Genomic DNA, 54,557 nt, shown 5'->3' with positions numbered 1-54,557 from the left:
GCTGAATGCCCGGCTCGGCACCGGCCCGACTGATTGGGCACGCGGGCTGATTGCTATGGCAACGCCGGCCGAGGGGCGCGGCCAGCTCGAACTCGGCACCGCCGCGACGCAGAACAACGACTTCTTCGTCACCGCCGAGGGCTACACTGCCGCATCGGTGCTCGAGCGTATCAACCAGCTCGGCAATGAGGAATTCCTGCGCATCGTTGATTCCGTTGAGGCGCCCGAGGGTCGCTACCGGCTGTGGTCGGACGGGGTGAAGGAATGCTGGGGCGTTGCCGAGATCCCGGCCGGCGCAACGGTCGGCATCGAACTGCCGCTCGGGTCGGACGAATACCTCGTGCCGGTCGGGCAGCCGATCTTCGCTGGCGCGGCGCCTGCCAAGGTCTTCATCCGCGAGCTGATCGGCCCGCCCTTCATCGGCTTCTCCGTCACGAACACCGAGGCAGCGCCGGTCACCTTCTACTGGCACTCGAAAGGCCGCTGACATGCCCAAGATCTCCGCGCTTCCCGAGGTTGCCCAGCCGACCGGCACCGAAACCGTGGTGGTGATGAGCGGCGAGCGCGCCGCGCGCGTGTCGATGCGCCCACTCGTTGCAGCAGCACTCGGCGACGAGCTGACCCGCGCCGCGGCATCGGCCGATGTGTCGCAGGTCGCGGCCGACCTCGCGATCACCGCCGGGCGCGTCTACGCGACGAAGGCGGACGCCGTTGCCGCGCAGCCAGACGACGGCGCCGTCATGATCCTCGCCGATGAGAGCCGCGACGGTGCGCGCACGCTCTACCGCGCGGCGGGTGGTGCGCTCAGCTTCGCCGGCGTCATGATCGGCGCGGCCGACCTCGCCGATCCGGCGAAGGGTGCCGACCTCATCGGCCTGTCGCCGGGCAGGACCGTGCGCGATGCGCTGGTGCTGCCGGATGGTCGCGTGCTGTCCGACCCTATCCTGTCACAGGCGCTCGAGCGGCTGCGCCGCGAAGCCGACCGCGTGCTCACCGTCAACGTGCGCCCGGCCGACCGCTTCACGCCCTACGATCGCATCGGACCGGGCGACGGCTATACCGAGACCGGGCAATGGGCGTGGGACACGCCGTTCGAGGCGGTTGCCGCGGTGGCGCTCGGCCGCGCCGAAGAGGCGCAGCGCTGGCTGCTCAACTTGCCGGCCGCGCAGCTCGACAATGGCATGACGCCGTGCACGATCGGGCCCGGGCTCAACACCAACTACAGCCAGGTGCCGGTGCGCGCCTGGGCGACGTGGGAGTGCTTCAACGCCACCGGCGACCTCGTCTTCGCCCGAACCATGTACGATTACCTCGTCCGCGAGTTCGCCTGGTGGAAGGCCGCGCGCATGGATGCCTCCGGGCTGTTCCTCTACGGCTCGAGCCGCCCCGGCTCGCCCAGCCCCGGCCTGGTCGCGCAGGATCTGCGCTACGAGACCGGCGAGGATGCCAACATCGGCTTCTTCGATGCGCAGTTTGCCGGCGTCGACGGCATGCTTGCCGACCACGTCTGCCCCGAGCTGAATGCAGCACTCGCCAGCGAGGCCGGCTATATGGCGAAGCTCGCCGACGCGCTCGGCCTCGCCGACCAGCGCGACGCCTGGGCGGGCACCCGCGACGGCATCAACGGTCGCATCGCCCGCTACCTGTGGGATGATCAATACGGCAGGCTGGCGATGATCGTGCGATCCGACCTCGCGCGCAGCGTCGGCACGCTCGCGGCGCCGGTCGCGCTCGGTGCTACCTCGCTGACGCTCGCCGAGCCGATCGGCTTCGCCGCCATCGCCGGCGACAAGCTCGTGCTCGGCGACACCACGGTGCAGCTCGCGGCCGACCTGGTCGGTACCGAGACGGTGCTCCGCTTCATGCGCGGCATCGACACCGCCTTCGCGGCCGGCACCAGCGTCTTCCACCGCGGGCTGCAATGGTGCCACAAGCTCACCCACTTCGCCTTTCCGCTGTTCGCCGGCTCGGTCACCCAGGCGCAGGCACGCCGCATGGTAGACGAAAACCTGCTCTACCGCTTCGACGGCGACGTGCCCGACAAATTCACCGCCTATCTCGGCACCGACTACGGCCGGCTCGGCAGCGGTCGCACCTCGCGGCTGAAGGCGCGTCACCTCTTCTGGCATGCACCCGACGCGTCGGGTGCGACCACGATCACCGCGCGCGGCTGGCGTCACGATTACACCAGCGGCGACCGCACCGTGCTGACGATCTACGCGCGCGGCATGGCGTCCGATCCCGTACGCCCGCTCGCCGCCATCGTGCCCGAGTGGGAAACCGCACAGCGCTACCGCCCGCTCAGCATCGACGTTCGCCATCCCCGCGCCGCGGCGTCGCAGGGCTATCAGCTCCTGCTCGGCGACTATCCCGCCAACGCCTTCGTCGTGAACACCGAGCTGCCGATGCCGGCGGGCGTGGACGGCGCGTTCGTCACCACCACGCTCGACCCGCTGACCACATCGGCGCGGCCCTTCTACGCGCGCCTGCTACAGCGCAGCAACGCCACCGCCGACCTCGCCACCTCATCGGTGACGCTCACCTTCCACGTGCGCGGCTTCGTCTACGCGACCGGCCTCGGCCTCATCGCGCAGCCCCGCCTGACCGACGATGCACGCGCAACCGAGGTCGACAGCGACGTGCACGACGGCGGAAACTCGCCTGCCACCAGCGACTATTGGAAGGGCGACCACTGGGTGAACCTCGAGTTCCTGACCATCCTCGGGCTGCTGCGCTACGGCATGCGCGCCGAGGCCGAGCTGATCGGGCGGCAGGTGATCGACCGCGTCTACCGCGAGTTCGTCGCGACCGGGCGCCTGTGGGAGCGCTTCAGCATGCGCGGCCAGGGCAAGGGCGCACCCGATTACGGCTGGACCGCCAATGTCATCAACATCGCCCAGGTGCTGGGCTGGCTGTGAGGAAGTCATGACCGACCGCCTGGTCTTCACCGCGCACGAGGATTGCTGCCTCGCCATCGCCGACGCACTCACCGGCTTCGTCGCCGAGGGCTGCGCCATCCTCGTCCTGCCGTGGCGCAAGGGGCTGTATCGCTGCGGCATCTCGCTGCCGGCCGGCGCGCGCGCGGATCTCGCGAGCGACATCGCCGTGCAGGCACAGCGCGCGAGCGACGCGTGGCAGGACGCACAGGCGCCGCTCGCCTCGTCCTGACCCTGTAGAAAGCCCTTTCCACAGGCCGCGCCCCTCGCGCTCGCGGAACGTCCGCGCATGGTCGCCGGTGATGAACATCGGTGCCGACACCCTGCGCCTCCTGGGCGATCTCGCGCGCGAGGGCGTGGTGGAATCGGTGGATCTCCGCGCCGGCACCGCGCGGGTGCGCTTCGGCGACCTCGTCACCGGCGACATTCCCTGGCTGGCGGCGCGCGCCGGCAAGATGCGAATCTACGCCGCACCCTCGGTCGGCGAGCAAGTGGTCGTGATCTCGCCCGAGGGTCGCACCAGCGCCGCGATCATCATCGGCAGCCTTTCGTCGGACCAGCACCCGCACCCGGCCGATGATAGCAGCGCGGTGATCGCGTTCGATGACGGCGCCGAGATCACCTACGATCCCGACGGGCACTTCCTGATCGCGCGCCTGCCCGCCGGTTCCTTCGTCCAGGTAGAAGCCGACGACATCTACCTGCGGGGCAATCTCCACGTCACCGGCACCGTCGAGGCGACCGGCGACGTGGTTGGCGCGGGAAAGAGCCTGCGCGATCACGTCCACCTCGCCGTCCAGCCGGGGCAAGGCGTGTCGGGGAAGCCGCAGTGAACGGGATGGACCGCCACACTGGCAAGCCGCTCGCCGGCGCCGACCACCTCGCGCAATCGATCGGCGACATCCTCTCGACCCCGCTCGGGCACCGCATCGCGCGCCGCGAGTATGGCTCCGACCTGCCCGAGCTACTCGACCAGCCGATGAACCCGCGCACCGTGCTGCTGGTCTACGCCGCGACCGCGCAGGCGATCATGCGGCAGGAAGGTCGCGTGTCGCTGCGCCGTGTCGCGCTCGAGCGCGGTGCCGCACCAGGCGCCTTCGTCCTGCGCCTGACCGGCTTCCGCACCGATGCCCCCGCCGGCGCCGCCCCGCTCGACCTCTCCGTCCCCATCCGCGCGCTCAGCGCGCTTTCCTGAAGGATCTGCCCATGTCTTTCCGTCACGGCATTGCGGTTATCGAAACCGGCGACACCAGCCGCGCGCTGCGTACCATCGCCACCGCCGTCATCGGCCTGGTCGCGACCGCGCCCGATGCAAAGGCCGACGCCTTCCCGATCGACACGCCTGTCCTGGTCACCGACATCGGCACCGCCATCATCGACGCGGGTGCAGGCGGCACGCTGCAGAGCGCGCTCGAGGCGATCGGTGAGCAGGTCCGCGCGCCCGTCATCGTCGTGCGCGTCGCGCCCGGCGCCGATGTGACCGCCACCAACCTCGCGGTGATCGGCGAGGACACGCTTGAGGGGCGCACCGGCCTGCAGGCGCTGCTCGCGGCCGACGCGGTGGTCGGCGTCAAGCCGCGCATCATCGGCGCACCCGGCCTCGACACCCAGCCCGTCGCCGCGCAGCTCGCGCTCGTGGCGAAGAAGCTGCGCGGCATGGCCTACGCCCGCGCGATCGGCGCCGACACCGCCGCGCTCGCCGCCTACCGCGCCAACTTCAATCAGCGCGAGCTGATGCTGATCTATCCCGACGTAACCGTCGCCGACGGCGTGCTTGGCGCGTCGAAGCCGAGCCCCGCGGTCGCGCACGCGCTCGGCCTGCGTGCGCTGATCGACCAGGTGCAGGGCTTTCACAAGACGCTCTCGAACGTCGCGCTGCAGGGCGTCACCGGGCTGACCGTGCCGGTCCAGTTCGACATCCAGGACGAGGACACCGACGCCAACATCCTGAACGCGGCCGACATCACCACGCTGGTGCGGATCAACGGCGAGCTACGCTTCTGGGGCAACCACACCTGCGGGGCCGACGAGAACTTCCTGTTCGAGAGCGCGACGCGCACCGCGCAGGTGCTCGCCGACACGATCGCGGAAGGGATGACCTGGGCAATCGACAAGCCGCTGACGCCCAGCCTCGCGCGCGACATCGTGGAGCGCATCAACGAGAAGCTGCGCTTGATGAAGCGCGCCGGTCAGCTGCTCGGGGGCGAGTGCTGGTTCGATCCGGCCGGCAACCCGGCTGATCAGCTCAAGATCGGCCGGCTGAAGATCAGCTACCGCTACACGCCGGTGCCCCCGCTCGAGCAGCTCGGCCTCGAGCAGCAGATCACCGACGAGTACCTCGCCGACTTCGCGACGCAGGTCGCGAACGCCTGATCGCCACCCCGCCCCTTCCCGCCACCGGAGACCTGACATGGCGTTCACGCGCAAACTGAAGCAGATGATGATGTTCAACGACGGCGACGCCTACGTCGGCGATACCGTCTCGATCACCCCGCCCAAGCTGACCCGCAAGTTCGAGGAGCACCGCGCGGGCGGGATGAATCGCCCGGTGAAGATCGACATGGGCGGCGAGGCGTTGGAGCTTGAGGCAACCTACGCCGGCTTCATGCGCGGCGTGCTGCTGCAGCATGGCATGATGAGCATCGGCGGGGTGCAGCAGCGCTTCGTCGGTTCGTTCCAGGACGACGAGAGCGGCCTCGTCTCGCAGGTCGAGATCGTGACCCGCGGCCGGCACGACGAAATCGACATGGGCGAGTGGAAGCCCGGCGATTCGAGCGAGTTCAAGGTCAAGAGCCAGCTCAGCTACTACAAGCTGTCGCTCGACAGCGACGTGCTGATCGAGATCGACGTGATCGGCATGGTCGAGATCGTTGGCGGGGTCGACCTCATGGCGGCGCACCGCGCGGTCCTCGGCCTCTGACCTGGTCGGCGCAGGTCCGCGCCGACCCCCCTCTCTCTTGCTAGGATACCGACATGAGCGAAGACGCTCCCGCACCTGCCCCCAACACTGCGACGATCACGCTCGACTTCGACGTTACCCAGAACGGTGTGGTCGTGATCCCGGCCGGCACCAGCATCGTCGTGAAGAAGCCGATGGGCGGCGCGCTGCGCGGCACCAATCTCGGTGGCATCATCCGTATGGACTACGACCAGATCGCGCTGGTCATGCCACGCATCACCACGCCAGTGCTTCTGCCCGCGACGATGGAGATCGATCCGGCCGACGTGTCGCAGATCGGCGGGGAGCTGGTCGATTTTTTGCTGCCGAAGCGGGCGAAGGAGCAGCTCTTCCCCGCCACGTAGAGGATGCGATGGGCGACATCGCCTTCGTGTTCCACTGGAGCCCCGCGGTGATGGACGAAATGTCGGTCGCCGACCTGATGATGTGGCGCGACCAGGCTGCCCGTCGCCACAACCCGCCGAAGGACTGACCACGTGGACCGCAACCTCCGCATCCGCATGCTGCTCGAGGCAGGCGATAAGGCGACCCGACCGCTGCGCGACATCGCCGGCGCGTCGGGCAAGGCCGCGCAGGGATTGAAGGCGACGCGTGACCGGCTGAAGGAGATCGAGCGCGCGCAGGCCGACGTTGCCGGCTTTCGCCAGCTCAAGACCGGGCTGCGCTCCACCGAGCAGGATCTGACCCGCGCGCAGTCGAAGGTGGCGACCCTCGCCCGCGCGATGAGCGAGACGAGCGCACCGACAAAGGCGATGGCGCGCGATTTCGCTCGGGCCCGCACCGAGGCGCAGAAGCTCGAGCAACAGCACACCCGCGAGACGCAGGAGCTGCAGCAGCTCCGCGACCGGCTGCGTGCGGCCGGGATCGCCACCACCGATTTGGCTCGGCACGAGCGCGAGCTGCGCCGTGATGTAGACGCCACCAACCGCGAGATCGCCGAGCAGGAACGTCGGCTGCACCAGGCAACCGAACGTGCACGTCGTTTCGGCGCCGCGCGCGAGGGGTTCACGCGAACGCAGGGTATTGCGACCGGCATGGCGGCGAGCGGCGCTGCAGCGATTGGCACCGGAGCTGCAATGGGGGCGCCGATCGTCGCGGCCGTTTCCGCTGCCGAGCAGTTCGAATCGACCATGACCGAAATCGGGCAGAAGGCCGACCTGTCGAGGCAGGCTAGCGCCGCGCTGGGCGTTAATCTGCTGAAAGCCGCACAGGCTGCCAACCAGATGCCGGCCGACCTGCAGGCGGGCGTCGACACGCTGGCGGGGCTCGGTGCGAAGGTGCCCGACGCGGTCGCCATGATGACGCCGATCGGCCGCGCCGCCACCGCCTACAAGGCCGAGATTGCCGACCTCTCGGCGGCGTCGTTCGCCGCCACCGACAACCTCAAGGTGCCGGTGAAGGAAACCGGCCGTATCATCGACATCATGGCGACTGCCGGCAAAGCCGGCGCGTTCGAGATCAAGGACATGGCGCAGTATTTTCCGGCGCTGACTGCCGCCTATCAGGGTCTCGGTCAGACCGGCGCCGCATCGGTTGCCGACCTCGCCGCGGGATTGCAGATCGTTCGGAAGGGCGCGGGCGATTCCGCGACCGCAGGAACCAACCTGTCCAACATCCTGCAGAAGATCGCATCGCCGGCGACGAACAAGGCGTTCGAGAAGATGGGCGTGGATCTGCCCGCCGCGCTGAAGAAGGCCTACGCCGAGGGCAAGACCCCGCTCGAGGCGATTGCCGAGCTGACCAACAAGACGCTGAAGGGCGATCTTTCGAAGCTGGGTTACCTGTTCGAGGACGCACAGGTGCAGCAGGGATTGCGCCCGATGATCCAGAACATGCAGGAGTTCCGCCGGATCCGCGCCGAGGCGATGGGCGGCGCTGGCGCGACGGATCGCGACTTTGCCGAGCGCATGCGCGATTCCGCCGAGCGGACCAAAGCGCTCCAGATCCGCGCTATGGCGTTGAAAGTGTCGCTGGGCAGCCAGCTCATGCCGACAATCGACGCTGGCAAGGCAAAGGTGATGGCGTTCGCCGAGTGGATCAGCGGCGCGGCGCAGCGTCACCCGTTGTTGACGAAGGCGGTGATGGTCGGTGCCGCGACGCTCGCCGCACTGTTCGTGGTACTCGGTGGCGGCGCGATCGTGATCGCCGGCCTGGTCGCGCCGTTTGCTGCACTATCCTTCGCGGCCGGCGCTCTCGGCATCGCGGTTCTGCCCCTCGTCGGCATCACCGCCGGTGTGATCCTAGGGCTGATCGCGCTCACCGCCGCCAGCTACGCGCTGTATGCCAATTGGGGCACGATCTGGCCCGCGATGAAGGCGGCGTGGTTCAGTTTCTGGGGCGGGCTCCAGCAGGGCTTCGCCGCGGCCGGCAGCTTCATCACGCGCTGGGCGCCGTGGGTGGGCAGCCAGCTCATGAACGGTCTCTTATCCATGCTCAATCCGATGACGCTCGTGCGCCGGGTCAAGTCGCTGGCGTTCAGCGCGATCGGCGCGTTCAAGAGCGCGCTGGGCATTCATTCCCCGTCCCGCGTCTTCGCGGGTCTGGGCGGCTTCATGATGACTGGTCTCGCCAACGGCATACAGGTCGGTGCGGCCGAACCGATGCGGCACCTCGACACCCTGACCCGCGACATGGAACAGCAGATGGTGGTCGGCAGCGCTTTGCCCGGCTTCACAGAAACCGGACCTCGCGCAGCCGGCGCAGGCTCGCGTGGACGCGCCACGGCGCCCGCGCCGCCAGGTATGACGATCGGCACCGTCACCATCACCGTCGTGCAGCAACCGGGCGAGAGCGGCACCGATCTCGCGGACCGCGTCCACGATCGGCTTGTCAATGCCGGTCGATCGAACGGCTACGGCGACCGCGCCGATTACGGAGATACCTGATGCTGATGGCGCTCGGACTCTTCGTATTCTCCATCCCGACGCTCGCGTTCGATGACCTGTCGCGCAAGGCGTCCTATCGCCACGCATCGAGCCAGCGCGTCGGCGCGCGCGACGCGACGCAGTTCGCCGGCATCGGTGATGAGACGGTGTCGATCGGCGGCAGCGCCTTTACCGAGCTGGGCGAAGGCGAGGCGTCGATCGCGCAGCTTCGCGCGATGGGCGAAACCGGCGCGGCCTGGTCGCTGGTCGACGGCACCGGCGCGGTCTGGGGCTCCTATGTCATCCAGACGGTTGACGAGAAACGGCGCGCGTTCTGGCCAGATGGCACGCCGCGCCAAATCGACTTCGCGCTCGAGCTGCTCCGCGTCGATGACGGCACCGGCATCGGTCGCGCGGCATGATCGCCAACATCCCCGACTTCTCGGTCACGCTCGACGGCGTCGACCTCACGCCCAAGCTGAAGGGCATGACCGAGCAGGCCGACCCGGCGAAGCGCCGCCCGCGCCTGAGCTCGCTCGCGATCACGCAGCGCCGCGGCGAGGAACCCGACAAGCTCACCATCGTGATCGATGACAGCGACGGGCGCATGGACATTCCCGCGGCCGGCAAGCTGCTCGCCGTGCGCATCGGCTGGCGGCAGGGCAGCGAGGTCACGCCCGGCCTGGTCGACAAGGGCACGTTCAAGGTCGACAGCGTGACGCACGAAGGTCCGCCCGACGTGATCTCGATCGAGGCGAGCTCGGCCGACATGACCGGCGCCATGCGCATCCGGCGCGAGGAAGGGCACCACGACACCACGCTTGGCGCGATCGTGCAGCGGATCGCCGCGCGGCACGGCCTTAAGGCGGTGTGCGCGCCCACCCTGGCATCGATCGCGGTCACCGCGCAGGCGCAGAGCCGCGAGAGCGACACCGCTTTCCTGCGCCGCCTCGGGCGCGAGCACGATGCGGTCGCCACCTTCAAGAAGGACCGGCTGATCTTCTCACCAATCGGCGCGGGCGTGACGCCGGCGGGCAAGCCCCTCCCCAGCATAACCGTGCGTCGGCGCGACGGTGATCGGCACAGCTACCGCATCGACAAGCAGGAAGAGACCACCGGCGTCACCGCCACCTGGCACGATCGGGCGAGCGCAACGCGCAGAGAAGTAACCAGCGGCAAGCACGAGGGCGCGCGCAAGCTGCGCCGTGTCCACGCCAGCGAGGCCGAGGCAACCGCCGCGGCGAAGGCCGAACACACCCGCACCGCGCGCGCGCCTGTGTCGCTCGACATGACGCTATCGCTGGGCCGCGCCGACCTTTACCCCGAGCAGCGCCTCACCGCGGTCGGCTTCAAGCCGCAGATCGACGCGACCACATGGCTGATCAGCGAGGTCACGGACGCGATCAGTGAGCGGGGGTATGTGACGCAGCTGAAGTTGGAGAGCGTCACCTGAACCAAACCACTTAAGACAATCCAGTGGCTTTGCCGGCCGTACTCAATGTTCGTCGTTCGATCCTCATCGCTAGACGATCCATTTTCCTTGCAAGACGCACAAACGCTAGGACAATCGCCGATCTATCGATGTTGGGGTATCTAAACATCAACGTGGACGCAGATTGCACGAGGCTATGAGCACAGAGCCTGAGAGGTGTCACCATACCAGAGTTGCTAGGTCCAACAAGTAAGCCCTCCGCAACCGCCTCTGACATACCCAACAGCTCATCTGGCATACGGTGATTGCTATGAATGTGTTGTGAGGCTGCTTTGTAGAGCGGACGCCCGTGCTCATGCTCTACTAACGCTTCGATGGAGGCGAAATTCGGTCTTTTGCTTTGTGTGATCTCGCGAGCCCACCCGTAAAAATGGGTCATATCTTCGCCAAAAACGGCGAGTGCCGCTTCAGCGTCATTCTTGATTTTCAGATCTCGAAGGTTGAGGTCATTAGTGTCACCGGCAAGCTTCATCCTTTCCCAGGCCTGAACTCGTGAGTGCGCGAGATACCGTCTTGCAAGCATCTCACCTTCTTGAGCTAAGAGCGCCGCGATCACGTTTAACTCGTAGATCGTCCGCCAGCGCGCTAGCGCACCGTCAGCGAAGCCACCTTTCATCAGGCAAATCATCTCAGCAGAAACGAGAAGAACTTTAGAATTTAGATACGTCAATGCTTCAAATACATGATCGCGATCATCGACGGCCTGCGGACGCATGTACTCATTGAATTTCCGACCGGTTTCCTCGCAAGCGACCCATAGGGTATCGATCAGTTCGAATGCTTTGCGCCAGCGCTGAAAATTTCGTTGTTTATATTCTATATCTTGCTTCTGCCGCAGCTTAAGCATGTCAGGGGCGGTTTTAAGAAGTGAAGAAGCAGTCGACCTTCCAAGCTTTCGAGCAACCCTTTGTGCATGCCTAGCTACGGAGCGTGGTCTTACTTCTCTGCCCGAGGAGTTCAGATCGACTATACGCCGATCAAATTCTTCTTGCGCTTCACTAAGCCGCCAAATGTCGCTGACAGGCTGTGTCATCGTGCTCCCCCGGAATCACTCCTGTACCAGATCAATGACTCTTAGTCCCTTAGTCTTCGATCATCGGCGCGTCAGGTGCGTCGCCGAGATCAGGATAGCGAAACGGCGGCGGTGGCGGCGCGTCCGTCAGGATCTCGTAGTGCCGTACCGCCTCAACCATCATGTCGCCAATCCGCAGCCGCGCACGCAGCCTCCGCGCCGGTTCGTGATGCTGTAGATCCTTGTACTGAGTGGCGCTGATCTTCCGCAGCGCCGACGCCAATCGATCACGCAGCTCATCTCGATTTACCTGCCGCATATTACCTCCCGATTCTCATCGGGATCATAGCTTTGTTCTTTATTCGTTCTCAACCCGGCTTCGTGCCCGGCACACCTGCGCACCACCGTACCGCGCCCATCGCGACGCGACTCCGGCTCGCACCTGCGCGCAGCTGAGATCAACGCCCGCCGGCGTGCGACACCACGCGACCGTACGGCGGTAATTGTCTGCCCCCTCCGATCGGCATCGCAGTGCTGGTCCCGCGACCAGCACGTGCCCGTCGCGTGTTCGCCCGCGCGCGCCGCCCAGCACACGCACCAGGTGATCTCGCGCCGCTACACCGCTCGCCCGCGGGCACGGCTGCCCGCGCCGACACGTCCCGTTGATCTCCCGCGCAGCAATGGCGGCGAGTCTGATCCTCGGCCCCTCGGCGCACCAAATCGGACCGTCGCCATCCCACACTCGCGTCGGCGTGCAGGCGAAGATCGCAGACGCAAGGATTGCGAACAGCACGGCTTACGGAAGGCGTCGCGGATCAAGCGGTGATCCTGGTGGCGGGCGATAACCTCTCAACTGACGGTAGCTGAGATCGTTGAACCGTTCGATGCGATCTAGGCGATAAGTCATGCGTCGTCCAAGCTGGATATTTTCGCCGTGGACATAAACGCCATCTTCGACCCAACTCAGCAGACGAACACTGCTTTTCTCGCCGTTTGCATCTCGGTAGCTGAAAGAGAGCGGTTTGCTTTCCTTCGTTTCCACCGTAGACTTTGAGCTACCCGAAGAGAAACGCCTCAACCATTTGAGCATCAGAAACCCAGCGCCTCATCCCACGGCATCACGCGGTGCACGGCCGACACCTGGGCGTTCGGCACCGCGAAGATCGTATCAGGATTATACTGGCGCAGCAGCCACCCGCCCGGCCGGCGCCGCACCAGCTGCTTGATAAGCACGTGCGTCACTTCCTCGCCGTCGAACGTCGGCCCGCGTAGCTGGACCACCACGTCGTCGCCCACGCCCGGGGATCGGCGCGGATCTACCAGCAGCCGTCGCCCAGAGTCGTGCCGCGGCTCCATCGAGTGACCCGCCACCTCGATGACGTACAGATCCGGGCGCCCGGTCACCCCAATCGGCCGCGCCATGCGATCAATTGGCTCCACCATGTGGACCTCGGTCTGCTCCACCCGGACGATCACCCCCGTTTCGTCGCCGAACTCGAGATCGGCAGCAAGCGCGCTACCGTAGATCGGTAAATCTTTCGGCAGACGACGGAAGGTTTCCGGCTTCACCGCTTCCTCGGCTTCCGGCTTGATCGTACGTTCGATCGCATTCTCTCGGCCGAGCAGCCAGTCGGCGGTGGTGCCTAGCTCGGTCGCGATAGCGTCTAGGCGCAGCGCGCCAGGCATCACACCACGCTTGATGATGTGCCTTACCGCGTCGGGCTGCCCGGCAGCCGCCATCGAGATTTCGCGAGCCGTGACGTTCAGCTCAAGGAGCTTGGCTGCCAACCGCTCTTTCAGGATCTCGGGAGCACCAGTCATTGTGCGGCACATATGCAGCACGGCAGAACGGCAAGCGAGCGTAATAAAAGCCGTTGACAGGTGCGTAATATATGCCGCACTAACGCGGCATGGACGCAGCATTCGAGAACGCATTGCGAACGATCGCAGCCTCGTACGAGGTAGAAGTGTCTCGCCACGGCGGGAAGTCGCTGGCCCGAGTCGCGACGATCGTTGTCAACAATGGTGCGTTTTTCACCAGGTTGCGAGAGGGCAAGACCTTCACGGTAGCAAACCTCGAACGCTTCGCGGCTTGGTTCCGCCAGTCGGCAAATTGGCCGCTCGAGACGATTCCTCATGATGCGGCGTACGCGCTTGCGAGCATGGGGCGTGCTCCCGACAACCAATCCATACCGCATACGTGCGGCACAGCGCGGCACGCCGTCGCGTCCAATCGGCAGCTTGATTCATACTCGAGTGACGCATGACCATCGAGCGTGAACCCGACACCTTCGGCAAAGCGATCCTGCGCGTCATTGAGCAGGTCGGCGGAAAGGCCGCGCTCGCCGGCAAGCTGGGCGTGTCGGAAAGCTACGTCACCCGCTGGTCGAACCCCACTGACCCTCGCCTTCCAAACGTCGAGCAGTCAGTACAGATCGACGCCTTTTACCGCGAGCGCGGTGGTGTTGGCGCGCCGATGCACGAGATGCACGAGCTATTGCTCGATGACATGGCGAGCGAGGCCGCGGGCTGCCGTCGGCTGCTGTTCGCGCTGCTCGGCGAGTTGGTGACCGAGCATGCCGATGCGGTCGCCGCGATCCTGCCGCTCACCCAGCCGGGCGCCACACTTCAACAGATTCGACGTGCATATCGTGAGATCGGACAGGCGCGGGGCGTCATCGGTCAGGTCATGCGCGTCGTGGACCAACTCCTGCCCACCGGGGGGCAGGTGCCGGGGGGAGCCCAATGACGACGCCGAAGCGGCCTTACAGCCGCGCCTTCACGATTACCTGCCCTGATTGCCGGGGCAAGCTACTGATCCGCTCAAGCGAGCTGGTGACCGACACCGTTCGCGAGCTGCTGCTGTGGTGCGACAACAACGACTGCGGTGCGCGCTTCAAGGGGCAGGTCGCCCTCTTGAGCCGCATCGAGTTCACCGCACCCGCCGCGACCGCCGCGATCATGCCGGTCGGCACCTGGGCACCGAAGCGGTCCGACAACGACAATCGCACGCCGGCCAACGACGGCCCGGCGACTGACCTGCCACCCGCCGCGGTCGCCGCGGCCGAACCGCCCATGACCGGCTGACCTCGCCGCGGCCTCGGCCGCGCGCTTCCACACTGCCCTCCCCGCCCGAAAGCACCCGCTTTCGGGAACGCCACCCGCTTGCCTGATAGGACCACCCGATGATGCATGCTTTTCCACGCACGTTCTCGCTTCCGCAGAGCAGACAGGATTGCATCCTTTCCGCCGCCCACGTGCCTCTGACCGCCGCTGCCTACCTCCGCCTCCGACGCGAGGCCGCGGGTCTCACAATCGCTGGCGTCGCCTGCGCCCTCGCGCGCAAGCCTGAGGATCTCGCGACTGCTACTGAACTCGTTCAGCTGCTCGAACAGCCGGGCAACAGTGCCCGCAAGTCTGAGACGCTCTACGCGCTCCAAGCTGTCTTCCCGTTCGATCAAGAAGTGTACGGGCAGCTCGCGAACGAACCAGCCGAACGCCATCCGCAGGTGTGTCGTGGGTGCGGTTGCAGCGAGTGGGATACAGACGACACGCACGCCGTCAGGTTCGCCTGGGCCAGCGTTGCCGCATGTGTGCGGTGCGTTGGCGCTGAGCAGGAGCAGAACCAGTGAGCGCGCTTAATGAAAGGGCGCAAATGCGTGGCAATCGTCGGCTGCGACTGCTGCTCATCGTCGTCGCTGCCATCGTTTTCGCGCCACTGGTGGCCGCCTACATCTTGGCGAACGGTTTGGCGGGTGAACGCTGATGCCGGCTCGGCTCACCTTCACTCAGGTCGTCACGCGCTGCGCAGCCGGTCTTCTGATCGGCCAAGCGATCGTTGTCATTCTCGATCGCGCGATCGGCGGTCCCGGACCTTTCGTGATGTTCGGCCTGTGATGCCCCCTTCCACAAGGCAGCCAGCTCCCGCCGTGTCGAAATGCCATTTGACAGGCACCGTTGCTGGCGCGGCCGAACTCTCCCGCTCCAGCAACGAGGCTTCCATGACCCGCTCGCTCGCCCCGCCTGTTCGTCCCCGCACAGGCCAAGCCGACGCGGTCGTGTGCACCGGTAAACCGGCTCACTCGCGCGGCGTGATCAAGATCGGGCGCATGCAAGGGCTCGACACCGCTGCCAAGCTGCTTGGCGGTCAACAAGCGCTCGGCAACGCGATCGGCATCGAAACGCGCAGCCTGCGTGCGAAGCTGAACGCCGAACGCGGCATCACCGACGGCGACGTGCGCCTCACAATCACTGCGCTCGAATGCAAGGCCAAACGGATGCTCGCCCACGTCGAAAAGCTCCGCCGCGAGATCATACCCGAAAGCACGAACTTGCACACGTTTACGCCCGAGCAACTCGACATCGAGAACGCGATCGAGGCCAAACAATGAAGACCGCCGCACAAGCGAAGGAAGCCGGCTACCCCGCGAGCGTCGGTCGTTTCATGAGCGTCAACGACGTGATCGCCAGCATCGGCGTTAGTCGCGCAACGATCTATCGCATGATCGCGCAACGGCAGTTTCCGCCACAGCACCGCCTGACCGCCGGCCGCGTCGGCTGGTGGGAGAATGACGTCGAGACCTGGCTCAAAAGCCGCCCGGTTGGAGGCATAAACAGCAGCTAAAGCACCCCAAAACGGGGGTATTCTAGGGGGTACTGCCGAAACCAGAACGAGAAACTTCAAACCGAAAGCAGTACCTTATGTACGTTCATCCCGTAGCAGTCCCTTCCACCACCTTTTCCTTCAAGGCTGTTGAGCCGGCGAACGGCTGCAGGACAGCGATCACACTTACCGACGCGCGCTCTTGCCGCAGCACCGGGACGCGCCTAGCGCCCGGGTAACGGACGAGAGGAAGATATCAGTGCGCAAGAGGATGATGCTGTCGGCGGCGGCAATGCTGCTTTCCAGCGCGGCGTTCGGGCAAGGGCCGGCACCCGCGTTCACGCCCGACGCGGCGGCGCCGAAGGGTCGGCTGCCCGATGCGGCGACGCCCAAGGCATATCGGCTCGACTTCACCATCCTGCCCGAGAAGGACGTCTTTTCGGGTCACGACGAGATCGATGTTGTCCTGAAACAACCGACGCAGCACCTGTACCTGCACGGACGCGACCTGAACGTGTCGAAGGTGGTGGCGCGCGTCGGCAAGACGATCGTGCCCGCGACCTTCACGCAGGTCGACGCGACCGGCACCGCGCGGCTCGACTTCAAGCAACCCGTGCCCGCGGGTGCGGCGACATTGGTGTTCGATTACACCGGCAAGTTCGGCAACGACGCGTCCGGGCTCTACCACGTCAAGGTCGCCGACCGTTGGTACAGCTGGACCCAGTTCGAGAGCATTGACGCGCGCGCCGCTTTCCCCTCGTTCGACGAACCCGGCTACAAGCAGCCGTTCACGGTCAGCGTGACCACTGCGCCCGGCATGACCGTGGTCAGCAACAGCCCGGCTACCGGCATGGATAAGGCCGCGGGCGGGATGGAAATCCACCGCTTCGCGCCGACCAAGCCGCTGCCGACCTACCTCGTCGCGATCGATACCGGGCCGTTCGTGCGTCAGCCCGGCACGATCGCGCCGACACCCGAGCGCGCGCAGGGCATGCCGTACGGCATCGTCGCGACGCAGGCGCAGAAGGACAAGATGGCCTATGCGTTCGCGGAAACGCCGCCGATCGTCGCGCTCCTGGAGCGTTATTTCGGCGAGGCCTTCCCCTTCCCCAAGCTCGATCAGATCGGATCGCCGATCATGCCGGGCGCGATGGAGAATGCGGGCGCCGACACCTACGGCGACGGCATCCTGTTCCTCGATCCGGGTGCGACCACGAGCGACAAGAAGGAGTTCGGCATGGTCGTCAGCCACGAGCTGGCGCACCAATGGTTCGGTGACCTCGTCTCGCCCGAATGGTGGAGCGACATCTGGCTGAACGAGAGTTTCGCCAACTGGATGGGCTACCGGATCGCCAACGAGTGGAAGCCCGAGCTCGGCATCGGCGTCGGCGCGCTGGCAGAAGGCTTCGCGGCGATGAACACCGACGCGCTCGAGGTCGGTCGCCCGATCCACCAGCCGATCACCGACAACAGCCAGATTGACAGCGCGTTCGACAGCATCACCTATGGCAAGGGCGGGCAGGTCGTCGCGATGATCGCGGCCTATCTGGGCGATGACAAGTTCAAGGAGGGCGTGCGCCTCCACCTCAAGCGCCACGCCTACGGCAACGCCTCGTCCGAGCAGTTCTTCCAGTCGATTGCGGATGCCGCGCACGATCCCAAGGTGCTCGCTGCGCTGACCAGCTTCGTCGATCAGCAGGGCGTGCCAGTTGTCGACATCCGGCGTCAGGGAACCAAGCTGACTGCCACGCAGGCGCGCTATGCGTTCATCGGCTCGACGCCCAAGCCGCTCAGCTGGACGATCCCGCTGTGCCTGCGCGTCGATGCGGCCAAGCAGTGCAGCCTGCTCGACGCGAAAACGACGACGATGACCGTCCCCGCCGGGCGTGTGGTGATGCCCAATGTCGGCGGCACGGGTTACTACCGCTTCGATCTCGCCCCCGGCGATTGGCAGGCGCTGATCGCGTCGTCGCCGACGCTCGGCGGCGGAGAGGCGGTCGCCACCACCGATAGTCTGTGGGCGTCGTTCCGCGCCGGCAAGGCACCCGCCGCATGGCTGATCGCGGAAGCGCGGGCGATGGCGGCGAACCCCGATCCGGCGGCGAGCGTCGACCCGGGTGCACGCATCGCCGGGCTGCGTTCGCGCGGGCTGATCGGCACCAGCGCGCTGCCGGCGTACAAGTCGCTGATGAACGCGGTCTACACGCCGCGATTGAAGCAGCTCGGCTTCAATCCGGCGGCGGGCGCGTACAAGGCCGAGGACCCGCGCCAGCAGGAGCTGCGTCATCGCCTGGTCAGCCTGGTCGCCGACGAGGCGCAGGATGCGGGCACGCGTGCGACGTTGAAGGCGGCGGCGACGCGCTATCTGGCGGGTGACACCGCCGCGCTTGACCCCGGCTTCCTGTCGGACGGCCTAAGCGTGCTGGCGCAGGACGGTGGCATGCCGGTCGCGCGAAACCTGGTCGAGCGTGCGTTGTCGAGCGAGGATGCGACGCTCAGGTCGAGTGCGCTCGGTGCGGCGGCGTCGAGCGGGCGGACCGATGTCGCGAACTATCTGCTGGCGCTCAACGACCCGCGGCTGCGCAGCTTCGACCGGTTGCGCGTGATCTTCGGCGTGGTCGGCACGCTCGAGACGCGCGAACTCGGCACCGACTGGGTGCTCGCCAATTACGAGCGGCTGGTCGCCGATGCGAACGGCGTGTTCATCTCGACCCGCCTGCCGTCCGCGTTCGCGGCGCAGTGCGGCACAGACCGTGCTGCGGCGATCGATGCCAAGGTCGGGCCGGCGGTCCGCCGCGCGAACGTGGGCGTGCTCGCTTATGAGCGGACGCTGGAGTCGATCCGGCTGTGCGGGGCGCTGCGCGATGCAAAGGCGGCGGAGATCACCGCAGCGGTGACGGCCGCGGGCAAGGCCGCGAACTGACGAGATACGGAGTGCGGCACAATATGTCGCACTCCACCGCGCCGTGGCGGATTGATCGTGGGCGGGCACAAACGCGTCTCTTCGGATCAGGGGATCGACACAGGGCCTGTGGTGCGCGCAGGAAATTGCGTCATCACGGCGGTCGCGAGCGTTCGTGCGACGAGTGGAACATTGCCGGATGGCGTGTTCGACACGCGTGCGGTAACGGCGCTGCCCGACCAGATGACCCGCGCCTCACCCCGCGGCCTGATCGCGATCGTCAAGCGGGTCACGACCAGATCGTCCAACCGTTCACCGCCCGCGCCCAGACTGACACTGACGCCGCCGTTCAGGCTCATCTGCGGCGCGCCGCCGCCTTTGCGCCCGCCGCTTACCACGCCGCGCGCTGCCCGGTCGATCGTGACATCCGCGACGTAGCGGCCGTGCCCGGCGTCGGGCAGCAGGGTGAATCCTCTGCCCGCGAGTGCCTGCTCCACGGCATCGACGTAGATCGCGCGTGCCGGCTTGGTCAGCTGCTCCCCGCCGACCGTCCCGATCACGATCGTGCCGACGACGGACACGTCGGACGATCGCGCTGGCGCGGGTGCCTGCCTCGCGGCCACGGGCTCAGGCGGCGACTGCGTGAGTGCAACGAGTGCGGCCGCGGTAAACAATAAGGTCATGCACCTGATCCTGGCTCGCACACGGACAAAGCGCCGGCGGGTGGATGAAGAACCGTCAATCCTGCGAGGCGATCCCGGCAGCGAGCAGGAACGTGGGCGCGCATGCCCACTTAGCAACGAACGGAAACATTATTTTCACCGCATGGGAGCGCTGCCGGCTTGATCTCCGTTAGCACGGTAGCGTCGGCATCCGGCCGCTCGTTGATGCAACAGAGGTTGTTTATGGACGGTACGGTTTTCCTGATCGGTTTCACCATCATGTCGCTGGGATCGCTCGCGATCTACGCGACGGGAAGCAAGGAGCCGCCCACCAGGCATCATACGCTGCTACACGCGAGCGTGCCGTTCATTGCCGCAACCGCCTATCTGGCGATGGCGTTCGGCATCGGCACGCTCGTCAAGCTCGACGGCAGCGCCACCTATCTGGCGCGTTACCTCGACTGGTCGGTGACGACGCCGATCCTGCTGGCCGGGCTGGTGCTGGTCGCATTCCACGAGCGCGGTTCGACCGGCGAGGTCGGTGGCTATCTGACCGCAATCATTGTGCTAGACGTGATGATGATTGTGACCGGGCTGATCTCCTCGCTCGCGATCGTGCCGATCGGCAAGTGGGTCTGGTATCTGTGGTCGTGCGTGGCCTTCGCGGGCGTGCTGTACCTGTTGTGGGTGCCGCTGCGCGCACGTGCGTTCGAGCGCGGACAGGCGCTGGGCAGCGCCTACGTGAAGAACGTCGGCTTCCTGACCGTGATCTGGTTCCTGTATCCGATCGTGTTCCTCGTCGGGCCCGAGGGTCTGAAGATCATAAACGATCCAACCTCGGTCTGGGCGATCCTGATCATGGATGTGGTCGCCAAGGTCGTTTACGCCTTCTTTGCCGCGAACAACGTCGACAAGGCGCTGCGTGAGCGTGGGTCGGACCACGGTTACGAGCATGGGCACGAGCACGGCCGCGTTCACGCGTGAACGGGCGCGCGCCAGTGGCGGATCGGCCAGTGTCGAGGCAGACCGGGCATGGCTGGACGATCATCGGCTGGTGGGTACTCGGGGCGGCGGCGATCGCCGCCTCGTTCGCGCCGCTGCTGGTGCAACTCGGCTACGCGGTAGTCGCAGTCGGCGTGATCGGCATGGCGCATGGCGCGAGCGACCTCGCCATCGTCGAGCGGGCGCGCCGCCCCGCCTTCCTGGCGCTCTACGGCGCGGTGTCGCTCGCGTGCCTGTGGTGGTGGACCACTGAGTCCGCGGTCGCGCTGCCACTTTTCCTGCTCGCCTCCGCGATCCACTTTGCGCTGGAGGACGCGCCGTCGGGATCGCTGATCGAGCGTGGTGCCCGCGGTGTCAGCCTGATTGCGACGCCCGCCGTACTTCACGTTGCGACGCTTCGCGAGCTGCTGGTGATCGCGGGCGGGCCGGACGCGCTGGTGCCGGGGTTGGTGACCGCGATGACGTTGGTCGGCGGCGTCACAGCCGGCGGCCTGATGGTACTTGCGTGGCAGCGGCGCGACGTGCGGCTGGCGCTGGGCACCTTGTCGCTGCTGATCTTTCCGCCGCTGGTCGGCTTCTCGCTCGGCTTCCTGATACTCCACGCGCTGCCGCAGACCGCGATCCGGCAGGAGCGGATCGGGTGCCGCACCACCGCCGGCTACGTTCGGGCGGTCGCACCGATCCTGCTGCTCGCCTTCGTGCTGGCCGGCGTGGTCGGCGCGCTCCTGCTGCGGGTTGATGCCAGCGGTGTGCGCGCGCTGTTCGCCGCGATCGCGGCGCTGGCGGTACCGCACCTGCTCGTCACGCCGTGGTTTTCCGGCGAGGCAACGCCGGCGCGCCTTCGCGCGGCGTGAGCATCGCGCCTCAGCCGCGCGACGCCTTCTTCCCCGCCAGCGCCGACAGCACACCGCGCAGTGTGCGAACCTCCTGACTGGTCCAGCCGGGCTTGGTCAGCAGCGTGCGCAGCGTCCGCTTGGTCGCGGGCACCCGCGCGGGCGGGAAGAAAAAGTTCGCCGCCTCTAGCATGTCGTCGAGTTGCGCGATCATGCCGTCGAGTTCGCCCTGAGGCGCGGGCGGGTCGAGCTCGACCTCGGTCGGGCTCGCCAGCGTGACGTGCTTCGACCATTCGTAGGCAATCAGGATCACTGCCTGCGCGAGGTTGAGGCTGCCGAACTCGGCATTGATCGGGACGGTCACGATCGTGCGCGCGACCGCGACATCGTCGGTTTCCAGCCCTGAGCGCTCTGGTCCGAACAGGATCGCCGAGCCGCCCGGCTCGGCGTGGATTTGGCGTGCGGCGACCTCGGGCGTGACGACCGGCTTGGTCACGCCGCGCTTGCGCACCGTAGTTGCGTAGACGTGCGCGCAGTCGGCGACTGCCTCCGCAACTGTCTCGAACACGCGCGCGCGCTCTAGCACCACGTCGGCACCCGAGGCGGCAGGTCCGGCGGCAGGGTTGGGCCAACCATCGCGGGGCGCGACGAGGCGCAGGTCGGTCAGCCCAAAATTGAGCATCGCGCGTGCGGCCTTGCCAATGTTCTCACCCAGTTGCGGGCGCACGAGAACGATCGCGGGCGGCGGAATCGTCGCAGCGGTCTCGGTCATCCCCGCGCGGCCTCCTCGACACTACCGGCGAATTCCTCGAAATCGCGGGCTTCGCTGAAATCGCGGTAGACGCTGGCGAAGCGGATGTAGGCAACCGAGTCGAGCCCCTTAAGCCCTTCCATCACCATCTCGCCGATCTGCTTGGAGGTTACCTCGGTATCGCCGGTAGTTTCCAGCTGGCGCTGGATGCCGCTGACCAGCTTTTCGATCGCGAGCGCGTCGATCGGGCGTTTGCGCGCCGCGATCGAGACCGAGCGGAGCAGCTTCTCGCGGTCGAATGGTTCTCGCCGATGCTCGCTCTTAACGACGACGAGATCGCGCAGCTGGATGCGCTCGAAGGTGGTGAAGCGCGCGGCACATCCCTCGCACTGACGACGGCGCCGGATCGCGGCGCCGTCGTCGGTCGGGCGACTGTCCTTTACCTGGCTGGCCTCATGGCCGCAGAACGGACAGCGCATTCAGTCCTTGCGCTTCGCGTAAGCGACCGCGGCACCCGCTAGCGCACCGAAGATCGGTCCGACGAAGGGAATCGGGATGGCGACGATCGCGCCCACTGCGCCATACTTCGCCATCTTCTTGCCCAGCCCCGGGGTCGTCTTCACTTCGGTCTGGATTTCATCGAGCTTCGACACGTCGCTTATCCTTCGTAGATCGGGAAGCGTGCGCACAGGTTGCGCACCCGACCACGAACGTCTGCCTCGACTTGCGGGTCCCCATGCTCGCCCTTCTTCGCCAGCCCATCGAGCACGTCGGCGACCATGTTGCCGATCTCGCGGAACTCGGCCGGACCGAAGCCGCGGGTGGTGCCGGCGGGCGAGCCGACGCGGATGCCGCTGGTCTTGACGGGGGGCAGCGGATCGTTGGGGATGCCGTTCTTGTTGCAGGTGATGCCCGCACGCTCCAGCGCCTCATCGGCGTCGCGGCCCGTTACGCCGAGCGGGGACAGGTCGACGAGTGCCAGATGCGTGTCGGTTCCGCCCGAGACGAGGTCGGCACCGCGCTCCTTCATCGTCGCGGCGAGCACCTTGGCATTCTCGACCACCGCGGCGGCGTAAGCCTTGAAGTCGGGGCGCAGCGCCTCGCCGAAGGCGACCGCCTTTGCGGCGACGACGTGCATCAGCGGCCCGCCCTGAAGACCCGGGAACACCGCCGAGTTGATCTTCTTCGCCAGCGCCTCGTCATCGGTCATCACCATGCCGCCGCGGGGCCCGCGCAGCGTCTTGTGCGTGGTGGTGGTGACGACGTGCGCGTGGCCGAACGGCGTCGGGTGAACACCGCCAGCAACCAGGCCGGCGAAATGCGCCATGTCGACCATGAAGAACGCGCCGACCTTGTCCGCAATGGCGCGGAAGCGCGCGAAGTCGATGTGACGCGGATAGGCCGAACCCCCGGTGATGAGGATGCGGGGCTTGTGCTCCATCGCCAGCGCCTCGACCTGGTCATAGTCGATCAGGTGCGTGTCGGGAGTGACGCCGTACTGCACCGCGTTGAACCACTTGCCGCTCATCGCCGCACGCGCGCCGTGCGTCAGGTGCCCGCCCGCATCGAGACTGAGCCCCATGATCGTGTCGCCGGGCTTGGCGAGCGCCAGCATCACCGCGCCGTTCGCCTGCGCGCCCGAGTGCGGCTGGACGTTGGCGTAGCCGCAGCCGAACAGCTGTTTGGCGCGCTCGATCGCGAGCACCTCGACCTCGTCCGAGGGCGCGCAGCCCTGGTAATAGCGCTTGCCCGGATAACCTTCGGCATATTTGTTGGTGAAGACCGAGCCCTGCGCCTCAAGCACCGCGCGCGACACGATGTTTTCGCTCGCGATCAGCTCGATCTGCGTCTGCTCACGCGTCAGCTCGTGCTCGATGCCCGCAAACACCGCGGCGTCGGCGTCGGCGAGGCTGCGGGTGAAGAAGCCGTCTGGCTGCACGTCGTTGGCGATCTGCGGATTGCTGCTCATGCGGGGTCCTTCAGCTTGTCGACGCGCGCGCAGTGGCGGCCGCCGAGGAAATCGGTGGACAGGAACGCGGACACGCAGGCGCGCGCCATCTCGGGGCCGATCAGCCGCGCGCCCATCGCGATCGCGTTGGCGTCATTGTGACTGCGCGCGAGGCTGGCCGACAGCGGTTCGGCGACGAGCGCGCAGCGGATCGCGGGGTTGCGGTTGGCCGCGATCATGATGCCGATGCCTGATCCGCACAGCGCGATGCCGCGCTCGGCGCGTCCGTCCGCCAGCGCTTCGGCCAGTGCATAGCCATAATCGGGATAGTCGACGCTGGCATCGCCGTTGGTGCCGAGGTCGAGCACGTGGTGGCCCTGTTCCCCGAGCCATTGGACGAGATCGGCCTTCATCGCGACGGCCGCGTGATCGGATGCGATGACGATGCGCAAGGTGGTTCGAACGCCTTCGTGGTCGATGATCGGGATGCGACGCCCCTTAGCGAGGTCGGTGCGCGCGCGCTACCCGGAACACTACGGCCGGAAGTTAAGCACGGGAACACTCCGCCGCCCGCGCGTGTTTGGAACGGTTATGAAACAACTTATCCCCCTGGCCGCCACTGTTCTGTCGCTCGCCGCATGCAACGGCGCGCCGCCGGCGACGACGACCAACAGCATGACGAGTGCTGGCGCGACCGAACCGGGCGCCGACAACATCGCCGCCCCTGAAACCGACGCGTCTACCGGCATGGTGAATGCAACCCCGACTGTGGCCCCTGCCGCCAGCCCGACGACTGCCGCCGCAAGCGTGGATGCGAAGAAATGGGCGGGACGCTGGATCGGCGTCGAGGGCACCTACCTGAACGTGACGCCGACGGGCGCGAATACCGCGTCGCTGGAGATGCAGTACGACCTCGACAACAAGGGCACCTATCCGGCAACCGTCACGGCCGAGGGGCTGCGCTTCACGCGCGGCGGCGAGGAGATGCTGCTGCGTCCGAGCGACGGCGACGCCACCGGATTGAAGTGGCTCGCCGGCAAGAAGGACTGCCTGACCGTCAAATCGGGCGAGGGTTACTGCCGCGCCTGAAGCGCTTCGTGAAGCGCGAGCGTCCGCCGCGCTTCATCGAGGTGCAGCCGTTCGACCATCTTGCCGTCGACGCGGATTGCGCCGCGGCTGGTGTGCTCCGGCTGTTCGAAGGCGTGGACGATCTTGTCCGCCCAGACGATCTCGTCCGGCGCAGGGCTGAACACGCGGTTGGCGGGCGCGATCTGCGCGGGGTGGATCAGCGTCTTGCCGTCGAAGCCCCACTCGAGCCCCTGCGCGCACTCGGCCGCGATCCGCTCCTCGTCGTCGAGCACGTTGATGACGCCGTCGAGCACGATCAGCCCCGCCATTCGCGCGGCGAGCACGATCTGGGTCAGGATCGGCAGCAAGGGCGCGCGGTCGCCCCCAGGGCGGCAGCGCAGTTCCTTCGCTAGATCGTTGCTGCCGACGACCAGCGCCGCCAGGCCGACCTCGCGTGCCGCATCGACGATGTCCGGCAGGTTCACGACCCCGCGCGCGGTTTCGATCATCGCCCATAAAGCGGGAGTGTCGCCGAGCGCCTCGCGTGCCGCTTGTAGTGTGTCGACCGCCGACACCTTTGGCAGCAGCACCGCGTCGGCGCCGCCATTACGCAACGCGGCGAGATCGCCCGCGCCCCATTCGGTGTCGAGCGCGTTGGCGCGTATCACCAGTTCGCGATGCGCGAAGCCGCCGGCGCGCACCGCCTCGACTGCCGCCATGCGCGCGCCGACCTTCTGCTCGGGCGCGACCGCATCCTCCAGGTCGAGGATGACGACGTCGCACGGCAGTTCGCGCGCCTTCTGAATCGCGCGCGGGTTCGAGGCGGGCATGTAGAGCGCGCTGCGGCGCGGGCGGATTTGGCTGACGTGGTCGGGCATGGTCCGCCCTTACCCCAGCCGAAACACGAACACGACCATGCCGGCGACGTGATGCTCAGCCACGCGCCAGCTTGACCAGCAACGCGTCGAGCCCGTTCAGGAAGCGCGAGCGGTCGGCGGGCGAGAACGGCGCGGGTCCGCCGATCTGATCGCCGCCCGCGCGCAGGTCCGCCATGATCGCGCGCGTCGCGATCGCGCCGCCGATCGAGGCGGCGGTGAAGGGCTTGCCGGTTGGCGCCAGCACGCTCGCGCCTTTCTTGATGCAACGGTCGGCGAGCAGGATGTCGCTCGTCACGACAACGCTGCGCGCGTCGGCGGCCTCGGCGATCCAGTCGTCAGCGGCATCGAACGTATCTCCTACCACGACGCGGCGTAGCTGTGGATGCTGCGGCACGCGCAGCCACTGGTTGCTGACGACCACTACCTGCGCGCCGGTGCGATAGGCGACGCGGTAGATTTCCTCCTTCACCGGGCAGGCGTCGGCGTCGACCAGGATCGTGAGCGGACCTGCTTTCACCGGAAGTCCGCCCGCGTTGCTTTCACTGTTATGTGCACGACGCTATTACGTCCTTCTCGGCCGCGGGTTGCGACCACTGTCATATCGTTGTAAGTCACCGGACAAGACATGGACCCATACGACTCAGGCCGCGTCCGGTACAATCACGCGCCGGCCGATGCGCCACGCGATCCCTTGCGCCCCGCCCCGCCCCCCGCCCAACCGCTGCCGTCGTTCGACGCGTGGCAGAGCGAACCTGCGCAAGGTTCCGGCTTTGGCGGTGACGACGAGCCGCCGCGCCGCCGCCGCATCTGTTGGGGCAAGTGGCTGGTCCGCGGTACTGCGGCGGGGATCGTGCTGTTCATTCTGGCGGTGATCTGGCTCGCGGTGACCGCGCCCTTGTCGCAATCATTGAAGCCGCCGACGCCACCGTCGATCACGCTGACCGACGCCAGCGGCGTGCCGATCGCGCGCCGCGGTGCGATCATCGGCGCGCCGGTCGACGCCGCCACGCTGCCGCCGCATGTGCGCGAGGCGTTCGTCGCGATCGAGGACCGGCGCTTCTACTCGCACTGGGGGATCGATCCGCGCGGCATCGCGCGCGCGGCGTGGCACAACATGCGCGGCGGCGGGGTGCGCGAGGGCGGATCGACGATCACGCAGCAGCTGGCGAAGAACGCCTTTCTCGATTCGGACCGCACCGCTGCACGCAAGATCCGCGAGGTCGCGATCGCCTTCTGGCTCGAGGCGTGGCTGTCGAAGAACGAGATTTTGTCGCGCTACCTGTCGAACGTCTATTTCGGCGACAACGTCTACGGCCTGACCGCAGCGTCGCAGCATTATTTCGGTCGCAAGCCGCAGAATCTGAACGTCGGGCAGGCCGCGATGCTGGCGGGGCTGGTCAAGGCGCCGTCGCGGCTCGCGCCCACCGGCAACCTCGCGGGCGCGCGCAAGCGACAGGCGGTGGTGATCGGCGCGATGGAGGATGCGGGCTTCCTGACGCACCGCGAGGCGCAAGCCGTGCAGCCGCAGCGCGTGCTCGCCGCCGCACCGCAGGCGGTGCCGACCGGCACCTACTTCGCCGACTGGGTGTTGCCGAGCGCGCGTGACCAGGCCGGCGAGATCCGCGACGAGACGAAGGTCAAGACCACGCTCGACCGCAAGCTGCAGGCGACCGCCGAGCGCGTGATCCGCCAAGCGGGGTTGAAGAAGGCGCAGGCCGCGCTCGTCGCGATGCGCCCGAACGGCGAGGTCGTCGCGATGGTCGGGGGCAAGAGCTACGCCGACTCGCCGTTCAATCGCGCGACGCAGGCGAAGCGGCAGCCGGGTTCGACCTTCAAGCTGTTCGTCTATCTCGCCGCGATCCGCGCGGGCATGACGCCGGCCTCCACCGTGCTCGACGAGCCGGTCGAGATTGCCGGGTGGAAGCCCAAGAACGACGATAATCGCTATTTGGGCGAGATCACGCTCGCGCGCGCGTTTGCACGCTCATCAAACGTCGCGGCGGCGCGGCTGACGCAGCAGGTCGGCGTGCGCAACGTTATCAAGGCGGCGCGCGACCTGGGCATCTCGACCCCGATCGCGAACGAGGCGACGATCGGGCTCGGCACCTCGGAGGTGTCGCTGCTCGAACTCACCGCCGCTTACGCCGCTATCGCCGACGGGCGCTATCCGGTCGAGGCGCATGGGTTGCGTGAAACCGCGGGCAACAAGGGCTGGTTCGAGTCACTGACCGGTGGGCAAAAGACGATCCCTGACCAACAGCGCACGGCGATGCTGTCGCTCTTGTCCTCCTCGATCCGTGGCACTGGGCGGCAAGCGGCGCTGTCGGTGCCGGGTTATGGCAAGACGGGCACGTCGCAATCAGGGCGCGACGCGTGGTTCATCGGTTTCGCGGGCGATCTGGTCGTCGGCGTGTGGGTCGGTAACGACGACAATTCACCCAATCCCGGCCTGCACGGCGGCGGCATTCCGGCGCAGATCTGGCGCAACTTCATGCAGTCGGCGCTCAACATCCAGCCGGTCGTGAAACCCGTCGTGGTCGAGGAGAATGCGATCGATCCCGAGGCCGCGATCGGCAACGGCGATCCCGTCGGCGATCTGATCGGCGGCGCGGTCGACCAGACCGCCGACCGGCTGCGCGATCTCGGCGTCGACATCCGTCAGTCGGACGACGGCTCGCTGATCGTCGGCCCGCGCGACCGCGGCCCGCCTCCGCCGCCGCGCGAAAAGCGCCGCGCGCCCGATGACGAGGATGGCGGCGAGGAATAGCACGGTGACTGAGCGCATCGCGGCTTTTCGCGACGCTCTTTCCTATGACTTCGCTTCCCTCCGGGCCGCTTCAACGCTGATCCGGCTGTCAGCCGGTTATCTGATCCTTCCCGGCCAACGACGTGCACGAACCCTGACGCACAACTGCTCGTTGTCTGTTCGTCGCGACTGTAGCGGCGTTTGAAGGAACACCGATGTTCGCGCAGCTCTCGCTTCCCATTCTGCTGCTGATCTTCGCCGCAAGCGCGGGCGTGATCTGGATCGCGGGGGTCAAGCTCGCCGACACGACCGACGTACTGTCCGCGCGGCTGCACCTCGGCAAGGCGCTGGGCGGGATCGTCGTGCTCGCCATCGCGACCAACCTGCCCGAGCTCGCGATCACCGTCAGCGCGGCGGCGAGCGGCAATATCGGCGTCGCCGTCGGCAACATTCTGGGCGGGATCGCGATCCAGACGGTGGTGCTCGTCTTTATGGACATGGCGATGAAGGAGCGTAAGCCGCTCACCTATCGTGCCGCGAGCCTCAGTCTAGTGATCGAGGCAGTGCTGGTGGTCGCGGTCCTGATCGTCGCGATCATGGCAACGCAATTGCCGGGCGACCTGATCGCCTTCCGCGTGACGCCGGGCGCGCTCGCGATCGCCGCGCTGTGGCTGGTCGGCATCTGGCTGTCGAGCCGCGCCAGTCGCAGCCTGCCGTGGCACGACAGCGCCGGAGACGCCCCCGACACGCAGGAAGAGCCGAAAGGTCATTCGCAGGGGAAGAAGGACAAGGCAGCGGGGCACAGCGCGCGCGTGTTCTGGATGTTCGGCGCCGCCGCGCTCGCCACGCTCATCGCGGGCGTGCTGCTGGAACGCAGCGGCGATGCGATCGCCGACCATATCGGACTGTCAGGCGTACTGTTCGGCGCGACGGTGCTCGCCGCCGCCACCTCGCTGCCCGAACTGTCCACGGGGATCACCTCGGTCCGCATGAAGGATTACCAGCTCGCGATCAGCGACATCTTCGGTGGCAACGCGTTCCTGCCCGTCCTCTTCCTCGTCGCGGTGGTGGTATCAGGCGAGGCGGTGCTGCCGTCGGCGCAGGCGAGCGACATCTATCTCGCCGGGCTCGGCGTGCTGCTGACCTGCGTCTACGCCGCCGGGCTGATCTTCCGACCAAAGCGGCTGTTCTGGCGCATGGGTGTCGATTCACTCGCGGTGCTCGTCCTCTACGCGGTCGGTGTGGCGGGACTGTTCGCGATCGCGACGCATGGTTGACGCGCACGATTGACGCGGGCGCCCAGCCGACCCAAGGCACTGAACATGCGCTTCTTCTCCGACAATGCCGCCCCCGTCCACCCTGCCGTCATGCGCGCGCTGGCGGAGGTGGACACGCTGGACACCGCGTACGACGGCGACCGTTGGTCGAAGCAGCTCGACGCGCGACTGTCGGAGACGTTCGAGACCGAGGTACGCGTCTTCTGGGTGCCGAGCGGGACGGCGGCGAACTGCCTCGCACTCGCCGCGATCTGCCCACCGCACGGATCGGTCGTGTGTCACCGCGACGCGCACATCCAGAACGACGAGTGCGGCGCGCCCGAATTCTACACCCATGGCGCCAAGCTGCTGCTGGCGGACGGCGACGGCGCAAAGGTGACGCCCGAGACGCTGGAGGCGGTGCTGAACGTCCAGCGCTACGACATCCACCAGCAGGTGCCGAGCGCGATCTCGATCACCAACCAGACCGAATACGGCCTCGCCTATTCGGCGGGCGAGGTCGCTGCGATCGGCGCGGTGGCGCGTGCGCGGGGCTTGCACTTCCACATGGACGGCGCGCGCTTTGCGAATGCAGTGGTCGCAACCGGGGCCAGCCCAGCTGATCTCACGTGGCGCGGTGGGGTCGACGTGCTGTCGTTCGGCTTCGTCAAGAACGGCGGCATGAACGCGGAAGCCTTGGTGTTTTTCCGACCGGAGCTGGCCGACGCGACGGTGTTCCGCCGCAAGCGTGCCGGATTGCTGCTGTCGAAGGGACGCTATCTCGCCGCGCAAATCCTTGCGATGCTCGACAACGACGTCTGGCTCGATTGCGCGCGCGCGAGCAACGCGGGCGCGCAACTGATCGCGGCGGCAGCGGATGATCGGCTGATCCACCCGGCCGATGGCAATGAGGTATTCCTGCGCGTCACCGCCGAGGAAGCGGCGAGCCTACGCGCCAAGGGATTCGACTTCTACGATTGGGGCGCGGGCGAGGCGAGGCTTGTCGTGTCGTGGGACCAGAGCGCCGACGACATTCGCCCGCTTGCCGAGGCGATCGCGGCGCTTTGACACTGTAGGAGGACGATCGCTCGCCCTCCTCTACCCGGCCTTCGCGATCAGCGGCGGCAGTAGGCCGGGTTGTTCGACCGCTCGACCGCATTGCCCGCCAGCGCGCCGCCGCCCGCGCCCAGCACGGTGCCGAGCGTGCGGTCGCCGCGACGATCGATCACACGGCCGAGAAGGCCACCAGCGATCGCGCCGACAATCGTGCCGGTAGTGCCGTTCTGGCAGCCGCGATCGGTGTAGCGATAATCGCGCGCATCGCGGTAGGTCCGCGGGCGATAGCGACGCGGCCGATCGGTCTCGTAATATTGCGGCCCCTGGTTCCAGCCGTCACGATCGGCGTCCGCATAGGCCCGCTCATGGTCGCGGTAGCGATCGTCGTTCTCCGCCCGGCTGTATCCGCGATCATCGTAGCCGCGGTAATAGCCCTGCGCCTGCGCCGCGACCGGCGCGAACGAGGTAACAGCCATCGCCAGCGTTCCGGCGGCGATCGAAAGCGTCTTCAGCATCTGCCTGCTCCACTGTTCCGGCGCGGCAAGGGTGCCGCGCCGATCGTGCATCTCTGCGCGAGTCGCGTTGAGCGGCGGCTGAATGCGCCCGTTATCCGCGGTTCAGCATGGCCTCCATGCCGTGATCTGTTAATCGCGCTTCCATGTCCGCCGCCCCGCCCCCGCAGTCCACGCGCGCCAGCGTGCTGATCCCGTTCACGATCGTGCTGCTAATCTGGGGATCGACCTGGATCGTGATCCGCGATCAGCTGTCGGGCGCGATGGTGCCGCCGAGCTGGTCGGTCGCGTATCGTTTCGCAGTGGCAGGGGTGACGCTCGCGGTCGTGGCGATCTCCAAGGGCGAGCGGCTGTCGTTCGATCGCACCGGCTGGCTGTTCGCAGGGGTGCTGGGACTGGCGCAGTTCGTGTGCAACTTCAACTTCGTCTACCGCGCCGAGCAACACATCACCTCGGGCCTCGTCTCGGTCGTGTTCGCGCTGCTGCTGGTGCCCAATGCCGTGTTCGCGCGCATCTTCCTCGGACAGCGGATGGGACGGCAGCTGCTTCTTGGCTCAGCGGTGGCGATGGCGGGGGTCGCGCTCTTGTTCATTCAGGAGGCGCGCAGCAACCCGAACGGCGCGGGTGAGGCGCTGATCGGCATCGCGCTGACGGGCTGCGCGATCCTGTCGGCCTCGGTCGCGAACGTCATGCAGGCGACAAAGACCGCGGCGCGCTATCCGATGATCCCGATGCTGGCGGTCGCGATGCTGCTGGGTGCCGCGATGGACGCCGCCTTCGCGCTGGCGACCGTTGGCGCGCCGGTGTTCGATCCCCGGCCCAGCTATATCGCGGGCGTGCTGTACCTCGGGCTCGCCGCCTCGGCACTCGCGTTCACGCTATATTTCCGCATCATCCGCACAATCGGCCCGGCTAAGGCGGCGTACAACAGCGTGATCGTGCCGGTGATCGCCATGCTGCTGTCGACGGTGTTCGAGGGTTACCGCTGGTCGATATTGGCGGCGGCGGGCGGTGTACTCGCGGGGGTCGGGCTGGTCATCGCGCTGACCGCGCGCAGGCCGAACCGGTAGGTCGGGTAGCGCGGGCGCCAGCCGAGCACGCGCTTCGCCTTGCCATTCGCGACGCGCCGGTTCTCGGCGTAGAAGCCGCGCGCCATCGGCGACAGCGCATCGAGCGAGGCGAACGGCGGCGGTGCCAGGCCGAGCAGATCAGCAGCGTACTCGACCACCGCATCCTGGCTGGCGGGTTCGTCGTCCGCGAGATTGTACGCACCCGGCGGCGCAGCGAACGCGGCGACGACGCCCGCCGCGATGTCATCGACGTGGACGCGGCTGAACACCTGATCGGTGATGCCGGTGCGATGCGCCTCACCCGCCGCCACGCGGTCGAGCGCGGAGCGGCCGGGGCCGTAGATGCCGGGCAGGCGGAACACGTGCGCGCCGTGCGCGAGCCAGGCGGCGTCGGCGGCGTTGCGCAGCGGGCGGCGTCCGCGGTTCGCAGGCGCGCTCTCGTCGACCCAGCCACCGCCCGCGTCGCCGTAGACGCCGGTGGAGGAGAGATAGCCGACCCATTTGCCCGACAGCTGGTCGGCATAATCGCGCAGCACCGGATCGCCCTGCGCGTCGGGCGGGATCGACACCAGCACGCGCTCGCTCGCCGCCAATGCCGCCCTCACCGCGGCTGCGTCGTCGTACGGAAGCGTGCCGTCACGACCGTCGCGCGTGGTGCCGACCGCGACGCCACCCGCCGCCGCAACGATCGCCCGCGCGGCATAGCCCAGGCCGAAGACGAACATCAGTTCGCCATCGGGCCCTTGAAGGCGGTGCCGAAATAGTCGCCCTTGTTCCACACCGGCTTCGCGGGCGCGTCAGCGATGTCGCGCGCAATCGCATAGTTGATGTCGACGAAGCGCACCGCCTGATCCCACAGGATGCCGGCGTCGATTTCATCGCCCGGCTGGTGGTAGCGGTTCTTCATGAAGTCCTCGAACGCGGCGCGCGCGCCCTCGGCCTTCAGCCCCGGCCACAGAAAGACGGACGGCACGCCCGCCTCGACGAAGCGGAAATGGTCCGATCGCGTGAAGATCGTCTGCTCGGGAATTGGATCGGGCGAGGTGACGACACCCGCCCCCTTCGCCGCGCGCGCAATCACGGGGCCGAGCGTCGAGCGGTCGCCGCCGAACGCGACCACGTCGCTGAATGCGTAGGTCAGCACCGGCATGTCGAGGTTCACGTCGGCAACGATATTCTCCAGCCCCTTGGGCCGATGCCGCACGAAATAGTCGCTGCCGACCAGCCCCTTTTCCTCGGCCGTCACCGCCAGGAACACGATCGTCCGCTTGCCGGCGCCTGCGCGCTGGAAACGGCGCGCTTCCTCGATCAGGCTGGCGATCCCGATCGCGTCGTCGAGCGCGCCGTTGTTGATCGCGTCGCCGTTCGCGTTCGGTTTCTTGCTGATACCGATGTGGTCGAGGTGTGCGGAGAGCACGACCACCTCGTTCGACCGCGCGGGATCGGTGCCGGGCAGCACGCCGACGACGTTGGATGAGGCTACGGGCGTGAACTGCGTCGCGCTCTGGATGCGCAGCGTGGTCTTGAGCACGGCGGGCGGGAACGCCTGCTTGCCGTTCACCTCGGCGCGCGCCTGGTCCCAGGTCGTGCCCGCGCCCGCGAACAGCTTGGTCGCGCCGGCATCGGTGAAGTTCGCCAGCAGCGGCACGCCGGGCGCGAAGGCGGTACCCTCGGGCGTCGCCCAGCCGTATTGCACCCCACCCGCGCGGACCGGTCGCGCCCTTCTCGCGCCGCCCGTCAGCAGCACCGCGCCGATCGCACCATGCGCGGCGGCCGCCTGCAGCTTTGTTCGGATGCTGGCGAAATAGGCGTGCTCCTCGCTCTGCATGTCGGCGGGCGCGCCGCCGACCAGCGCGACGATCGCGCCGCGCGCGTCAACCTTCGCGTAATCGTCGTGGCCGCGCGCGGGAGCAGAGACGCCCTGCCCGACGAACACTACGCGCGCCGACACGTCGGTGCGCGCAGCCTGCGGATTCGCCGTCGCGACGAAGTCCTCACCCGGCGTGAGCGCGACGCCGTTGATCGCTGCGGCGGCGTCTCCCGCAACCTGGTATTTCATCAAAGGCACGCGTTGCAAATACGCGCCGTCCGCCCCCGGCTTGAGCCCGGCAGCGGCGAATTGCTGCGCGACATAAGCAGCGGCGGTGTCGAACCCCGCGCTGCCCGCCTCACGCCCGGCGAGCGCGTCGGAGGCGAGATAAGCAACGTGCGCGCGGATCGCGGCTTCCTCCGCGGCGCGCGGCGCGGGCGCATTCTCGGGTGACGGGGCAGCACCCAGCAGCAGGACCAGTGACGCAACCGCCAGCAAACGCTTCACGATTTTTCGCTCTCCTTGTTCTCACGATCGGGCCTAGCAGCCCGCCACGGGCGCGCAACCCCGCTGCCGGAGGGCCAAGGAGATCGCGGCATCCATGGCTTGGCTATGGAACCTTGGCGTCCGCCGATGATAGGAACCGTCATGCTCGACGCCACGCACGCCGCCTTGACCCCTGCCCCGTCCGCACCTGCGGTGATCCGGCGCGAGGATTACACCGCCCCCGCCTGGACGGTGCCGACGACCACGCTCGACTTCGCGCTCGATCCCGCGGTGACGCGCGTGCGCGCGCGGCTGTCGGTCGAGCGATCGGGTGCGCACGACCTGCCGCTGCGGCTCGATGGTGCGGGACAGCGGATCGTGTCGGTGGCGGTCGACGGCGTGTCGGTCAACGACTGGCGTATCGAGGGCGAGCAGCTCGTCCTTCCCCTGCCCGGCGACGCCCACGTGATCGAGACCGAGGTCGAGATCGCGCCCGAGCGCAACACGCAGCTGATGGGATTATACGCGAGCGGCGGCAACCTGTGCACGCAGTGCGAGGCGGAAGGATTTCGGCGCATCACCTATTTTCCCGACCGCCCCGACGTTCTGTCGACCTATTCGGTGCGGATGACCGCGGACAAGGCGCGCTTTCCCGTGCTGCTCGCCAACGGCGATCCGGTGGCGCAGGGCGATAACGACGACGGCAACCACTGGGCCGAGTGGCACGATCCATTCCCCAAGTCATCCTATCTGTTCGCGTTGGTCGCGGGCGATCTGGCGGTCAACCGCGGCACGTTCACCACGCGCTCGGGCCGCACGGTCGAACTCGGCATCTGGGTGCGCGAGGCGGACCTCGCCAAGACCGACCATGCGCTCCACGCATTGAAGCTGTCGATGGCGTGGGACGAGCGCGTCTACGGCCGCGAATATGACCTCGACGTGTTCAACATCGTTGCGGTCGACGACTTCAACTTCGGCGCGATGGAGAACAAGGGGCTGAACATCTTCAACAGCCGCTACATCCTCGCCGATCCCGACACAGCCACCGATTACGATTACGACGCGATTGCGGCAGTCGTCGCGCACGAATATTTCCACAATTGGTCGGGCAACCGCATCACCTGCCGCGACTGGTTCCAGCTTTCCTTGAAGGAAGGCTTCACCGTCTACCGGGACCAGGGCTTCTCGGCCGACCAGGGTTCGGCCGCGGTCAAGCGGATCGAGGATGTGCGCGGCCTGCGCGCCGGGCAATTCCCGGAGGACGCAAGCCCGCTGGCGCACCCGGTCCGCCCGGAAAGCTACCTTGAAATCTCCAATTTCTATACCGCCACGATCTACAACAAGGGTGCGGAGCTGATCCGCATGATGGCGACGATCCTGGGGCCGGACCGCTTCCGCGCGGCAACCGACCTGTATTTCGACCGCTTCGACGGCACGGCGGCGACCTGCGAGGATTACGTCGCCTGCATGGAGGAAGCGGGCGGGGTCGACCTGTCGCAGTTCCGCTTGTGGTACTCCCAGGCAGGTACCCCGCGCGTGTCGGTGTCGCTGGAGCACGAGCCGGGTTCGGGCCGCGCGACGGTCAACCTTGCGCAAAAGGTGCCCGACACGCCGGGGCAGTCGAACAAACTGCCGCAGGTATTGCCGCTCAAGATACGCCTGTTCGGTGCCGAGACGGGGGATGCGCTCACCGAGGAGCAGCTCGTCATCCTGTCGGACGCGAGCGCCAGCGTGACGTTCGAGACGATTGCCGAGCGGCCGATCGTCTCGCTCAACCGCGGCTTCTCCGCGCCGGTCGTGATCGAGAGCGACCGCACCGCCGCCGATCTCGCTTTCCTCGCGCGCCACGACGACGATCCGTTCGCGCGCTATGAGGCGATGCAGCAGCTGATGCTCGACACGCTCGTCGCCGCGACGATCGAGGGCAAGGCCGATCACGACGCGGTGATCGCCGCGGTTGCCGACACACTCGACAATCCCGAACTCGACCCCGCGTTCGTCGCCGAAGCGGTGCTGCTACCGTCGGAGAGCTTCGTCGGCGACCAATTGTCGACGGTCGACCCGGACGCGATCCACGCCGCGCGCGAGGCGCTGCGCCGCGATCTCGGGCTTGAGTTGGAGGCGCGCTGGCGCACCGCGTACGAGGCGGGCAGCGGCCGCGCCTACGCCTATACGCCCGAGGACAAGGGCCGGCGGCGGCTGCGCAACGTCGCACTCGGCTATATTGCGGCGTCCGGTGCGGACGACGCGGCAAAGCTCGCCTATGCGCAGTTCGCCGACGCCGACAATATGACCGATCGGCAGGGCGCGCTCACCACGCTCGTCGGTAGCCATTCAGAAGAGCGCGACGCCGCGCTCGACATCTTCTACCAGCGGTACCAGGGTAATTCGCTGGTGCTCGACAAGTGGTTCCAGACGCAGGCGCTGTCCTCCGCCGACGATACCCCCGCGCTGGTCGACGAGCTCGCGCGCCACCCCGATTTCTCGCTCGCCAATCCAAACCGCGCGCGCTCGCTGATCGGAGCGTTCGGCGTCAACCAGCGCGCGTTCCACGCGAAGGGTGGTGCAGGCTATCGGTGGCTCGCCGACCAGCTGATCGCGCTCGACGCGCTCAACCCGCAGACCGCGGCGAAGCTGCTGCCTCCCTTGGGGCGCTGGCGCCGCTTCGATCCGACCCGCGCCGCGCTGATGCGGGCCGAGCTGGAGCGTATCGTCGCGCATCCCGGCCTGTCGAAGGACCTGTTCGAGCAGGCGTCGAAGAGCCTGGAGGGGTGATGCCGGCGCGCGGTTCCACGTCAGCAAGGCTGTCTTGACCCGCACGGGCGATTGGAGAACCTTCCGCACTGGCGACGATCACCGACAAGGGAAGCGCGCCGGGAGAAGGATAATGGAACACTGGGATCACCGGGTGTGTCGCGCCTGGAGCGAGCTGGAGTTCGGCGCGACCTTGCTGCTGTCCGCCTGCACGCTGGGCATCGGCGCGGCGCTGGCATTTGGGCTGGGTCTGGCGTGAAGCCGGCGAACAGTTAAGTTCGCGACCCAGCGGCGGCGAGCCGATCACGTCCTTCTGAGCTGACCCGAGAACAGGCCAGCCTCATCCAGAATTACGCAGCGCGGTCGCGATTGCGTTGATCGACAGCAGGATACCCTCACGCACCCGCGCATCGTCCTCGCCAGCGCGGTTGCGCTTGATCAGCTCAATCTGGAGCAGGTTGAGCGGCTCGATATAGGGCAGACGCAACCGGATCGACGCGTCGAGCGCGGGGTGCTTCTCGAGCAAGCGCGCCTGGCTCGTCACCTCGAGCAACTGGTCGCGGGTCAGGTGCCAGTCGTCGCGGATGCGGCCGAACACGCGGTCGCGCAAAGCACCGTCCTCGACCAGCCCCGCGTAGCGGGCGGCAAGCGCCATGTCGGACTTCGCCAGCACCATCTCCATGTTGGCGAGGGTGGCGCCGAACAGCGGCCAAGCCTCCGCCATCTCCTTGAGCAGCGCGCGGTCTTCGAACTGGCCGAGCGCCTGCCCGACCCCGTACCAGCCCGGCAGCATCACGCGTGCCTGCGCCCAGCTGAACACCCAGGGAATCGCGCGCAGATCCTCGATCGCGTCCGACTTTTTGCGGCTGGCCGGACGGCTGCCGATCTTCAATCCCGCGATCTCGGCAATCGGCGTCATCTGGCGGAAGAAGGTGCGGAATCCTTCGGTCTCGTACACCAGCCCGCGATAGGCGCGAAACGCCGCGTCGGAGATGCGGTCCATCGCAGCGCCGAACGTCTCGTTCTCGCTGTTCGACAAAGGCGCGGGTTCGAGACTGGTGAGCAGGGTCGCCGACGCCATCGCCTCGAGATTGGTCATCGCACTCTCGCGCGTGCCGTACTTGCCCGCGATCACCTCACCCTGTTCGGTGATGCGGATGCGGCCCTGCACGGTGCCCGGCGGTTGCGCGCGGATCGCGGCGAACGACGAGCCGCCGCCGCGCCCGACCGCGCCGCCGCGCCCGTGGAACAGCTGCATACCGACGCCCGCGGCCTCGAACACGGGCTTGAGCGCGGTCGACGCCTTCGACAATTGCCACGTCGAGGTCAGATAGCCGCCGTCCTTGTTGCTGTCGGAATAGCCGATCATCACCTCTTGATGGCCACGCGTGGTGGCAATCGCGGCGACCTCGGGAATGGCGAACCAGGCGGTCATTACTGCCGGCGCGGCCTCCAGGTCGCCGATCGTCTCGAACAACGGTACCGCCATCACGTCGGCGGTGGCCGGATCGCCCGGCCGGTAGAGCCCGACTTCCTTGAGCAGCAGGTGAACCTCGAGCAGGTCGCTGACCGAGGTGCACATCGACACGATGTACTGGCGGATGCACGCCGGTCCGTAGGCTCGGTGCGCGTCCGCCGCGGCCTGAACGATCGCGAGTTCGCCCGCGGTCTCGTCCGAGTAATCGGCGAAGCGCGAGGTGAGCGGGCGCGGACTGGCGAGTTCGCGCCTGAGCAGCGCAACGCGCTCATCCTCGTCAAGCGTCGCATAGTCGTCGCACACGCCAGCGACGCGCAGCATCTCCGCCACGACGCGCTCGTGCACCGCGCTGTTCTGCCGCAGGTCGAGGGTCGCCAGATGAAAGCCGAACACGTCGACTGCGCGGATCAGTCGCCCGATCGCGCCGCCGGTGCCGAGCAGCCCGTCACCGCCATGCGCCAGCGGGCGCGCAATCGCGACCAGATCGGCGCGCAGGGCAGCGGGATCGCCGTAAGGTTCGCCCTTGAGCGCACCCGGCCGCGGCGCAGGCTTGCCGACCAGCTTGGCAAAGGTTGCTGCGGTGCGCGCGTAGATGCCCGATAGCGCGCGGCGATAAGGCTCGTCGCTGCGGCTCTCGGCCACGTCGCCGCTCGCCTCGGCCAGTCGCGCGACCTCGCCATCGACCGCGGCGTGATTGGTCGAGATCGACAGCTCCTGCCCCATGGCGTGCAGCTGTTCGAGGTAGAAGCCCAGCACCGCCTCCGACGCGCGTGCGAGCGCGGTGCGAAGCGAGTCCGCAGTGACGAACGGATTGCCGTCGCGGTCGCCGCCGATCCAGCTTCCCGGGCGCAGGAACGACGGCACGCGCGTGCCCAGCGCGCGGTCCCAGCGCTGGTAGAGCGCGGGGATGACCGGCAGGAACACGTCGCGCAGGTAACTGAGCGCGGTTTCGACTTCGTCGACCACGTAGAGCCGTTCGCGCCGGAGGACGCGCGTCTGCCACAGCAATGCGACCTGCCGCACGATCGCCTCGTCAACCAGATCGCCCTCGGGTGTCACCTCGGCGCCGCGGTCGCGCATCGCCATCAGCTGCGCGATCCGGTTGCGGTGGTCGATCATGCTCTTGCGCCGCACTTCGGTCGGGTGCGCGGTCAGCACGGGCGCGACGAGCGCGTGGTCGAGCAGCGCGATCACCGCGTCGCGGTCGATCCCCTCACCCGCCAGCCGCTCCAGCGCGGCGGCCATGTCGGCGCCTTTCTCCGCGGCGAACCCCTGCCGGTCCTCGGCCAGATTGGCGAGCATCGAGAACAGCATGAACCCGCGCACGAAGTCGAGCGTCTCGTCGAGGTCGAGCGCACCTAGCTCGGCGTCGGGCGACGCGTCGCCGCCGCGATGCCGCTCGACCGAGGCGGATCGGATCGCCTCCGTCCGCTCGTACAATTTCTCGCCTCCGTAGGCGCGAATAACGTCGCCGAGCACGCGACCGAGATAGCGCACGTCGGGGTTGTTGGTGATCGGAGGCAGGGTCATGCCGCCATGCTGCGTCGCACCACCGACGCGGTCAACCACCGATCGCCGTCGCCGGTGTTTACCCCAGCTTTAGCCCGCCGCAGCAGCCGTGCTGTTGTTCGCGGGCTCGTCATCGGGTGTGGGCAGGTCGGCGTCGTTCAGTTCACGCGCGCGCTCACGCTCGTCGCTCGTGACGGTGCCGTCGTGATTCAGGTCCTGCCGGTCGAACCAGGCGAGCATCCCGCGGCTCCACTCATCGGAACTGATGAACCCGTCCTTGTTCGTGTCAAACTGCATCACGAAGTCGCGGCGGCGCGGCGAGATCTCGCTCGGTTCCAGCCTGTCGTCGCTGTTGGCGTCGAGCCGACGAAAACGCCGCTCGATCACGCCGCCGAAGTCGAGCCGCGACATGACGAAGGGCGGGGTGTAGTTCGCGAGTTCGGCGTTCTGCATTGCCTTCTCGTCCGCCGACTTGCCCGAACAGGCCACCAGCGCGAGCGCGCACCCGCCAACCAGCAACAACCGCATCACGTCCCCTTTTGATCGACCTCGAAACCCGACCAGATCGCGTCAGGCCTCGAGCTCAACGTCCCAATAGAGCCAATCGCGCCACGTCGCGTGCAGATAATTGGGGGGGAAGCGCCGGCCATGCTCCTGCAACTGCCAGCTGGTCGGGCGGATCGGCTCCAGGAACAGCGGCATGTGCGCCTGCTTCGGCGTGCGGCCACCTTTCTTCAGGTTGCAGGGCGAGCAGGCGGTGACGACATTCTCCCACGTCGTGCGCCCGCCTTGCGCGCGCGGGATGACGTGATCGAACGTCAGGTCGCGCCCGTGACCGCAATATTGGCACTCGAACTTGTCGCGCAAAAACAGGTTGAAGCGCGTGAAGGCGGGGAATTGCGACGGCCGGACGAACTGCTTCAAGGCGATGACCGAGGGCAGCTTGATCGTGTGAGTGGGGCTGTGCACCTCGCGCTCGTAATGCGCGACGATATCGACACGGTCGAGGAACACCGCCTTGATCGCGGTCTGCCACGGCCAGATGCTCAGGGGATAATAAGACAGCGGCGTATAATCGGCGTTCAGCACCAGCGTCGGGCAGGAGTCCGGATGGCGCATCAGATCGGGATGGAACACGTCAGATCCCCCTAGTCATCGCTCGTGCCCGCTGTGGCGAGCGGGGATGACGGCATGATGACAGAGGCGCTTTCACGCGGTCAAGCCCGGCGGCGCGACGCCCGTTCGACGCTGCCGGGTTGGCGCGACAGGGTTTGCTCTGGCACATGGTCGTCTATCAACCCGCAGCATCCGGTGAATATCCATGTCGACCCACTCCGCCCGCCTCGCCTCCTTGCGCGACGAGCTCGCCCGCCAGCACCTCGACGGCTTCGTCGTGCCGTTGACCGACGAATATATGAGCGAATATGTCGGCGGTTACGCGCAGCGGCTCGGCTGGCTGACGGGGTTCGGCGGGTCGGCGGGGGCAGCGGCGGTGCTGCCGGACACGGCGGCGATCTTCACCGACGGACGCTACACCATCCAGGTGCGCGAGCAGGTATCGGCCGAGGACTGGCAATATGTCGCGGTGCCGGAGAACAATGTCGCCGAATGGCTGGCCGCAAACGTCGGCGAAGGTGCGCGCGTCGGCTACGATCCGTGGCTCCACACACGCGCTTGGGTGGAGCAGACTCGCGCGGCGCTGTCCGCCAAGGGTGCGACGCTCGTCGCAGTCGAATCCAATCCGATCGACGCGGTGTGGGACGATCGCCCGGCGCCCTCGCTCGCGCCGTTAGCCGTCCACACCGACGACCATGCCGGGGAAAGCTCGGCCGCGAAGCGCGCGCGCGTTGCTGATTGGCTCGGCGAGGTTGGTGCCGACGCGGTGGTGATCCCCGCGCTCGACTCGACCGCCTGGCTGCTCAATGTTCGGGGCGAGGACGTATCGCGCACGCCGGTCGCGCTCGCCTACACGATCGTCGGCGCAGACGGCACCGCGGACCTGTTCGTCGCGCCCGAGAAGATGACCGACGCGGTGCACCAGCACCTGGGCAATGCGGTTCGCGTCCACGATCGCACCGATTTCGCCCCCGCGCTCGCGCGCTTCGCGGGCAAGCGCGTCGCGGTCGATCCCGCACTCGCAGTGTCGGCGATCTTCGACGCGGTCGAGGCGGGCGGCGGCACGGCGGTGTCGCTCCGCGATCCGACGATCATCCCGAAAGCGACCAAGAATGCGGCCGAGATCGCGGGCCACCGTGCCGCCAGCCTGCGCGACGGCGCCGCGCTGACGCGTTTCCTGCGCTGGATCGCGGCGGAGGCGCCGGGTGGTGGGCAGACCGAATTGTCCGCCGCCGCACGGTTGCAGCAGTTCCGCGAGGAAGGCGGTCAACTCCGCGACCTGTCGTTCGACGCCATCTCCGCGACCGGCCCGCACGGCGCGATCCCGCATTATCACGTGACGGAGGAGTCTAACCTCAGGATCGAGCCGGGGCAGCTGTACCTGATCGATTCAGGCGGCCAGTATGTCGACGGGACCACCGACGTGACCCGCGTCGTGCCCGTGGGCGCGCCGACGCCCGAAATGCGCGACCGCTACACCCGGGTGCTGAAAGGCCATATCGCGCTCGCCACCGCGACCTTCCCGCCGGGCACTAGCGGCCAGCAGCTCGACGCGCTCGCGCGCCTGCCGCTCTGGGCCGCGGGGTTGGATTTCGCGCACGGCACCGGGCACGGGGTCGGCAGCTTCCTGGCGGTGCACGAGGGTCCGGCGCGGATCGCCAAGCCCAGCTATCCCGGTGGCGGCCCGCAGGAGCCGCTACGCGCCGGCATGATCCTGTCGAACGAACCCGGTTATTACAAGGCGGGCGAGTACGGTATCCGCATCGAAAACCTGCTGCTGGTTGTCGAACGCGACCTTCCCGGTGGCGAGGCGACGATGCTCGCGTTTGAGACGCTGACGCTGGCGCCGATCGAGCGCGACCTGATCGATGCCGCGCTGCTGTCGGTCGAGGAACGTACCTGGCTCGACGCCTATCACGCGCGGGTGGCTGACACGCTCGGCCCCGTTCTACCGGCGGAGGACCGCGCATGGCTGGTGGAGAAATGCGCCCCGATCGCCGCGTGACCTGTCCGCGCCGCCGCTACTCGGGCGTGCGGCGCGGCTCAGTTGGCGTTGCGGACGCATCCGCGTCGTCACGGCTCGCGCGCGCCTGCGCCTTGCGGCGGCGCAGGTTGGCGCGCAGCTGTTCCGCCAGTCGGGCGGCGCGATCGTCAAGCTTGGTCATGAAGCGGGCCGGGTCATGCAATCGCGCTAAAGCGCCGATCACGCCTTGACAATCGCGCGCCGAACCGCTCTTAGGCGCCCTCCCGTCGCCGACTTGGCGCGAGTGCTGCCGTAGCTCAGTGGTAGAGCGCATCCTTGGTAAGGCTGAGGTCGTGAGTTCAATCCTCACCGGCAGCACCATTTTTCAACAGGTTATCGGAGGGCTTCGAAGGGCCGTTCCGAGGCTGGCAAGCACCTGGCAAGCGCCGCGCGGGGACGGGGCGCTTGCCGTAGGTGAGGCGGGACGGGCACGGCGTGCGCCGAGTTGAAGGCCATTTCGCGCCGCGCGCCGATCCCTGACGCCATCCATCCGGACTCGCCGAGCGCCGATCAGTTGGTTCGCTGCGGCGCCGGCGGCCGAATGGCGCTTTGCGCAGAAGCGTTTTGGGTCGATGCCGCACGTCCGGTTCGGAGCGCCGTGACGCAGAGAGTCGCCGTTCACTCAGCAGGCGGTCGCGGCCGAAAACGCCGGATCGTTTGAGCGAAGTGGCGGGGCCGCTGACGCAGACCGCGACCGCGTTGCGCTCGGCTATGGTGCGTCCGTCAAGACCGACGGCCACTCTGATAAACGCGGATTTCAACATAGCTTCACTTCCCCCAACCATTCCAAGCCGGTTCTATCATCTGATCAAGCGGTCTCCGTACGACGCATCCTGGCGTCGCTCGTCGCTTGGGATGGCCCGACTAATGTCCACGGCTCCTTGGTGACTGAGCTAGCGGCACCAGCATGGAGACACCTCATCCGCGAGACTGGCCAGCGTGATCCGCCCTTACGGGAGGTTATGCCGCGTTCGCGCTCGGCGCTGGCGAGGTTCGGCGATACCACCCGGCGTTCGGTGTCTTTGCGGGAAGCTCCGAGCGATCCGATGCGGCGCTTCAGGTGCTTGCTGCGACTGTAACCAACGATGGAGGCGTCGCCCTCCTAGAAAAGACCGCACCGCCGGTTGTCGGCAGGATACGGGTGGTTTCGCAGGATGCCGGCGTTCAAATGGTCGCACACCGACTGACGGCATGGAGGCCATTTAAGCGTCAACCGATCCAAGGCGCGCGATCACCGACCGAATCGGCATCTCCGTGGGCGACCACGGTGGCATGGCGTCTCATAGTAGGTAGTGCGGTTGCCGACGGGCCGAAGCTGAGTGGCCGACAAGGCCAGGGAACGGAATACGGTTGAGACCCCGAAGAGACGACGAGCAGCGGACCGCAACGCTTCGACGTCGACGCCCTGCTCGCGACCACGACGAGATCGAGCGTCTCGGTCAGACGATGCGCCACCAGATCGCGAAGCCTTCGGCCAACCATTCCCGTCAGAATGGCAACCGGAACCTCGGAGCCGAGCCACACCTGAGCGAGACCGTGTCGAGTGATGATCTCCGTCGGCCCGATGGTCATGAAGAGCTCAACCGAATGATCCGCCAGGTAGAGGGCGGCGCGACCCCGCGGCCCGGGAAAACGCATGGAGAGCAAGCAGGGCGGAAGCAGTCCGTGATCGTCCTCGACGAGGCGACGGAAGTCGTCACTGGGCGATTGCTTGCGCCGCCACCGATCAGGCGACACGCCGGGCCAACCCGACGACCGCGGTCGAAGCCCGTACACGAGATCGTTCACGCAGGCCCCCTCCATCTCTAGCGCGACCAGCGCAAGCGGGGAGATCGAGCGGATAGTCATCGAGAGTTCGTTGCGCAGAGCGACCAAGCGGATCGCGTCGGACGCCGAGCTCGAGCTTTCGACTCGGCGGCGTCGCGCCTGGAGCAGCCGCGCACGGTCCCGAGCCGTCGGAGCATCCGGGAACCCGTCGAGGTCGCCTATCTTCAGATCGATACCGTCGCTATCGCGCCTCCTCACGATCGTCCTCCGGACGCGACGACGAACAGCGCCAGCAGGTGATCGGTCAGCGCGGCGGCACCCCTATCGTAGGCGAGACGACCCCAATCCTCCCACGAGGCGACGCGCTCGTCCAGCCAGGCGAAGAAGTCGTCGCGGGCGCGCTCGTCCCCGAAGGACAGGCTCCACATGCGCGAACGCGTCGGCATGCGAGCATCGACCAGGTGACCCGTTAGCGTCACCATGTGCCGGCTGCCGATCCGAGCGCGTTCAAACACGTTCGGTAGTCGGCGTACCGAGGTCTCGAACGCCATGATCGCCCGCTCGCGTGCCTCGTCCGCATCGTCGCGACGCGCGGCGGCGATCGCATCAAGCAGTTCCGACGCCGGCAGATCGACCCAGGCGGGCTCGCGCGTCGCCTGCAGCATCAGCATGGCTGCGCGGCCCTCCGGACTGAGGAAGGCGGACATGGGGCTGTCTCGCCCATCGAAGTCGGTCGGCTCGCCCGAACCCAGCAGCCCCACGGAGGCCAGCCAGCTCATGTAGAAGCGCTCGAGCACGAGGTCGCCGTGGAAGAACCCGAACGCCCGCTCCCTACCGGGCCGAAGGCGATATTCGATCGAGAGCAGCAGCCGAAGCAGCAGTTCGAGCTGCTCGTCCGTCGACGACGTGACCGGGAAGCGCAGGCGCCCGTGCCAGAACGCCTCGCGCACGCTATCCCAGCGCCGTCCGTCCGCATCCTCGAACATCGAGCCGGAACGGATCAGCCACCAGCCCCAGGGCAGGTTCGGGTCGTAGGCGAACGCCATCCTCACGATCCCCGCTTCGGATCGAGTGCCGCGGGCGGCGGCGGATCGGAGCGGGGCTCCACCTCCTCGCCGTCTGCGACCGCGCGGAGCTGCGCGGCGAACACGCCCACTTCGGCGATCACGTAGGCGTCGTCGCGGTAGATCGCGCCGACCTCCGCCTCCAGCGCCCGGCGTCGGCCGTGATCGCGCGGACCGGGGATGACGTCGTGCACCAGGTCGCAACGAAAGCCGAACCACCATGCGTCCCGATCCGCCGCGCCGACGGGCTGGGTGCGCGGGCGCGCTCCGTGCGCGTGGCAGATCCGACGAGCCTCGACCGCCAGTCGCCTCGGAGCGGACGCGGGTCTCTCGGCGCAGATGCGCGCGTAGGTGACCCCGCCGTGCACGTCGATGTCGAGCCCCGACGGGATCGCGTCCGCGCCAAAGCCCCAGAGCGGATGTCCGTGCGGAACGCCGACGTAGCCACCGAGCGTGCCGTCGCTCTCGTGTCGCAGCACGATGCAGTCGTAGCCGGTCTCCGGATCGCGCCAGGCCACCTTGTCGGCCTCGCCCAGCCACGGTCCGTCCGTGGTCGGCTTCGCATCCCGCGCGAAGTAGACCTCGTCGGCGACGACCACCCCCTCTCGCGTGACGTATTCAGCGTCGCGAACGCGCACCACGTCGGCTTCGCGGTCGACCTGCGCGGCATCGAGCGAACCCAGACGCGAGACGGCACCGCCCGCTCGCAGGATGGCGGCGCGAGGGTCGGTGACCGCGAGCGCCTTCGAGGAGGAGGTGAGCGAATTCTTCTTCCTGTCCTTCATGTCGCTTTCCTTTCGCTTTCTTATCAATGGAGCGGACCGGTCACCGTCCGCACGGTTCGCCTGGTAGGCACGTCACGCGTAGCGTTCGTGCCAGGTGACGCGTTCGACCCGCGGACCGAGCGCCTTGGGATTGGCGTCAGCGGAGTAGACGTGCCCGGACAGCCACCACTCCTCTTCGACGCGTCGCGCGTCCGGCACCTCGCGCCACCACGCCTTGCGCGTCGGATCCCAACGGTATCCGCGCAGGCGCAGCGCATCCTTCAGCTCGAAGGCGGCGCCGACCGCCTCGAAGCGCCACGACGGAGCGGAGGCGGTCGCGAGCATCTCGGCGAGGACCGTGGATCCGTCCTCGCACCGGTGCCGGAGCAGCTCGATCACCGCGTCGACGTCGTCCCCGGCGCGGTGCGCGTCGTGGAACCAGCCCACCTGCGCGAGGAGCCAGCCGAGCGAGCGACCATCGAAGCCGTGCGCCCGCCAGTCGACGTCGTTGCAGGAGCACGCCCAGGCGAGCCCGGCCATCTCCGGCATGCGCCGCTCCACGTGTCCACGATCGAAGCGCGCGTTGTGCGCGCAGACGAATGTGGCGGAGCACAGCAGACGGATCGCCTCCTCGTCGTCGATCGTCCGCCCGGCCAGATCGGCGTCGGTGATTCCGGTCAGGCGCATGATGTCCTCGGGCAGCACGCGACCGGGATCCTCCAACCACGAGTAGGGCTTGTCGATCGCCACGATCACCCCGTCGGGGTCGTAGCGGAAGCGACGCAGCGCCAGCTCGATGATCACGTCGTCGTTGCCGATGCCGGTGGTCTCGACGTCGAGCACGACGCCGATGCGGGTGCCGTCCTTCCGACCGAGGCCGGTATGCCCTTCGCGCACGTCGAGACGGTGCAGCACACACACGTCGGCCTCGTCGTTCACGGCACGCACCTCGCCGGGCGCGCACGAGACGTCACGCATGATCGTTCTCCAGCGATGTGATTGAGGTCGGGCGGTCGCGCCGAGGCGTCAGCCGGAGTGGAAGCGCTGCTCGATGTTCACGTCGAGCCCCGCCGCCAGATCCGATCTCGGGTCCGCCGCGACCATCGAGAGCAGATCGGCCATCGCGTTCGACACCAGAGCGAGGACCAACGGGTCGGACGGATCGAAGCCCTCGACGATCCGGGCGTTCGCCATCGCCGCGCCCATGCGGCAGTAGAGTCGTCCCGCCACCTCAGCGGGTTCGGTGGCGAACGAGGCGTGGAACGCGTGCATCGTCTCGAAGCCGTCGTACGCGGCGATCATCGCGGTGAAGAGGCGGAGCGCTCCTGGCTCCGCGGAGTCCCCATAGCCTTCCTCGTCCCCATCGGTCCGGTCCTCGTCATCATCCTCGGCTGTCAGCGCGTCGACGATTTCGGGCGCGACGTCGAGATCGAGAGACAGTCCGTGGACGAGCACGCCGCGCAAGCACGCGTCACGATCGAGACAGGCGTCGATCGCGCAGGCGCCGCCGAACAGCTCGCGCGGCGCGAACAGCCAGCTCATCGCGTCATGGCTCACCCGCTCGCGCTGAAATCGGGACGCCGCCTCCGAGGCAACAAGCGCGACGCGACCGATCGCCCTGCGTGTGGTGACGACGACGTCGTCTCCGGGGGCGTCGTCGGCCAGCGGATCGACGTAGCCGTATGCGAGGCTCACGCTCGAAGGCGCTTCGAAGGTTTTGGTCAGGGTCGTGATGGCTTCCATGTCACATCTCCGATCGTCGCCGTGATCGAGTGCCGAAGCTTGGCGACGGAGCGCCGGCTCGACCAATGTGGGGAGATCACCGCATTATTCAACTATCGTTGTATAGTTGAATTATTGTGGCGCCGCACCGGCTCGTTCTCGCGCGGCCTTGCGGGACGAGCGCGTCCACCTAGAGTGGGAGCGTGGAAAAGATGACGGCGATACAGACGATGAGCGCGCTCGCTCAACCGACGCGACTGGTCGCCTACCAGATCCTGGTCGAAGCGCTGCCGGGCGGCCTCGCGTCGAGCGAACTCGCCGACGCGCTCGGCATCGCGCGCAACCTCATGTCCCCCCACCTCGCGATCATGTCGCGGGCCGGGCTTGTCTCATCGACTAAGAGCGGCAGGACGGTGACGTACCGAGCGCGGGTCGACACGGTGAAGCGACTGGCCTCTTATCTCGACCACGCGGCGGATCGCGGAGCGATGGCGACGGAGGAGCCGCACCAGCCCTGAAGATCGGCCGGCCGCCCGCCAGGTCAAGGTTTCACGGCGAAGACGCCTTCGTCCTCACGCCCCTTCGAACATGGCTCGATTGAACGGACAGCGCGCCGCGTTGGACTGGCGTACCCACGTCCCGCCTTCGGCATTCCAGCCGCCCCACGTCCGCGAGGAAACGCCACCACCGCTTCATCGAACAACGTTCTCGCTCGATGGAGCGATCACGTCACCCGTCCCGGGCGAGCGCTGCGAACCATAGCCGAACAGGATGGCCCTCACGCCCGAGCGACCTGGACGACGCGGACGGGGCTGATTTCTCCCGGAGGCTCTTCCAACCTAGAACCAGAGGTCGAGAGGCGCATCCGGTCAGCGCGACGCCTCGCGACCGCTCGGCGGCGAACGTCGAAGAGCACGGAGCTCACGTCGCCCGATCCGAGACGATCGAGCGACGCGGTGATCGGAGAGAGAAGATGAGGAATTGGAAGACGACTGGGGGGCTCGACCTCGTTCGCGAGGACGTTCGCCTGATCCACGGCCGGATCGGCGCGTCGTTCCGGCAACGCGGCGAGCGCGTGCCGCGCATGCTGGGCGCCGCGACCTGCGAGACCGACGCGGACGTGTACGTCTACCAGATCCACTTCGAACTCGCCCCGGGCGTCGTGCTCCGCACCTTTCACGGCTTCACCGAGGACATCGAGGAAGAGGGGTTCCCGTTCTGGATGGCGCCTCTGGCGGCGGACGAGGCCGCGGCGTCGATCATCTCCTATCTCAACCTGGGATCGGAGAACCTCTCGGACACCCTGCACGATCTGCGTCTCAGAGCCCGCAGGATCCTGTCGCGGCGCGCCGACGACGGGAACTCGGGACGGCTGATCGACATCCAGCTGACTGCGGAGCGACGCACGAAGGTCTCGGAGCCGAGCGTCAGGGTCAGGCTCGAAGGCCTCGACACCCAACTTCGAGGTAAGATCGACGACATTCCGGTTGATGATCTCGACACGTTTGATGACCGGGTCGGCCGATGGAGCGAGGACATGGCTCCCCGCTATGCCGCGAGACGCGCGTTCGACGTCGCAGGAGCGAGCGGCTCCATCGACATGCTCACGCTCGCCGCCGTGTCGACGTTCGCCGATCCGCAGGCTTGGCTCCGCTCGCTGGCTGGATCCGGATGGCCGAAGCACCCGCTCAACGTGACCGTGTTCGCGCACGACGGCGCATTCCGATCCCACGGACACGATCCCGCCTCCGACCTCTCGTGGAACCGAGATACGGTGCGGGTTTGCGTCACGCTACCCGCGGCCACGCTCGCGACCTGCAAAGGCCGACCTATCACCGACCTGATCGAGCATCCGATGCTCTCAAGCGAGATGACGATCATCGACGTCACGAACGACGTGTTCATGACGGAGTCGGCCACCTCGATCCGGATCAGTCAGCCGCGCCTGCTCTTCTGCACCGGCTCGGGCCGTACCTGGCCCTGCGGCCCGTGAATCAGCCGAGGCGATCGCCTCTTCGACAAAGAAAGCGGTAACGCGGACGCCGTTGAACACGTGCCGTCATGCCATGCGAGCAGACGAGCCGATCCTTCACGCGGTTAGTTTCTCATTGCCCTTGCTCAGGACCAGCTGCGATTGATCGTCGTCGCGAAACCGACCAAGCCGAGCGACGCTCGATAAAATCTTCACGTCAGCTTGCTACGAAACTGATCGCTCAGAAGCGGAGGACCTGCGTGAACCGTGCATCACCGATCATTCTGCCGCTCGTCGCGGCGGCGACACTGGCCGCAAGCGACGGGCATCGCGCCACGCTGACCTACGAAGCGAATGGTCGCCACACCCTCCACGCATACGATGTTAAACCTACCCAGAGTTCTGGTGAAACGGACGTCGGAACGAAGCGGCTCGATGGTTCGCCACGTCGTCTGAACCCCGCGGCGTACTTCTGCGTGTGGCGGGACACGGGACCGGATGGATACGGCGGTCGAGGCCTCCGAACCGGCAGACCTTCGGAGATCTTCCTTACATGTCGATTCGGCACGTCTCCCTGGTCCCCTCCGGCCGATCTGATCGAGGCGGCGACAGAGGACCTGAAGCGCGAAAGCGCCCTGATCCGCATCGGATGGACGAGGTCCGCAAATGGATACGTGATGAAGAGGTTCGAACTTGAGCTGAAGAAGCGAGGTGGCCTGAGATTTCGATCACAGAACCTGACCGAGCGGGAACTGTCCGAACTGGGCATCAGCGTAAGCAAGATGGTGGCACCCTCGATGCCACAAGGCCGCTTGGTCATCCACCTGACGGCACGCATTCCCTCGCGGATGAATAGTGGGATGAAGGCTATCGGCCCGATCATACCCATCGAGTTCGAAGGAGCCGCGATGCCGATCCCCAACTGGATGTCGTATTAGGGTCAGGACCCATTGATGTGAGTGTCGCAATCTGATTCAGGCTCCGCAGGGAGACCGGGATGAGTGACCTGTTTTGGCTGACGGACGAGCAGATCGAGCGGCTGCGGCCGTTCTTTCCCAGGAGCCACGGCAAGCCTCGGGTTGATGACCGGCGGGTGCTGAGCGGCATCGTGTTCGTCACCAGGAACGGGCTGCGCTGGCGTGATGCGCCGAGCGCCTATGGTTCATCCAAGACGCTCTACAATCGGTGGAAGCGCTGGGGGGCGGCAGGCGTGTTTACGCGCATGATGGAGGGGTTGGCGACCGCAGGCGCGGAGCCAGGAACGGTCATGATCGACCCGACCTACTTGAAGGCGCACCGCACGGCATCGAGCCTACGGGTTAAAAAGGGGATCTTGGCCGCCTGATCGGTCGCACCAAAGGCGGCATGAACACCAAACTTCATGCCGTCGCCGATGCAAACGGGCGCTCGCTGAGCTTCTTCATGACCGCCGGCCAGGTCAGCGACTACACCGGCGCGGCAGGGCTGCTCGACGATCTACCGAAAGCACAGTGGCTTCTCGGCGATCGCGGCTACGACGCAGACTGGTTCAGGGATGCGCTGCAGGCCAAGAGCATCCAGCCCTGCATCCCTGGCCGCAGAGCCCGCAACGAGCCCGTAAGATACGACAAGCGCCGCTACCGGCGCCGCAGTCGCATCGAAATCATGTTCGGCCGCCTGAAAGACTGGCGTCGCGTCGCCACCCGCTATGACCGCTGCCCAACCGTCTTCTTCTCTGCCGTTGCCCTCGCGGCCACCGTCATCTTCTGGCTGTGATTAGTGAGTCCTGACCCTAGCTCGACCCGCCCCAAAAGACGCGGTTGCGGTTGGCCGCCTTGGTGCGGCCCCATAGGAAGATCAGGCGGAAGGCGTTGACGTCGTGCCGGACCACAAGGCGCGAAATACCGAACATCACCCTCAGCGCGCGCTGAGCATCGCCCTCTCCATGTACAACACTGGGTCGCAGTCGCGTGGCTTCTCCAACGGCTATGTCGGAAAGGTCGTCGGCAACGCCGGCTTCGCCGACGGCATCCAGCCCCTCGCGATCCGCGTGAGCGCGTTCACCGGCGCACCGGATACTGGCGAAAGGTCGAGCGCCGCTGCGCAGCTCGCCGCGCTGGTCGAGGAAAACACGTCTGCTGCGGAGCAGCCCAAGGCTGCGCCACCACCACCACCGCCGTCGTGGGACGTGTTTGCGAGGGCGGAATATGAGCGAGCGCGGCTCGCCGGAGAAGGAGAAAACCGATGACTCTCGCATCTTTCGGTGGGCCGGCGCTGGCCCTCCGAGCCCGTGTCACCGCCCGCGTCGACGCGATGACCCCGCGCCAGCGCAAGGTTTCGCGGGTGCTGTCGATGTTCAGCCTGGTGGCGTTGACCTCGCTGCTGTCGGCTGAGCCGGCATTCGCGCAAACCAATCTGGAGAGCTTCGGCAACGCGGTCCTCGGGCTGCTGAGCAACGGCCTCCTGCGCATCGTGGCGATCCTCGCGCTGATCGCAGCCGGCTTCGGGTGGCTGACGGGTCGGGTCAACACAGGCGCGCTCGTCACCGTCATCATCGGCATCGCGATCATCTTCTCGGCGCCGTGGATCGTCGATCAGCTCCAGGGCTGATCCTCATGGAAGCGGGGCGCCCCCCCACACCCCGCTTCCGCCTGTATCTCGTGGAGTGCGTAGCGTGGACGAAGAACGGGAAGTGATGGCGCGCAACACGCTGTTCTTGGCGGTGACGCGGCCCGCGCTCTTCGCGGGCATCCCGATCGAGGCGGCCGTGGTGATCCTGCTGGCTTCGGTCATCACCCTGATCGGCACAACGAACCCCATCTATGGCCTCGTCGTCGCCGCGGTGAAGCCCCGCGCGCACGCTCCGATAATTGCCGGACAGCACCGCACCCGCAGCGGCGATGTTGGCGCAGGGATCGAACACGTTGTCCCACGTCAGGCCGAGGGCCTTCATGTTCCGCGAGTTGATCTGTCCGAGGCCGAGATCGACCGAATAGCCCTTGTCGACATAGGAGCGCGCGGTCTGCACCGCCTGCGCGACGCTCGTTGCCGGCGCGGGCTGCCGGGCAAGGCCGTTCACCCCGATCGCCAGCTCGAAACCCCGGCTTTCCACGCCTTGCCGATCGCGATGTCGACGCTGCCGCGCCACGCATCGTCCATCCGCGCGAACGCTAGGAGGCAGCCGCCCGCGTCTACCACCGCGATGTTCATCGGGTTGCCGATCCGCTCGGCCTCCGCGATCCCCGCATCGATGATCGTCCGCGCGTCGTTCAGGTCGAGCGTCTGGGTGGTGCGCATGGAGTATCTCCGTGGCCGGTTCGGGGAAAGCCGCCCAACGCACCGCCGCGCCCGGCCCCCCCCACGCGGGCGATGAGAGCGACGCGCTAGGGTGCCGACCGCTTGGCTATTTCGCGGCCAGCAGGGTGAACTTGTGAATCTGCGGCGGTTCAGAAAACAGTTCTTCTGCCTTGTCCATCAGTGCGGCGGCAACCTTGCCGTCGAGATGGGCCTGCCGATCCTCCTCTGTGTCGAACGTATCGAAGATCGCGTACGCACCGGGACCTT

Annotated in this window: 61 protein-coding genes, 1 tRNA gene and 3 pseudogenes (1 of these 65 running past the window's edge); 37 read left to right on the top strand and 28 right to left on the bottom strand. The window is 67.0% G+C overall.

Annotation, left to right across the window (positions count from 1 at the left end):
- From QZ847_RS09915 to QZ847_RS09860, 12 genes are all read left to right on the top strand, one after another.
- Positions 1-487, top strand: the 3' end of a protein-coding gene (locus QZ847_RS09915) for a hypothetical protein (protein WP_294356096.1). The gene continues 536 nt to the left of window position 1, outside the view; 487 of the gene's 1,023 nt are visible here — the last part of the coding sequence; its start codon lies beyond the left edge, outside the window; its stop codon occupies positions 485-487.
- Between the two features lies 1 nt (position 488).
- Positions 489-2,918: a hypothetical protein gene (locus tag QZ847_RS09910; RefSeq protein WP_294356095.1), complete on the top strand. Its 2,430-nt coding sequence runs from the start codon at positions 489-491 to the stop codon at positions 2,916-2,918.
- A 7-nt stretch (positions 2,919-2,925) separates the two neighbouring features.
- Positions 2,926-3,168 (top strand): hypothetical protein, encoded by a 243-nt coding sequence (locus QZ847_RS09905; RefSeq protein WP_294356092.1) that lies wholly within the window; start codon positions 2,926-2,928, stop codon positions 3,166-3,168.
- Between the two features lie 70 nt (positions 3,169-3,238).
- A complete protein-coding gene (locus tag QZ847_RS09900) occupies positions 3,239-3,769 on the top strand; it encodes a phage baseplate assembly protein V (protein WP_294356090.1) in 531 nt (176 codons plus the stop codon).
- Between the two features lie 5 nt (positions 3,770-3,774).
- Complete coding sequence (locus tag QZ847_RS09895; protein ID WP_366930189.1) at positions 3,775-4,131, top strand: GPW/gp25 family protein; 357 nt, start codon at positions 3,775-3,777, stop codon at positions 4,129-4,131.
- 11 nt (positions 4,132-4,142) lie between these two features.
- On the top strand, positions 4,143-5,309 hold the full coding sequence (locus tag QZ847_RS09890) for a phage tail sheath subtilisin-like domain-containing protein (RefSeq protein WP_294356086.1): 1,167 nt from the start codon (positions 4,143-4,145) through the stop codon (positions 5,307-5,309).
- 37 nt (positions 5,310-5,346) lie between these two features.
- Positions 5,347-5,856, top strand: coding sequence for a phage major tail tube protein (locus QZ847_RS09885; RefSeq protein ID WP_294356084.1), 510 nt, complete (start codon positions 5,347-5,349; stop codon positions 5,854-5,856).
- A 53-nt stretch (positions 5,857-5,909) separates the two neighbouring features.
- Complete coding sequence (locus QZ847_RS09880; RefSeq protein WP_294356081.1) at positions 5,910-6,239, top strand: phage tail assembly protein; 330 nt, start codon at positions 5,910-5,912, stop codon at positions 6,237-6,239.
- Between the two features lie 8 nt (positions 6,240-6,247).
- Positions 6,248-6,367, top strand: coding sequence for a GpE family phage tail protein (locus QZ847_RS09875; RefSeq protein WP_294356079.1), 120 nt, complete (start codon positions 6,248-6,250; stop codon positions 6,365-6,367).
- 4 nt (positions 6,368-6,371) lie between these two features.
- Positions 6,372-8,780 carry a phage tail tape measure protein gene (locus tag QZ847_RS09870; protein ID WP_294356076.1) on the top strand — a complete coding sequence of 803 codons (2,409 nt, stop codon included), beginning with the start codon at positions 6,372-6,374 and terminating at the stop codon, positions 8,778-8,780.
- Positions 8,780-9,181 (top strand): phage tail protein, encoded by a 402-nt coding sequence (locus tag QZ847_RS09865; RefSeq protein WP_294356074.1) that lies wholly within the window; start codon positions 8,780-8,782, stop codon positions 9,179-9,181. Before QZ847_RS09870 ends, QZ847_RS09865 begins: the two co-directional genes overlap by 1 nt.
- Positions 9,178-10,212 (top strand): contractile injection system protein, VgrG/Pvc8 family, encoded by a 1,035-nt coding sequence (locus QZ847_RS09860; RefSeq protein WP_294356072.1) that lies wholly within the window; start codon positions 9,178-9,180, stop codon positions 10,210-10,212. Before QZ847_RS09865 ends, QZ847_RS09860 begins: the two co-directional genes overlap by 4 nt.
- A 10-nt stretch (positions 10,213-10,222) precedes the next feature.
- On the opposite strand, the gene QZ847_RS09855 is transcribed toward QZ847_RS09860, so the two are convergent.
- The 5 genes from QZ847_RS09855 to QZ847_RS09835 all read right to left on the bottom strand — a co-directional run bounded on the left by QZ847_RS09855 (position 10,223) and on the right by QZ847_RS09835 (position 13,186).
- The gene (locus QZ847_RS09855) at positions 10,223-11,098 is read right to left on the bottom strand and encodes a DUF5677 domain-containing protein (protein WP_294356070.1); all 876 of its coding nucleotides are present in this window, start codon (positions 11,096-11,098) and stop codon (positions 10,223-10,225) included.
- 235 nt (positions 11,099-11,333) lie between these two features.
- On the bottom strand, positions 11,334-11,582 hold the full coding sequence (locus QZ847_RS09850) for a hypothetical protein (protein ID WP_294356068.1): 249 nt from the start codon (positions 11,580-11,582) through the stop codon (positions 11,334-11,336).
- A 39-nt stretch (positions 11,583-11,621) separates the two neighbouring features.
- The gene (locus tag QZ847_RS09845; protein ID WP_294356150.1) at positions 11,622-12,053 is read right to left on the bottom strand and encodes a hypothetical protein; all 432 of its coding nucleotides are present in this window, start codon (positions 12,051-12,053) and stop codon (positions 11,622-11,624) included.
- A 6-nt stretch (positions 12,054-12,059) separates the two neighbouring features.
- A complete protein-coding gene (locus tag QZ847_RS09840) occupies positions 12,060-12,353 on the bottom strand; it encodes a hypothetical protein (protein ID WP_294356066.1) in 294 nt (97 codons plus the stop codon).
- On the bottom strand, positions 12,353-13,186 hold the full coding sequence (locus QZ847_RS09835; protein ID WP_294356065.1) for a S24 family peptidase: 834 nt from the start codon (positions 13,184-13,186) through the stop codon (positions 12,353-12,355). The genes QZ847_RS09840 and QZ847_RS09835 overlap by 1 nt, the downstream gene beginning before the upstream one ends.
- On the opposite strand from QZ847_RS09835, the gene QZ847_RS09830 reads away from it, so the two are divergent.
- The 7 genes from QZ847_RS09830 (at position 13,174) to QZ847_RS09800 (ending at position 18,789) form a co-directional block, all read left to right on the top strand.
- On the top strand, positions 13,174-13,530 hold the full coding sequence (locus QZ847_RS09830) for a hypothetical protein (protein ID WP_294356063.1): 357 nt from the start codon (positions 13,174-13,176) through the stop codon (positions 13,528-13,530). The two genes, QZ847_RS09835 and QZ847_RS09830, sit on opposite strands and share 13 nt — an antisense overlap.
- Complete coding sequence (locus tag QZ847_RS09825) at positions 13,527-14,012, top strand: hypothetical protein (protein ID WP_294356062.1); 486 nt, start codon at positions 13,527-13,529, stop codon at positions 14,010-14,012. Before QZ847_RS09830 ends, QZ847_RS09825 begins: the two co-directional genes overlap by 4 nt.
- Complete coding sequence (locus tag QZ847_RS09820; RefSeq protein WP_294356060.1) at positions 14,009-14,350, top strand: ogr/Delta-like zinc finger family protein; 342 nt, start codon at positions 14,009-14,011, stop codon at positions 14,348-14,350. The genes QZ847_RS09825 and QZ847_RS09820 overlap by 4 nt, the downstream gene beginning before the upstream one ends.
- Positions 14,351-14,891: 541 nt before the next feature.
- The gene (locus QZ847_RS09815) at positions 14,892-15,029 is read left to right on the top strand and encodes a hypothetical protein (protein WP_294356058.1); all 138 of its coding nucleotides are present in this window, start codon (positions 14,892-14,894) and stop codon (positions 15,027-15,029) included.
- A 235-nt stretch (positions 15,030-15,264) separates the two neighbouring features.
- Positions 15,265-15,654, top strand: a complete 390-nt coding sequence (locus QZ847_RS09810; protein WP_294356055.1) for a hypothetical protein — start codon at positions 15,265-15,267, stop codon at positions 15,652-15,654.
- Complete coding sequence (locus QZ847_RS09805; RefSeq protein WP_294356053.1) at positions 15,651-15,887, top strand: AlpA family transcriptional regulator; 237 nt, start codon at positions 15,651-15,653, stop codon at positions 15,885-15,887. Before QZ847_RS09810 ends, QZ847_RS09805 begins: the two co-directional genes overlap by 4 nt.
- A gap of 238 nt (positions 15,888-16,125) precedes the next feature.
- Positions 16,126-18,789 (top strand): M1 family metallopeptidase, encoded by a 2,664-nt coding sequence (locus QZ847_RS09800; RefSeq protein WP_294356051.1) that lies wholly within the window; start codon positions 16,126-16,128, stop codon positions 18,787-18,789.
- Positions 18,790-18,875: 86 nt separating this feature from the next.
- On the opposite strand, the gene QZ847_RS09795 is transcribed toward QZ847_RS09800, so the two are convergent.
- Positions 18,876-19,451: a hypothetical protein gene (locus tag QZ847_RS09795; protein ID WP_294356049.1), complete on the bottom strand. Its 576-nt coding sequence runs from the start codon at positions 19,449-19,451 to the stop codon at positions 18,876-18,878.
- A gap of 222 nt (positions 19,452-19,673) precedes the next feature.
- Here QZ847_RS09795 and QZ847_RS09790 point away from each other — a divergent pair, with 222 nt between their 5' ends.
- On the top strand, positions 19,674-20,414 hold the full coding sequence (locus QZ847_RS09790; protein ID WP_294191065.1) for a bacteriorhodopsin: 741 nt from the start codon (positions 19,674-19,676) through the stop codon (positions 20,412-20,414).
- Between the two features lie 29 nt (positions 20,415-20,443).
- A complete protein-coding gene (locus QZ847_RS09785) occupies positions 20,444-21,286 on the top strand; it encodes a Brp/Blh family beta-carotene 15,15'-dioxygenase (protein WP_294356047.1) in 843 nt (280 codons plus the stop codon).
- Positions 21,287-21,296: 10 nt separating this feature from the next.
- On the opposite strand, the gene QZ847_RS09780 is transcribed toward QZ847_RS09785, so the two are convergent.
- Genes QZ847_RS09780 through rpiB form a run of 5 tightly spaced genes read right to left on the bottom strand, consistent with a single transcriptional unit; the run spans position 21,297 to position 24,416 of the window.
- Positions 21,297-22,037 carry an RNA methyltransferase gene (locus QZ847_RS09780; RefSeq protein WP_294356045.1) on the bottom strand — a complete coding sequence of 247 codons (741 nt, stop codon included), beginning with the start codon at positions 22,035-22,037 and terminating at the stop codon, positions 21,297-21,299.
- Positions 22,034-22,495, bottom strand: coding sequence for a transcriptional regulator NrdR (gene nrdR / locus QZ847_RS09775; RefSeq protein WP_093007029.1), 462 nt, complete (start codon positions 22,493-22,495; stop codon positions 22,034-22,036). The genes QZ847_RS09780 and nrdR overlap by 4 nt, the downstream gene beginning before the upstream one ends.
- A complete protein-coding gene (locus tag QZ847_RS09770; RefSeq protein WP_177171667.1) occupies positions 22,496-22,669 on the bottom strand; it encodes a hypothetical protein in 174 nt (57 codons plus the stop codon).
- A gap of 5 nt (positions 22,670-22,674) precedes the next feature.
- Entirely contained in the window at positions 22,675-23,985 is a 1,311-nt protein-coding gene (glyA, locus tag QZ847_RS09765) for a serine hydroxymethyltransferase (RefSeq protein ID WP_294356043.1), read from the bottom strand.
- Complete coding sequence (gene rpiB / locus QZ847_RS09760; protein ID WP_294356041.1) at positions 23,982-24,416, bottom strand: ribose 5-phosphate isomerase B; 435 nt, start codon at positions 24,414-24,416, stop codon at positions 23,982-23,984. The genes glyA and rpiB overlap by 4 nt, the downstream gene beginning before the upstream one ends.
- Positions 24,417-24,555: 139 nt before the next feature.
- On the opposite strand from rpiB, the gene QZ847_RS09755 reads away from it, so the two are divergent.
- On the top strand, positions 24,556-25,053 hold the full coding sequence (locus QZ847_RS09755) for a hypothetical protein (protein WP_294356038.1): 498 nt from the start codon (positions 24,556-24,558) through the stop codon (positions 25,051-25,053).
- On the opposite strand, the gene QZ847_RS09750 is transcribed toward QZ847_RS09755, so the two are convergent.
- Positions 25,038-25,910, bottom strand: coding sequence for a CoA ester lyase (locus QZ847_RS09750; protein ID WP_294356036.1), 873 nt, complete (start codon positions 25,908-25,910; stop codon positions 25,038-25,040). The genes QZ847_RS09755 and QZ847_RS09750 overlap by 16 nt on opposite strands.
- Before the next feature lie 55 nt (positions 25,911-25,965).
- Entirely contained in the window at positions 25,966-26,427 is a 462-nt protein-coding gene (locus QZ847_RS09745) for a YaiI/YqxD family protein (protein ID WP_294356034.1), read from the bottom strand.
- 108 nt (positions 26,428-26,535) lie between these two features.
- Between QZ847_RS09745 and QZ847_RS09740 the strand changes: the two genes are divergently transcribed.
- The 3 genes from QZ847_RS09740 (at position 26,536) to QZ847_RS09730 (ending at position 30,980) form a co-directional block, all read left to right on the top strand.
- The gene (locus QZ847_RS09740) at positions 26,536-28,677 is read left to right on the top strand and encodes a transglycosylase domain-containing protein (RefSeq protein ID WP_294356032.1); all 2,142 of its coding nucleotides are present in this window, start codon (positions 26,536-26,538) and stop codon (positions 28,675-28,677) included.
- A 194-nt stretch (positions 28,678-28,871) separates the two neighbouring features.
- Positions 28,872-29,933 (top strand): sodium:calcium antiporter, encoded by a 1,062-nt coding sequence (locus QZ847_RS09735; RefSeq protein ID WP_294356030.1) that lies wholly within the window; start codon positions 28,872-28,874, stop codon positions 29,931-29,933.
- A gap of 45 nt (positions 29,934-29,978) precedes the next feature.
- Positions 29,979-30,980: a low specificity L-threonine aldolase gene (locus QZ847_RS09730; protein ID WP_294356029.1), complete on the top strand. Its 1,002-nt coding sequence runs from the start codon at positions 29,979-29,981 to the stop codon at positions 30,978-30,980.
- 47 nt (positions 30,981-31,027) lie between these two features.
- On the opposite strand, the gene QZ847_RS09725 is transcribed toward QZ847_RS09730, so the two are convergent.
- Entirely contained in the window at positions 31,028-31,483 is a 456-nt protein-coding gene (locus QZ847_RS09725) for a glycine zipper 2TM domain-containing protein (RefSeq protein ID WP_294190434.1), read from the bottom strand.
- 143 nt (positions 31,484-31,626) lie between these two features.
- Between QZ847_RS09725 and QZ847_RS09720 the strand changes: the two genes are divergently transcribed.
- Complete coding sequence (locus tag QZ847_RS09720) at positions 31,627-32,550, top strand: EamA family transporter (RefSeq protein WP_294356027.1); 924 nt, start codon at positions 31,627-31,629, stop codon at positions 32,548-32,550.
- Here the strand turns inward: QZ847_RS09720 and QZ847_RS09715 are convergent.
- Positions 32,460-33,275 carry an NAD(P)-dependent oxidoreductase gene (locus QZ847_RS09715; protein ID WP_294356025.1) on the bottom strand — a complete coding sequence of 272 codons (816 nt, stop codon included), beginning with the start codon at positions 33,273-33,275 and terminating at the stop codon, positions 32,460-32,462. The two genes, QZ847_RS09720 and QZ847_RS09715, sit on opposite strands and share 91 nt — an antisense overlap.
- Positions 33,275-34,867, bottom strand: a complete 1,593-nt coding sequence (locus QZ847_RS09710) for a M28 family peptidase (RefSeq protein ID WP_294356022.1) — start codon at positions 34,865-34,867, stop codon at positions 33,275-33,277. The genes QZ847_RS09715 and QZ847_RS09710 overlap by 1 nt, the downstream gene beginning before the upstream one ends.
- Positions 34,868-35,008: 141 nt before the next feature.
- Here QZ847_RS09710 and pepN point away from each other — a divergent pair, with 141 nt between their 5' ends.
- Together pepN and QZ847_RS09700 are read left to right on the top strand one after the other, a co-directional pair.
- Positions 35,009-37,621 carry an aminopeptidase N gene (gene pepN / locus QZ847_RS09705; RefSeq protein ID WP_294356020.1) on the top strand — a complete coding sequence of 871 codons (2,613 nt, stop codon included), beginning with the start codon at positions 35,009-35,011 and terminating at the stop codon, positions 37,619-37,621.
- A 112-nt stretch (positions 37,622-37,733) separates the two neighbouring features.
- Positions 37,734-37,859 (top strand): hypothetical protein, encoded by a 126-nt coding sequence (locus QZ847_RS09700; protein WP_281243250.1) that lies wholly within the window; start codon positions 37,734-37,736, stop codon positions 37,857-37,859.
- Between the two features lie 81 nt (positions 37,860-37,940).
- On the opposite strand, the gene ppc is transcribed toward QZ847_RS09700, so the two are convergent.
- The 3 genes from ppc to QZ847_RS09685 all read right to left on the bottom strand — a co-directional run bounded on the left by ppc (position 37,941) and on the right by QZ847_RS09685 (position 41,723).
- Complete coding sequence (ppc, locus tag QZ847_RS09695; protein WP_294356017.1) at positions 37,941-40,607, bottom strand: phosphoenolpyruvate carboxylase; 2,667 nt, start codon at positions 40,605-40,607, stop codon at positions 37,941-37,943.
- A gap of 69 nt (positions 40,608-40,676) precedes the next feature.
- Positions 40,677-41,114: a hypothetical protein gene (locus QZ847_RS09690; protein ID WP_294356016.1), complete on the bottom strand. Its 438-nt coding sequence runs from the start codon at positions 41,112-41,114 to the stop codon at positions 40,677-40,679.
- Positions 41,115-41,156: 42 nt separating this feature from the next.
- The gene (locus QZ847_RS09685; protein WP_294356014.1) at positions 41,157-41,723 is read right to left on the bottom strand and encodes an HNH endonuclease; all 567 of its coding nucleotides are present in this window, start codon (positions 41,721-41,723) and stop codon (positions 41,157-41,159) included.
- A gap of 184 nt (positions 41,724-41,907) precedes the next feature.
- Here QZ847_RS09685 and QZ847_RS09680 point away from each other — a divergent pair, with 184 nt between their 5' ends.
- Positions 41,908-43,707: an aminopeptidase P family protein gene (locus tag QZ847_RS09680; RefSeq protein WP_294356012.1), complete on the top strand. Its 1,800-nt coding sequence runs from the start codon at positions 41,908-41,910 to the stop codon at positions 43,705-43,707.
- A gap of 16 nt (positions 43,708-43,723) precedes the next feature.
- Here QZ847_RS09680 and QZ847_RS09675 read toward each other — a convergent pair whose 3' ends face one another.
- A complete protein-coding gene (locus QZ847_RS09675; RefSeq protein WP_294190426.1) occupies positions 43,724-43,867 on the bottom strand; it encodes a hypothetical protein in 144 nt (47 codons plus the stop codon).
- A 104-nt stretch (positions 43,868-43,971) separates the two neighbouring features.
- On the opposite strand from QZ847_RS09675, the gene QZ847_RS09670 reads away from it, so the two are divergent.
- A tRNA-Thr gene (locus QZ847_RS09670) sits at positions 43,972-44,046 on the top strand.
- 888 nt (positions 44,047-44,934) lie between these two features.
- On the opposite strand, the gene QZ847_RS09665 is transcribed toward QZ847_RS09670, so the two are convergent.
- The 5 genes from QZ847_RS09665 to QZ847_RS09645 form a co-directional block, all read right to left on the bottom strand.
- Entirely contained in the window at positions 44,935-45,573 is a 639-nt protein-coding gene (locus tag QZ847_RS09665; protein ID WP_294356010.1) for a hypothetical protein, read from the bottom strand.
- Between the two features lie 173 nt (positions 45,574-45,746).
- Positions 45,747-46,538, bottom strand: coding sequence for a hypothetical protein (locus tag QZ847_RS09660; protein WP_294356009.1), 792 nt, complete (start codon positions 46,536-46,538; stop codon positions 45,747-45,749).
- 2 nt (positions 46,539-46,540) lie between these two features.
- Positions 46,541-47,341 carry a hypothetical protein gene (locus tag QZ847_RS09655; RefSeq protein ID WP_294356007.1) on the bottom strand — a complete coding sequence of 267 codons (801 nt, stop codon included), beginning with the start codon at positions 47,339-47,341 and terminating at the stop codon, positions 46,541-46,543.
- Positions 47,342-47,413: 72 nt separating this feature from the next.
- A complete protein-coding gene (locus tag QZ847_RS09650) occupies positions 47,414-48,259 on the bottom strand; it encodes a 3'-5' exonuclease (protein WP_294356005.1) in 846 nt (281 codons plus the stop codon).
- 87 nt (positions 48,260-48,346) lie between these two features.
- A complete protein-coding gene (locus QZ847_RS09645; protein ID WP_294356002.1) occupies positions 48,347-49,015 on the bottom strand; it encodes a hypothetical protein in 669 nt (222 codons plus the stop codon).
- Between the two features lie 239 nt (positions 49,016-49,254).
- Between QZ847_RS09645 and QZ847_RS09640 the strand changes: the two genes are divergently transcribed.
- From QZ847_RS09640 to QZ847_RS09625, 4 genes are all read left to right on the top strand, one after another.
- Positions 49,255-49,560, top strand: a complete 306-nt coding sequence (locus QZ847_RS09640) for a metalloregulator ArsR/SmtB family transcription factor (protein ID WP_294356148.1) — start codon at positions 49,255-49,257, stop codon at positions 49,558-49,560.
- Positions 49,561-50,015: 455 nt separating this feature from the next.
- Entirely contained in the window at positions 50,016-51,035 is a 1,020-nt protein-coding gene (locus QZ847_RS09635) for a hypothetical protein (RefSeq protein WP_294356001.1), read from the top strand.
- A 239-nt stretch (positions 51,036-51,274) separates the two neighbouring features.
- Entirely contained in the window at positions 51,275-51,952 is a 678-nt protein-coding gene (locus tag QZ847_RS09630) for a hypothetical protein (protein WP_294355999.1), read from the top strand.
- Positions 51,953-52,011: 59 nt separating this feature from the next.
- Positions 52,012-52,769, top strand: a protein-coding gene (locus tag QZ847_RS09625; protein ID WP_294355997.1) for an IS5 family transposase whose coding sequence is annotated in 2 segments (ribosomal slippage) — positions 52,012-52,345 and positions 52,345-52,769 — 759 coding nt in all. Because the reading frame shifts where the segments join, the coding sequence is not laid out codon by codon here.
- A 16-nt stretch (positions 52,770-52,785) separates the two neighbouring features.
- Here QZ847_RS09625 and QZ847_RS09620 read toward each other — a convergent pair.
- A pseudogene (locus tag QZ847_RS09620) lies at positions 52,786-52,896 on the bottom strand (VirB3 family type IV secretion system protein); the annotation flags it as partial.
- Between QZ847_RS09620 and QZ847_RS09615 the strand changes: the two are divergent.
- The 3 genes and pseudogenes from QZ847_RS09615 to QZ847_RS09605 form a co-directional block, all read left to right on the top strand.
- The gene (locus tag QZ847_RS09615) at positions 52,873-53,241 is read left to right on the top strand and encodes a hypothetical protein (protein ID WP_294356155.1); all 369 of its coding nucleotides are present in this window, start codon (positions 52,873-52,875) and stop codon (positions 53,239-53,241) included. The pseudogene QZ847_RS09620 and the gene QZ847_RS09615 sit on opposite strands and share 24 nt — an antisense overlap.
- Positions 53,238-53,603, top strand: coding sequence for a TrbC/VirB2 family protein (locus tag QZ847_RS09610; protein WP_294355995.1), 366 nt, complete (start codon positions 53,238-53,240; stop codon positions 53,601-53,603). The genes QZ847_RS09615 and QZ847_RS09610 overlap by 4 nt, the downstream gene beginning before the upstream one ends.
- 85 nt (positions 53,604-53,688) lie before the next feature.
- Positions 53,689-53,820, top strand: a pseudogene (locus tag QZ847_RS09605) (VirB3 family type IV secretion system protein); the annotation flags it as partial.
- Between the two features lie 248 nt (positions 53,821-54,068).
- On the opposite strand, the gene QZ847_RS09595 reads toward QZ847_RS09605, so the two are convergent.
- Both QZ847_RS09595 and QZ847_RS17000 read right to left on the bottom strand, forming a co-directional pair.
- Positions 54,069-54,290 (bottom strand): heme-binding protein, encoded by a 222-nt coding sequence (locus tag QZ847_RS09595; protein WP_294355993.1) that lies wholly within the window; start codon positions 54,288-54,290, stop codon positions 54,069-54,071.
- Between the two features lie 106 nt (positions 54,291-54,396).
- Positions 54,397-54,557: pseudogene (locus QZ847_RS17000) on the bottom strand (antibiotic biosynthesis monooxygenase); the annotation flags it as partial.

Source organism: uncultured Sphingomonas sp. (assembly GCF_913778135.1).
GTDB lineage: Bacteria > Pseudomonadota > Alphaproteobacteria > Sphingomonadales > Sphingomonadaceae > Sphingomonas.
The sequence above is the reverse complement of the archived record's forward strand: the minus strand, read 5'-3'. Positions and strand labels throughout refer to the sequence as shown.

Coding starts and splice junctions, on each gene's coding strand:
- QZ847_RS09910 (WP_294356095.1), top strand. CDS start 489: ATGCCCAAGATCTCCGCGCTTCCCGAGGTTGCCCAGCCGACCGGCACC.
- QZ847_RS09905 (WP_294356092.1), top strand. CDS start 2,926: ATGACCGACCGCCTGGTCTTCACCGCGCACGAGGATTGCTGCCTCGCC.
- QZ847_RS09900 (WP_294356090.1), top strand. CDS start 3,239: ATGAACATCGGTGCCGACACCCTGCGCCTCCTGGGCGATCTCGCGCGC.
- QZ847_RS09895 (WP_366930189.1), top strand. CDS start 3,775: ATGGACCGCCACACTGGCAAGCCGCTCGCCGGCGCCGACCACCTCGCG.
- QZ847_RS09890 (WP_294356086.1), top strand. CDS start 4,143: ATGTCTTTCCGTCACGGCATTGCGGTTATCGAAACCGGCGACACCAGC.
- QZ847_RS09885 (WP_294356084.1), top strand. CDS start 5,347: ATGGCGTTCACGCGCAAACTGAAGCAGATGATGATGTTCAACGACGGC.
- QZ847_RS09880 (WP_294356081.1), top strand. CDS start 5,910: ATGAGCGAAGACGCTCCCGCACCTGCCCCCAACACTGCGACGATCACG.
- QZ847_RS09875 (WP_294356079.1), top strand. CDS start 6,248: ATGGGCGACATCGCCTTCGTGTTCCACTGGAGCCCCGCGGTGATGGAC.
- QZ847_RS09865 (WP_294356074.1), top strand. CDS start 8,780: ATGCTGATGGCGCTCGGACTCTTCGTATTCTCCATCCCGACGCTCGCG.
- QZ847_RS09860 (WP_294356072.1), top strand. CDS start 9,178: ATGATCGCCAACATCCCCGACTTCTCGGTCACGCTCGACGGCGTCGAC.
- QZ847_RS09855 (WP_294356070.1), bottom strand. CDS start 11,098: ATGCTTAAGCTGCGGCAGAAGCAAGATATAGAATATAAACAACGAAAT.
- QZ847_RS09850 (WP_294356068.1), bottom strand. CDS start 11,582: ATGCGGCAGGTAAATCGAGATGAGCTGCGTGATCGATTGGCGTCGGCG.
- QZ847_RS09840 (WP_294356066.1), bottom strand. CDS start 12,353: ATGCTCAAATGGTTGAGGCGTTTCTCTTCGGGTAGCTCAAAGTCTACG.
- QZ847_RS09830 (WP_294356063.1), top strand. CDS start 13,174: ATGGACGCAGCATTCGAGAACGCATTGCGAACGATCGCAGCCTCGTAC.
- QZ847_RS09835 (WP_294356065.1), bottom strand. CDS start 13,186: ATGCTGCGTCCATGCCGCGTTAGTGCGGCATATATTACGCACCTGTCA.
- QZ847_RS09825 (WP_294356062.1), top strand. CDS start 13,527: ATGACCATCGAGCGTGAACCCGACACCTTCGGCAAAGCGATCCTGCGC.
- QZ847_RS09820 (WP_294356060.1), top strand. CDS start 14,009: ATGACGACGCCGAAGCGGCCTTACAGCCGCGCCTTCACGATTACCTGC.
- QZ847_RS09810 (WP_294356055.1), top strand. CDS start 15,265: ATGACCCGCTCGCTCGCCCCGCCTGTTCGTCCCCGCACAGGCCAAGCC.
- QZ847_RS09805 (WP_294356053.1), top strand. CDS start 15,651: ATGAAGACCGCCGCACAAGCGAAGGAAGCCGGCTACCCCGCGAGCGTC.
- QZ847_RS09795 (WP_294356049.1), bottom strand. CDS start 19,451: ATGACCTTATTGTTTACCGCGGCCGCACTCGTTGCACTCACGCAGTCG.
- QZ847_RS09790 (WP_294191065.1), top strand. CDS start 19,674: ATGGACGGTACGGTTTTCCTGATCGGTTTCACCATCATGTCGCTGGGA.
- QZ847_RS09780 (WP_294356045.1), bottom strand. CDS start 22,037: ATGACCGAGACCGCTGCGACGATTCCGCCGCCCGCGATCGTTCTCGTG.
- nrdR (WP_093007029.1), bottom strand. CDS start 22,495: ATGCGCTGTCCGTTCTGCGGCCATGAGGCCAGCCAGGTAAAGGACAGT.
- glyA (WP_294356043.1), bottom strand. CDS start 23,985: ATGAGCAGCAATCCGCAGATCGCCAACGACGTGCAGCCAGACGGCTTC.
- QZ847_RS09755 (WP_294356038.1), top strand. CDS start 24,556: ATGAAACAACTTATCCCCCTGGCCGCCACTGTTCTGTCGCTCGCCGCA.
- QZ847_RS09750 (WP_294356036.1), bottom strand. CDS start 25,910: ATGCCCGACCACGTCAGCCAAATCCGCCCGCGCCGCAGCGCGCTCTAC.
- QZ847_RS09740 (WP_294356032.1), top strand. CDS start 26,536: ATGGACCCATACGACTCAGGCCGCGTCCGGTACAATCACGCGCCGGCC.
- QZ847_RS09735 (WP_294356030.1), top strand. CDS start 28,872: ATGTTCGCGCAGCTCTCGCTTCCCATTCTGCTGCTGATCTTCGCCGCA.
- QZ847_RS09730 (WP_294356029.1), top strand. CDS start 29,979: ATGCGCTTCTTCTCCGACAATGCCGCCCCCGTCCACCCTGCCGTCATG.
- QZ847_RS09725 (WP_294190434.1), bottom strand. CDS start 31,483: ATGCTGAAGACGCTTTCGATCGCCGCCGGAACGCTGGCGATGGCTGTT.
- QZ847_RS09720 (WP_294356027.1), top strand. CDS start 31,627: ATGTCCGCCGCCCCGCCCCCGCAGTCCACGCGCGCCAGCGTGCTGATC.
- QZ847_RS09715 (WP_294356025.1), bottom strand. CDS start 33,275: ATGTTCGTCTTCGGCCTGGGCTATGCCGCGCGGGCGATCGTTGCGGCG.
- pepN (WP_294356020.1), top strand. CDS start 35,009: ATGCTCGACGCCACGCACGCCGCCTTGACCCCTGCCCCGTCCGCACCT.
- QZ847_RS09700 (WP_281243250.1), top strand. CDS start 37,734: ATGGAACACTGGGATCACCGGGTGTGTCGCGCCTGGAGCGAGCTGGAG.
- ppc (WP_294356017.1), bottom strand. CDS start 40,607: ATGACCCTGCCTCCGATCACCAACAACCCCGACGTGCGCTATCTCGGT.
- QZ847_RS09690 (WP_294356016.1), bottom strand. CDS start 41,114: ATGCGGTTGTTGCTGGTTGGCGGGTGCGCGCTCGCGCTGGTGGCCTGT.
- QZ847_RS09680 (WP_294356012.1), top strand. CDS start 41,908: ATGTCGACCCACTCCGCCCGCCTCGCCTCCTTGCGCGACGAGCTCGCC.
- QZ847_RS09675 (WP_294190426.1), bottom strand. CDS start 43,867: ATGACCAAGCTTGACGATCGCGCCGCCCGACTGGCGGAACAGCTGCGC.
- QZ847_RS09665 (WP_294356010.1), bottom strand. CDS start 45,573: ATGACTATCCGCTCGATCTCCCCGCTTGCGCTGGTCGCGCTAGAGATG.
- QZ847_RS09660 (WP_294356009.1), bottom strand. CDS start 46,538: ATGGCGTTCGCCTACGACCCGAACCTGCCCTGGGGCTGGTGGCTGATC.
- QZ847_RS09655 (WP_294356007.1), bottom strand. CDS start 47,341: ATGAAGGACAGGAAGAAGAATTCGCTCACCTCCTCCTCGAAGGCGCTC.
- QZ847_RS09640 (WP_294356148.1), top strand. CDS start 49,255: ATGACGGCGATACAGACGATGAGCGCGCTCGCTCAACCGACGCGACTG.
- QZ847_RS09635 (WP_294356001.1), top strand. CDS start 50,016: ATGAGGAATTGGAAGACGACTGGGGGGCTCGACCTCGTTCGCGAGGAC.
- QZ847_RS09610 (WP_294355995.1), top strand. CDS start 53,238: ATGACTCTCGCATCTTTCGGTGGGCCGGCGCTGGCCCTCCGAGCCCGT.
- QZ847_RS09595 (WP_294355993.1), bottom strand. CDS start 54,290: ATGCGCACCACCCAGACGCTCGACCTGAACGACGCGCGGACGATCATC.